Genomic DNA, 55547 nt, shown 5'->3' with positions numbered 1-55547 from the left:
GCTAACATGTTTTTCCTTAACCGCACGGTTTCAATCGGGGCACTGTCCCTGTTGTGCTTGCTGCCGATGTCGGCGGCGGCCATTAGTCCGGATGACGTCTCCGGTGATGATCCGGTTTCACAGCCGCCTGATCCAGAGCCCCCCACACCCGATCCCGAACCACCGACACCTGATCCCGAGCCACCGACGCCGGACCCCGATCCGGAACCGCCAAGACCAGAGCCGCCTGTCATCATTGATGATCGGGACAGAAGCACTGATGATGAAAGCGAAAAAACCGGTGACCGTACAAAAACACCTCGGACGCCAACCAAGACCACCGTGCCAGTCTATGTGCCGCCGTCTAAGTTGAACACCTATCCGGTGCCCACGCGGTCAAATTATTGCCCTGCTGGTCTTCAGCCTGTGACCATTTCCGGCACAATCAGCTGTGGCAAGCCGAACCGCTCGGTCACATATCAGCAGATGATGAAGCATCCGCAAAAGAAGCGGGTCAAGAAGGTGCAAAAAAAACGCCGTGTAATTCAGCGCCGTTCAGCAGTGCCGACGTGTTATCCGGGAACCAAGGGTTGTACCGACCGTTAACCAGTAAAGGTGCTGTGGAATGCGTTATTCTGCGGTGCCACCTTACCAATCCCGAGGGCGGGGCGATGCCGGTAACGACCGATGGCAGCGCCCCGCCCTTTTTCGTTTGGACGTATGAAACATTATATTTACCCCACAGTTTGGCAGATTTTTCGCTGATATCGCAGGGTGATGGCACCTAAATCTATGAAAACGCCCCTGCATCTAGGGCAACAGTAATGGCACCGATCACATCACCAGTGGTCGGATCAGTCACGGCAAATGAAACTCGTCCCTGATAGGTTTGTGTGCTTTCATCGAAGCTTATCTCGTCGATAAATACCGCGCCGCTTCCCATGTCATAGGTCTGTTTGAATTGGGTGTTGTCACCCTGCCAATAATTTTGGGTCACTGTGCTGGCGGCAACGTTCAGCCCACGGTGATCCATCACAAATACCTCGATGATCCGCCCGTCGGATCGGTGTTGATGCCTGCGCAGAAATGCGGATAGCGGCGCATTCATTACGGTATCGACCAAGGGTCCATTTTCGTGACCGACCTCATCGCGCCAGACGGCATCCTGCGCGATGATCTGCTCCCTGCTCAATCCGTCGGTCCGCCTGTTCTGGTCTGTGATGGCTTGCACAATCTGTGTGTGATTGATCCACCTCATCAGATCATCATAGATGTACCGCGACATTGCCGGGGGCACATCGGCGGCCTGGGCCATCGGGGCCAAAAGAACGCTAAGTGCGGCAAGGGGGGATCTGAACATATCTGCTCCTGTGGTCTGAGAAAAGAGCCGTGCGTCTGCGCCGGTATTTCTAGACTAGGTACAAACACATTAAGGCCAGATGAAATCTGCCGGTGGCATGTTGCCGGTAATGGCGCAAACTGCCACGCCGGATTGATCAGGGCGCCCGACGTTAAACATGGATCCCCTATACCCTACCACGCTGCGCGTTCTCGGGACATCGGGGATACAAAATACTTCAGGTTAAAGGCCGAACACTTTGCTCATCAAATGGCCAATCACAAAGAGCGGCTGAAGCAATCAGAGGATACACAGGAAAGCTACCGCTGCCGAAACACTGCCGGTTGCTTTAGTCGTTGCCTTTGAACCCCAAGGCGACAACGAATTTCTCGGAGCTGTCCGACCGGCTGGCTGGGGGTTTCACATTATGCACCTTGGTGAAACGCTGCTTGAGCAGTTTTTGCAATTCCGCCTCGGCCCCACCGGCCAGCACTTTGGCAACAAAGGTGCCGCCCTCTTCCAAGACATCAAAGGCAAAATAGGCCGCCGCCTCGCAAAGCGCCATGATCTTGAGGTGATCGGTCTTTTTGTGTCCCGAAGAAGAGGCCGCCATATCCGACATCACCACATCAGCCATGCCGCCAAGCCATTCCTTAACCTGATCGTCTGCGCCCTCATCCATAAAATCCAGCACGTGCAGGTCGCAGCCGGCAATCGGCTCCATCTCTTGCAGGTCGACACCAAGGATTGTGCCCACGGCCTTGCCGCCGCGTTCCCCAAGAACATTAGAGCGTTTCACCGCCACCTGACACCAGCCCCCCGGCGCCGCCCCCAGATCGACAATTCGCGCGCCCGGCACAAGGAAACGAAACTTGTCGTCAAGCTCCATAATCTTATAGGCCGCGCGCCCACGATAGCCTTCGGCCTGGGCGCGTTTCACATAGGGATCGTTCAACTGGCGCTGCAACCAGCGGGTCGAACTGGTGGTGCGTCCGCGGGCGGATTTGACTTTGACTTTCAGGTCACGCTGGCCCCGTCCCGAGGTGTTCTTGCCGGTCGGGGTTTTCTTGCCGGTTGGGGTTTTGCCCGCGCCGCCGCCGCTTGTTGGTGTCTTGGCCATCTCAATACGTTCCTTCTTCCAATACGCCATCCGCCGACATCTGGGCATAAAGCAGCCCCTCACGCAGGCCACGGTCCGCCACGCTGAGCCGGTCGGTCGGCCAACAGCGCATCAACGCTTGCAGGATCGCCGCCCCCGACATGATCAGGGCCGCGCGGTCCGATCCGATCCGCGGATCAGAGCGCCGTCCCGCCGGCCCCATCGCCAGATAGGAATGGATCACTTTGTCAATCTGTGTCGACGTCATCCGCAGCCCGTCGATTTTGGTACGGTCATAGCGGCGTAATCCCAAATGGCTAGCGGCAACTGTTGTCACTGTGCCTGAAGTGCCGACAATCTGGAACCGTTCCTGCGGCTGGGCCGACTGATAGGGGGTGAAATCCTGCAAATTCTCTTCAAAAAACCAGCTCATCAGTGCAAACCGTGCCGCATCATCATCTACATCGACAAACTGGTCACGCAGGGTGGCCACGCCCAGCGGTACGGAAATCCAGTCCACGACCTTGGCCGCAGGTATTTCCGTCTTGGCCTGATGAAAGCCGGAATGCAGCCGCATGATGCTTTGGGCACGGTCTTTTTTCGGCACTTTGGAAATGTCGATCCAGACCAGTTCCGTTGAGCCGCCGCCAATATCAACCACCAACAGGTTCTCTGTCTTGTGATTGACCAGTGGCGCGCAGGAAATTACCGCCAGCTGGGCTTCTTCCTCGGGCTTGATGATATCCAGAACCAGCCCGGTTTCCCGCTGGATACGCCGCATGAAATCGGCACCGTTCAAGGCGCGCCGGCAGGCTTCGGTTGCAACCAGCCGCATTCGTTTGACCTTGTTACGGCGCAGCTTTTGCTGACAAATCCGCAATGCTTGCAAGGTACGAGTCATGGATCCGCGCGATAAACGCCCGGATTTCTCAAGCCCCGCCCCCAATTGGACGGACTTCGAGAAGCTGTCCACCACATGAAAACCGCTTCCCTTGGGTTGGGCGATCAACATGCGGCAGCTATTTGTGCCCAGATCGAGAGCCGCATACAGCTCGGACGATCTTGGCGAAACTGGCACGGGGCTCAGAGCCGACTTTCTGTTCTTATCGAGCGCGCCCGCACCTTTGGGACGCTGTGGCGCCATGGTGAATGCGCCTTTCATTTCGAGTTGACCTCAAAGTAATCGCGCAATCCGCCCCGCGCAAGCGCCAAGGTATCCTGCCCGCCGATTTGAGTGAAAAATCTTCGTCTGGCCTGCGCGGTGCAACCTCACAATGAACATGAGAATTATGGGGGCGCGGCCCCCTCGTGCTTGGGCACTGCTGGGGCTAGAGTGAAGATGGTTTTCCGCAGGGGTCGCGGAAAGCGCATGTGAAGTCGAAAAACGGCGTTGGCGAAACTGTCGCACCGGTTAGACCGATGTGAGGGAACAAGGGGAATCAACAAATGGTGGACGTTACAATAGTGTACTGGCGCGACATTCCCGCCCAGATCATCGTCGGCAAAGGCCGCCGTGGTTCCAAACGCCCTTTGCCCGAAAGGTTCGAGCAGGCGATTGACCGCGTGGCCATGCGCATCGGTGCTGAAGACAGTGACGCCTATATGGCAGACTGGCGAAAGGCCGAGCCCTATGCCGTTGAGGGTGACGCCGACGCGGTGGCAGATGCCGAAGCGCTGCGCATCGAAACAGAATACGACAAGGAGCGTCTGAAGGCGCTGATTGATAACGAAGGCCGGGCGCAAGCCTGATTGCACCACACCTGAAAGATACGTGACCCCCGCATGTTGAAGGACAAGATCATGGCATTGCTGAATTTCCGCCGCAAGGAAACAACCACCACCGCACCGACCGCCGAAGTCGAAGCCCTTTTGCGGGATTATTCGATCGAGGTGATGCCGCGCACCGCCGAAAAGGTCGAGGATTTCACCGCCCTTCTGCCCGCTGGCACACGCGTTTATGTTGCCCATATCGAAGGCACGCCAATCGAGGACATGGTGGCAACCGCCAAACGTCTGAACGCGGAAGGCTATACCGTCATGCCGCATTTTCCGGCACGGATCATCAAAGACCGCGCAACACTGGCCAACTGGATCGCCATGTATCAGGGCGAAGCCGATGTGAAACAGGCGCTGTTGCTGGCCGGTGGCGTCACGACCCCACATGGTGATTTCAGCGACTCGATGCAGCTCATGGAAACCGGTCTGTTTGACGAAGCCGGATTTGAGCGTCTGCATGTGGCGGGCCACCCGGAAGGCAACCGCGATATTGACGCAACGGGCACGGCTGGTGTGGATGCCGCGTTGAAATGGAAGAACGACTTCCAGACGCGTACGGATGCGAAAATGGCCATCGCGACGCAGTTCGCTTTTGACGCCAAGCCGATTGTCGAGTGGGCGGACAGCCTGACCGAGGCGGGTATCACCCTGCCCGTTCATATCGGCATCGCCGGCCCGGCCAAGTTGCAAACCTTGATCAAATTCGCCATTGCCTGCGGCGTCGGCCCGTCCCTGAAAGTCCTGCAAAAGCGGGCGATGGATGTGACCAAGTTGTTGTTGCCCTATGAACCAACGGATGTGATCAACGAACTGGCGCTGCACAAGGCTGCCAACCCTGATTTCAATATCTCCCATGTGCATTTCTTCCCGCTGGGCGGGATCAAGACCAATGCCAACTGGGCCATCGAAAATGGCGGCACCTCTGCCGTTCCTGCCAAACCAGCCACCTAAAGCAACTTGCTGTCTAAGGACTTCTGAATGACCCGTACTATCGTCGAATCCAAAACAAAAACCGCCGTCATCGGCTTTGATGAACCGTTCTGCGTCATTGGCGAACGGATCAATCCAACGGGCCGCAAGATCCTTGCCGAGGAGCTGGAGCGCGATGATTTCAGCCGCGTCGAGTTTGACGCCATTGCGCAGGCCAACGCCGGTGCCACGGTTCTGGACGTCAACTCTGGCGCGGTCTTCTCCAACAAGATGGCCGAAGATCCACGCTATGCCGACAACAACTTTGTCGAGCCGATGCTGATGCCCGAAATGATCAAACGGGTGCAGGCCGTTACCGACACGCCCCTGTGTATCGACAGCTCTGTCCCCGGCGCGCTTGAGGCTGGATTGCAGGCCTGCGAGGGGCGTCCGCTGTTGAACTCGGTCACTGGTGAAGAAGAACGGCTTGAGATGGTTCTGCCGCTGGTCAAAAAGTACAATGTACCGGTTGTGGCGATTTCCAATGACGATACCGGCATTTCCGAAGACCCGGATGTGCGTTTTACGGTTGCCAAACTGATTGTCGAGCGTGCCGCAGATCATGGCATCCCGGCGCATGACATCGTTGTTGACCCGCTGGTTATGCCAATTGGCGCTATGGCAACGGCAGGGCATCAGGTGTTTACGCTGGTGCGCCGCCTTCGCGAAGAACTGGGTGTGAACACCACCTGTGGCGCCTCTAACATCAGCTTTGGGTTGCCAAACCGGCACGGCATCAACAACGCATTTTTGCCGATGGCGATGGGCGCAGGCATGACAAGCGCGATTATGAATCCGGTCGCTTTGCCGATCAACGCCAAGAAGATTGCCGAGAAGAAAGCAGAGCTGGAAGCGCTTGGCGTGGTCCTGCCCGAGGGCATGGACGATGAGGCCTTTGTCCAGCTGTTCGGCATGGGGTCGACCCTGCCGCGTCCGGGCAAAGAGATGGAAGCGATCCGCGCGGCGAATTTTCTCTTCGACCGCGACCCCCATGGCAGTGACTGGATCAAGTTTAACAAAGTTGCCCCCAAAGCCGGCCAGGAAGGCCGCGGCCGCGCAGGCCGCACCGGGGGGCGTCGCCGGGGCTGACCCGTGCCTGCTCTTGCAAATCGGAAACCAAGGCCTCGACATATGTCGGGGCCTTTTTCGTTGGGATGGGCCAAAGGGATCCATCAAATTTGCTGGTCTGGCCATCTGGTAACCTGGAATTAACGGACCGCCCCCTAAAACCGCTGCATTGACCAGATGTGGAGCGCAGCGATGATCCCTTCCCGACCCCTTTCAAAACGGCGACATGATGCCTGAGCCTCTTAAGCCAGAGGGCAAACTTGATGTGACCGCCGTCGTATCCTTTCACGCGGAGCTGAACGCGCGCAGCGGTCAGGATGTTGTGTTGGATTTCGAAAAGGTGACTCAATTCGGGGCCTTGTGTTTGCAGGCATGTCTGGCCGCCGCGCGCGATGCGCAGGCCAAACAAACCCGCTTTGAGGTGATCAATGTGACCGATCCGGTGTTGGTTCAGTTGACCAGCATGGGGTTCACGCCAGAAACCTTGTCGGAGGGTGGCACATGACCCTTCATATACTCGCCGTGGATGACAGCCGAACAATGCGCGACATGATCAAGCTGGCGCTTCTGCCGTCAGGTTTCACTGTCCATACAGCGGATGACGGGATTCACGGGATTGAAGTGCTGGATGGCATCGAACCTGACGCGATCATTACCGATATCAACATGCCCCGAATGGATGGTTTCGGGTTTATCGATGCTGTGCGTGAACAGGATAAGCACCGTGCGACACCCATCCTTGTCCTGACGACCGAGGCTGCGCCGGAGCTTAAATCACGCGCCCGCGCTGCGGGGGCCACCGGCTGGATCGTAAAACCGTTCGATCCTGTGAAACTGGTTAAAGCCCTCCAGATGGTTGCAGGATAGAGGAGCACGCGCATGAGTACCGACAATGATCCTATGGCAGAAATCCGTGCCTCGTTCTTTATTGAGTGCGAGGAATTGCTGGAGGCCTTGCAGGACGGGCTGCAATCTATGGATGATGATGGCAGTGATGATCCCGAAACGATCAATGTGGTTTTTCGGGCTGTGCATTCGATCAAAGGCGGTGCGGGTGCGTTCGGGCTGGAAGGGCTGGTCCGGTTTGCACACCGCTATGAAACCGTTTTGGATGAGGTCCGCGCCGGTCGACTGAATGTTGGGGCTGACGCGCTCAAGGTATTCTTTCAAGCCGCTGATCATTTGTCCGATCTGGTCAGGTTCAGCCGCGATGGGGAAGACCTGCCCGATGCCGAGACCGCTTCCCTTCTCACCGAGCTTGACGGGTTTCTTGGGGATGCCCCCGCGGAAGAAGAGGAGGAAGCGATCGAATTTCAACCGATGGGCCTCTCCTTGGATTTTGATCTGGGCGAAAGCGACGGTGGGAATGAAGACACCGACCTGCCCGATCTGGGCAGTCTGCCGCCGCCACCGGATTTCGCCAACCCGCCTCCGGTCTCTGATACATTCTATAAGATCGTATTTACCCCCCATGGCGACTTGTTTGACACAGGGAACGAACCTGCGTTGCTGCTGCGCAATCTTATGGACCTTGGCGATATATCAGTGGTGTGCGATGCATCCTCCCTGCCCGAACTTGGAAAAATAACGCCTGAGATTCCGCACCTTAGCTGGACCGTCACCCTACACAGCACGGCCGATGAAAGTGAAATCCGGTCAGTTTTCGAATTTGTCGAAGGGCTGTGCCAGCTCGACATTTCCCGAAACGATTCCGCGCCAGTGCCGCTTGTTGATCTGGGCAGTCCTGAAGTGCCGCCGAAGGCCGTACCGGCAAGTGAGATATCTATGCCAGAACCAGAATCGGCACCGGAAGCGGAACAGTTTCAGGCAGCGCCGGCGCCGGCTGCTTTGAAATCGGGCAACCCTGCAAAAAAAACCGAACCGCCAAAGCCTGTCGAAAAAGCCCTAAAAACGCAGAGCAGCCCACAGGCTAAATCCGTCGTAAGGGTCGATCTTGACCGCATTGAACGGCTTGTCAATCTGGTTGGCGAGTTGGTGATCAATCAGGCCATGTTAAGCCAAAGTCTTGAAATGTCCGGACTTTCGCCGCATTCGGATGCCATGAGCGGACTGGAAGAGTTTCAGCGTCTGACCCGCGACATTCAGGACAGCGTCATGATGATCCGCGCCCAACCGGTGAAATCCCTGTTTCAGCGGATGTCGCGGATTGTACGGGAATCCTCTGCGGCAGTTGGCAAAGATGTGCGTCTACATACCTTTGGTGAGGGTACAGAAGTCGACAAGACCGTTATCGAGCGGCTGGCTGACCCGCTGACGCATATGATCCGAAATGCCGTTGATCACGGTCTGGAAGGCCCCGAAGAACGACAGGCGGCGGGTAAACCGCTGCAAGGGCGGGTCAATCTGACGGCTGCACACCGCAGCGGTCGCGTGGTGATCGAGGTTTCCGATGATGGGGCCGGTATCAATCGTGCCCGCGTCTTGCAGATTGCCATCGACAAGGAGCTGGTGCCTGCTGATGTGTCGCTAAGTGATACAGAGATCGACAACTTATTGTTTCTACCGGGCTTTTCAACCGCTTCGGTGGTTTCGGACCTATCAGGGCGCGGTGTTGGTATGGATGTGGTACGGACCGCAATCCAAGCTCTGGGCGGTCGCATCACCATTACCTCCAACCCGGGCGAAGGCACAACGTTTTCCATCTCCTTGCCGCTTACACTTGCGGTTCTAGACGGCATGGTGATCAAGGTCGCTGGCGAAACTCTGGTCTTGCCACTCAATCTGGTTGTTGAAACCCTGACACTGGGGCCTGATGACGTTCAAACCGTCCGGCCCGGCCGGAATGTGATCGAGGTCCGCAGTGGGTTTGTGCCACTTTTTGACCTTGGTGCGGCCCTTGGGTATCGCCCTTTGTTGGATGATTTTGATGCTTATGTTGTCCTATTGATCGCCCAAGAAGACGGCAGCAACGCAGCACTTGTCATCGATAACATCATTGATCAGCGACAGGTCGTCATTAAGGGGCTGGATGAGAGTTTTTATCGCGCACCGGGCATTGCCGCGGCAACCATTCTGGGGGACGGGCAGATCGCTTTGATCCTTGATCCGACCGACATCATATCCACATCCAATGTGGCCCCGTCTCAAGCGCAACCAGCACAACAAGTGGGGTTTTCAGCATGACTGAAAAGGTAGGCAGCACATCCATCGAACTTTTGACCTTCCGGCTTGCGGAACAGGAATACGCACTCGATATCATGTCGGTGCGCGAAATTCGAGGCTGGACCCATGCAACCTCCCTGCCCCACGCGCCCCCCTACATGAAAGGGGTGATCAACCTGCGCGGGACGGTTTTGCCGGTCATGGATCTTGCCTCGCGATTGGGAATGGCAGACCGCAAACAAAACGAACGCAGTGTAATTATTGTCGTCAATTTCGAAGATACAATGACGGGTCTTTTGGTGGATGCGGTATCAGATATCGTTGCGGTTACCGATGATGATCTGCAACCGCCTCCCGAACTGGCCGCCAATACGATCGACGGGGTTGTCAGTGCATTGACACTGATAGACGAGCGGATGATCCGTGTTCTCAACCTGCCGATCACGGTCAATTCCTTTGAGAACGCAGCCGCATGACGTCGCGCCGGCAGGACATCGCCAGTCTTGATACGGCCAGCTTCCGCGCGATTGCCGCGCTGGCCTACCGCGAAAGCGGGCTTACCCTTCAGGAAGAGAAAAGTCCGATGATCCAGTCGCGACTAAGGCACCGGCTGCGCGATCTGGGGTTATTGGATTTTCGCTCGTACTGTGCGTTGATTGAATCAGACCAAGGTGTTGAGGAACGACAACACCTGATATCCGCGCTTACTACAAATGTGTCGCATTTTTTTCGTGAAGAACATCACTTCGAAACCCTCAAGTCAGAGTTTGACCGTTGTTTGCCGCGGTTGCGTGCGGGTGGGCAAATGCGTGTCTGGTCCGCGGGATGTTCGAACGGTCAGGAAGCACTTTCTGCCGCGATCACCCTGACAGAACACCATCCCGATGTCGCTGGATTGGATGTTCGGATATTGGCCACCGATATTGACCCGGTGGTGGTTCGCTTTGCGCGCCAGGGAGTATACCCAAAACGGCTTCTGGGTGGGGTCCCGGAAACGTTGATCAGGAAGTATTTTCAACAGGTGGATAGCCCGTCAGATGAGCCCCATTTTCGTGCCCGTGAAACTTTGAAATCAATGATTTGCTTCAACGAACTTAATCTTCTTGGATCCTGGCCCATGAAAAAGAAGTTCGAAGTAATTTTCTGCCGTAACGTTGTGATCTATTTCGATATCGCAACACAAGAAACCCTATGGCCGAACTTCCACGCGGCACTCACCCGGGAAGGGGTCTTATTCCTCGGGCATTCCGAACGTATTTCCGATCCGGTAAGGTTCGGGTTTGCCTGCACGGGCGCAACAACCTATCGGCCCAGCACGCGCTGACACCCTGATGTCGAGGCTGACAACAACTTTTTTGCGAAGGACTTAATAATGGCATTGCGCGATCAAATTCGAATTATGGTGGTGGATGATATGTCGACAAGCCGGGGCCTAATCACACAGGCGCTTGATGCCTTCGGCGTTCGTAACGTGACAACTGCCGAAAACGGTAAACAGGCACTGCAAGTGCTTGCGTCCAAACCAGCGCATCTCGTCATATCAGACTATAACATGCCTGAGATGGATGGTTTACAATTGCTTCACTATTTGCGTGCATCGCCCAAAACCAAGGGTGTTGGTTTTGTCCTGATTACAGGCCGTGCTGAACAGCAAATTATCGACCATGGCAAGAAGCTTGGCATGAACAACTATCTGAAAAAACCGTTTCAGCCAGACGACTTGCGCAGCTGCATCGAAACGGTTGTCGGGCGCCTGTGAACAAGGTGGATGGGGATAATCGTTCCTTGTCCGACCTTCTGGGCCGCATCTCTGTGCAGATGGATGGGTTGGCGAGTGAAGTGCATCGGATCGAACATGCTGTCGGGGATGAGCTTGCTCTCTCTGGCCCTCGTGAAGCGCAAACCATCACCCGGTTGCAACGTCTCGATTTTCTGCGCCAGTCGATGGAGGATCTAGCACTACTCTTTTATTTTCTGTCCCGGGATCACGACAGCGTACATGCGCCGGACTTGGCGAGCAAGCTCCACCTTGATGTAACCAAGGCGCTGGTTGATGACAATTGGCATGTAGACACGACATTTATGCCGAATGAAAAAACCATTGGGGATGTCGATCTGTTCTAATGTCGATACCCTCGCTTTAGCAGCAAAATTGAAATTCAGTTAGAATAACTCAAGATCGTTTCCGTGGGCCATTGGTCTTGATACAGGAACGTCCATCTGGGCCTCGTGATGGGCCTTAACCCGTGCCGCCCCAGTGGTTGGGGTGAAAACGACGTTACGCGATGCTGTGCCGCCAAGCGAGCTTGCGACGCATTCGATGTTTTCCATCGCTAGAAAATTGGTAGCAAATGCGCAATTTGAAGGCCCGATTTCGGACAGGCCCCGGATCATTTGAGCCCCACCGAATGCTTTCGCCAAAAGCCGTGTGCGGTTGGCACCCATTTTGAGCAGATCATTAATCAAAAGCTCCATCGCGTTAATTCCTGCAAGATCGCTTTTGGCTGCATTGCACGTGGTAGAGGCCAAGAGGATGTGGTTCATCCCGCCAACTTTGGCCACGGGATCCCAGAGGCAACAGGCGACACAAGATCCCAGCAGCGTCGAGATGGTTGCGGCAGGATCGGCGGATGTCTGGTATTCGCCTTGGGTAATCACCAAATTCACTATCACAGCCCCTTTTCTATCTGTTTTTGGGCGTGGCTTGTAACAGCGTGATTTATTGCACCGCCGATTTTCTCCAGCGGCAATTGCAGGGCGACCGCGCCCAGTTCATGGGCCACCCGCGGCATCCCGTAGATGACGCTGCTGTTCCTGTCCTGCCCAATCGTATGTGCGCCACCGGCATGTAATTGCAACAGCCCTTCGGCCCCGTCACGCCCCAGACCCGTCAGGATTACACCGATGATATCGCGGCTGAAGAACCGGGCCGATTGGAACAGGACATCAACCGAAGGACAGTGACGCGCCTTTGATTTATTGCTGGCGAACTTACAGCTCCATTGGCCGTTTTTGCGTAGAATCTCGGTATGTACCCCCTGAGCTGGTGCCAGGCGGACCTGCCCTGCGTTCAGGGCCTCGCCGGCACGGACAATAGCCACATCCTGTACCTGCGTACGGTTCAAAAGCTGGGAAAAACTGACCAGAAACGCCCCTGGCATATGCTGGACAATCACCACGGGCGGGCCATTCGCATGTAGACCGGCTAGTACCTGCTCAAGAGCCGCCACGCCACCTGTGGACGCACCGATCAGGATCAGAGGGGGCTGATATTCCGGGCCGTACCGGGGATGGGGCGCCGGTGCGACAGCACATGCGCGCGGAGCCGGCACCTTGGAGCAGGCCGCAGAGAAAACCCGCCGGCAGATGTCGCGCCGGGCTTTGGCATCGGGGGCGGTTGCGGGTTTCAGGATGCAATCAATCGCGCCTAAGGTCAGGGCAGTTATTGTCGCCTCGGAATTGCGTTTCGTTGTGCCCGAGATCATCACAACCGGCATCGGGCGCAGGCCCATCAATTTTTCCAGAAACTCCAACCCGCTCATTCCGGGCATTTCTATGTCCAGGGTGACGACATTGGGGTCGGTATCTTTGATAACCTGACGCGCGGTCAAGGCACAGCTGGCCTCGCCCACGACAACCAGCCGGGGGTCTTCTTCCAGAACCTGGCGCAGCCACCGTCGGATGCTGCGGGAATCGTCGACAATCACCACCCGCTTGCGATTTGAGCGGTGCAGCATGCCGCCGCCAAAATCCAATCTTTTGTCCTGCATCCTCGATCCTTACGCCTGTTGCGTCTGGTGGCCTGCGCCAAAGATGACACCAGCAACATGGTGTCCCCTTGGTCTGGCAAAAGAATGAAGGTTACGTGAAAAACGCGCCTTGGACGGCGCAAAAAATTCAACCAAATCCAAAGGGAACGGGTGCGCGCGCTGGTTTTGCAGGCCACATCGGCAAAATCGGGAAACTACAACGATGCTGTGACTTGAGGCTGAACCCCTACCTGTCCAAAAATTTGATTAAAAGAGTCGGATAACGGCTCTGAGCCCAGAGTGCTCAATGCTGCAGGGGCGACGAATGGCTGCTTCGAGGCATTTCTACCCATCGTCTTAGCCAGTTTCGGTATCCAAAAATTCCTCTTGTAGCCAGTTTTCAAACACCAAGACCACTGATCGTTTTGAACGTTTCGATCTCGGCCGCATGAGGTAATGCGCGCTTGGCGTTGGCACGTCTGCCCCAATAATCGAAACGCGCGCCGCCGTTGCATTTGCCATCTCAACCAGACGCTTGAGAACAACCGCATACCCGCCGCCATAAGCGACCAGTTCAATCGCGGCTGTTATTGTATCAACATAGAGTTCGTCTGCGCCCGTCGGCAAAGCCAGATCATGGGCCGCCAAATACCTTACCCAGTCCGCTTCCTGCCCCAAAATGCGTATGAACGGGCCGTTCAACAATTGTTTAGGATCAAGAGTCGTATTGCCTAGATGCACAGCCCCAATCGGGACCATCACATCATTAGACAAACGTTCAGACGCGGCATCCGTCCAATCGCCCCTGCCGACACGCAGTTCCACATCGACGTCGTCAAACCCTGTCGTGTCCGTCCAGATGTTAGACACGAGACGGATATCGATGTCAGGGTGGGCCAGCTTGAATTTGGGCAGCCGTGGAGCCAACCAAAGAGCGGAGGTAGAGATCGGCGCTTTGACGGTGATTGTCTCGTTACGGGTTGCCCCGAACAGGCTGGCGGTGGCAACGTCGATATCCGCCAAAGCCTGCCTGACTGTAGAAACATAAGCCTGCCCAATATCGCTCAAAGAGAGGTGCCGCGCCTTGCGATGAAACAGACGGCTTCCCAATTGCTCCTCCAATGTTCGAATATGAAGGCTCACGGCGGTTTGGGTTAGCCCTAACTCGGCTGCGGTCGCAGTGAAGTTCAAATGACGTGAGGCCGCTTCGAACGTGCGCAACCATGTGAGGTTGATCTGTTTTTCAAACACAATCTATCACCAAAATATTTTGCCTATAAATAACGTTTTTAGTCGCTTTTACTTTTCTTGCAAGTCGTAGAAAGCTCAACCCATAAAGTTACCCTTTGGCCAGGAAACCAGCCCATGCCTATGTCTCAGTTCGACACTTTCGCACTCGAACAAAACCCTGTTCCCAAGGCCGCAAATGACAATCCAATTGGCTTTGTTGCAGCGTTGGATGATCAGCCTATCGAAGGCGGATTTGATCCGGTCTTTGGCGATGTAACGTGGCAAACACTGATTTCTGGTGACAAGACGCAGTCGAACGGTTTGGTTTTGGGTGTCGCCACGTTCGCAGCAGGCGGCGTTTTGCACCTGCACCGCCACACACCACCTGAATTTTACTTTGGCCTAACAGGTTCTGGGACAGTCATGCTGGATGGGCAACCCGTCGAAATTGTACCCGGGTCGGCCATTTTTATACCAGCCAACGCGGAACACGGCGTGACTGCTGGCCCGACAGGATTGACCATGGCTTACGGGTTTGGCGAGGATGCTTTTTCGGAGATCGAGTACAGATTTTCAGCGGCTCAATAATCATTAGCGGGCATTCATAAGCTTTTGATCAAAGTCCGCTCCGTCCGCACAGCCGATCTTCACCCCTGCTAAATTTGCCCCTTGCTAAGGGCTAGATCTGTTTCAGTTCCTGCCGGAAACGAGCCGCATTCTGGGTATAGTGCTGCGCAGAGGCGGTCAGGCCTGCAATGGCTGCCGCGTCCAGCTGGCGAACAACCTTGCCCGGTGCGCCCATTACCAGCGATCCGTCGGGGATCACCTTGTTTTCAGTGATCAAAGCCCCGGCTCCGATCAGACAGTTTTTGCCGATCTTGGCACCGTTCAACACTGTGGCCCCCATCCCAATCAGGGAATTGTCGCCAATGGTACAACCATGCAGCATGACCTTGTGGCCGATGGTACAGTTTTCGCCAATGGTCAGCGGGCATCCGGGGTCAGTGTGAAACACACAGTTTTCCTGCACGTTGCTGCCTTTGCCAACATGGATCACCTCGTTGTCACCGCGCAGGGTCGATCCGAACCAGACCGACGATCCCGCCGCCAGCACGATATTGCCGATGACATTGGCATCGGGTGCAACCCATGCATCTGTGTCCACGGTTGGGGTGATGTCGGCCAAGGCGTAAAGGGTCATGCGTCTTCCTCGAATTCGGTTTGCAGTTTGCGCACGTGATCCAACAGGCGCGGTTGTTGTGATCTGCGAAACCGCTCGGCGGTGATGATGGTTTTTAACCGCGCCTCGGTTTCGATCAGGTCATCATTGATCAATACATAGTCGTAGCCGTCCCAATGGCTGATCTCGTCCCAGCTTGCGGACATGCGCAAGGCAATGGTCTCATCATTGTCCTGACCACGCGATATCAACCGCCGTTTCAGTTCCGGAATCGAAGGCGGCAGAATGAAGATCGATAACACATAATCCTCAAGACCGGAGTTGCTGATCTGTTGCGCCCCCTGCCAGTCGACATCGAACAGGACATCACAGCCGTTGTCGATCGCGCGTTGAACGGGGGCGCGCGGCGAACCGTAATAATTGCCAAACACACGGGCATGCTCCAGCATTTCACCCTGATTTACCGAAGTGCGAAAATCATCGTGGGTGGTGAAATAGTAATCCTTGCCATCGACTTCGCCCTCCCGCGGCGCGCGGGTGGTTGAGGAAACCGAGAACTGCAATGAGGCGTCCCAATCACGCAGTTTGCGCGCCAATGTGGATTTTCCCGCCCCTGACGGCGAGCTAAGGATGATCAGAAGGCCCCGCCGGTCAAGGTTGGGCCGTTCGGTTGTCGGGTTGCTCATCGCTTACTCCACATTCTGCACCTGTTCGCGCATCTGATCGACCACCGCTTTCAGCGCCAGCCCGATTGTTGTCAGTTCTTTCATCTGTGCTTTTGAACACAGGGTGTTGGCCTCGCGGTTAAATTCCTGTGTCAGGAAATCCAGCTTGCGCCCGACTGGCCCGCCTTCGGCCAGCAAGGCACGGGCCGCAACCACATGCGCCTTCAGACGGTCAATTTCCTCGGTGATATCGGTTTTGACCGCAACCAAGGCAAGCTCTTGTGCCACACGCGCGCTGTCGGCACCGTCACTATTGTCCAAAATACGGGCCAGCGTGCTGCGCAGATTGCTTGCCATTTCATCCTGACGGGTCGGAATAATGTCGGCAGCTTGGCCGGTCAGCCGCTCAATCTCGTCAAGCTGAGCCGCCAGAACCGTGGCAAGGGTAGCCCCTTCCTGTGCCCGCATTGCGGTGAAATCCGCCAGAACCGCATCGAAATCCGCCAGCAGTGTTTTGCAAAGGGCGACACCGTCATCCTGAAAACTTGCCTGTTCCAAAATGCCGCGCATGGTCACGATGTCGGTGGCTTTTGACGGGGCCAGCGAAATTCCGGCATCCATCGCGCGCTCTTCGATCTGGTTTAGGGCGTTCAGCACGGTGTCCAGCTGTGCCGCGTTAACGGCAAGCGTGCCACCAGCCTCCTCGCGGTTGAGCCGCAGGTTGCACGTGATGTTCCCGCGTGCGGTCGAAGCGGTCAGTTTCTTGCGCAACCCCGCCTCAAGGCCATCAACCCAGTCCGGCACGCGCAGGCGCAGGTCAAGGCCGCGTCCGTTCACCGCGCGGACCTCCCATGCCCAGCTGAAAGGCGCATCAGCACCGCTAGCAGAAGCAAAACCGGTCATCGAGTTGATCATGCGGGTCCTTTCCGGAGGCGTTTGCGCCCGTTCACATCTTGTTCAATCCCGCCCATGCAATAGGTCGAAACACCCCAAAGGAGCAAGCCTTTGGCGGACAAAGGATGTTAACCAAAAGTAAAGATACCGGACCAATTGGCTTAAATCATTGCTATTAAGGGTTCAGTAACAAAGCTGCATGGCAGCGTGGACAGAGACGCTTGCGGCCAAACGGTCGGAAATCGGGCCTGTATCCGCCGCTGCCCGCAAGAAGCGTGGATCAAGTTTCATGGACAACTCACCAGATAAGGCGCAGAATGTCATTGCAATGACAGGTTACCAGCCCGACACCGGATATGGCGCAATTGCGCAAATAGAAGCCTATTGGGAAGCCATCCGCGGCACCCGTCTGCTTCCCAAGCGGTCTGACATTGACCCGCGCGGAATTGATCAAGCCCTTGAAAACGCATTTATCCTTGAACGCATCGCCCCGGGAATTGCCCGATTACGCATCGCGGGCAGCCACCTTGGTGATTTGATGGGGATGGAAGTGAGAGGGATGCCGCTGACGGCGTTTTTCACGCCGGCCGCCCGTCCTGCGGTGACAGAACTGCTTGAAGTGGTGTTTCAAACACCGGCGATCAGCACCTTGCGGCTGGTCTCGCCCGGATCGGGGGCACGGCCGGCATTGAATGCGCGGATGGTCCTGTTGCCTTTGAAAAGCGATCTTGGTGATGTCAGCCGGGTTCTTGGTGGCTTTGTCAGCAAGGGCGACATGGGGACCGCGCCGCGCCGCTTTGATGTGGTGTCCAAAGAAGTAACGCATCTTTTGGCGGGACATGCGGCGCCATTGGCCCCAGCACCAACATTCCCCCACCCTGCCCCGACGGTGCCACAAACGCGCAAGCCGGTCGGTGTCGCAGAGGATCAGACCCCGTATATCGGAAAGTCCGGCAAAAAACGTCCGCCCTACCTGCGGCTGGTGAAATCCAGCGAAGATATCTCAGACGGGTCCTGAACCCAAGCGTCAGGCCAGCAGGCGGCTTATGTAAACGCCGCCCGTTGCTGATACCGCGGTCAGCGTGGCCCCCCAGGCCAGATCCGTTACCACCATTTCCCAAGTCCAGTCTCTCATCACGGCCAGATTGGTGAACTCGTAAGTGCCATAGCCCAAGGCCCCGATCAGTGCCCCGTTGCCCAGTACCCACAACAGGGTTTTTTCTTGTACCAGCGCCGGCCAGGAGACGAACCACAACAACACTGCAACGTAAAATGCGTAAAAGGCAAAGGCTGGCAGAATGCGAAAATCCTCTAGCAACAAGTCACTGATATGGCGATCAAAAACCGGCTTCACGAGGTTGGTCAGACCCAGATAGTCAAGGCCAAGGAATAATATGAAAGTGGTGATGTAGAGAATAACAAGGCTCATGACGCGGTCTCCAGTTTGGTTCGCCTACATCTGTGTCAGACTCAAGAAATTGCAAACTTTCCGCACCCCCCAGCATCACTTTACCGTCAAAGCCTCTGAAACTGTGCTTCCTGTTCGGCGGACCAGCGCACGGTAATGTCAAAGCCGTCATCGGTTTGCGTTTCCCGCAGCACAATATCTTGCGCAAACAGCCATGCGCGCTTTTTTCCCTCGGCAAAACTCAGCGTCACATCAGCCTCGCGCACGGCCCCTTGCAAGGTTTCGGCGACATGGGCTTGCAAAGGTTCCAACCCCTCGCCTGTGATGGCTGAAATCGCCAGCACCTGATCGTCACGCTCGGCCCGTGCCCGCATCGCGTCAGCGGCTTCAGCGGGCAGAAGGTCAATTTTGTTCCAGATTTCGAAAGATGGCGTGTCTTTTGATACCCCGAGCGCTGCCATAATCTCGCGCACGTCACGGGCCTGTTCCTCGGTTTCTGCGTGGCTGATGTCGCGCACATGCAAAATAATGTCAGCGGCCAGCACCTCTTCGAGGGTGGCACGAAACGCCGCAACCAATTCGGTCGGCAGGTCAGAGATGAAACCAACCGTGTCGGACAGAATAATCTCGGGCCCATCTGGCAGAACCAGACTGCGCATGGTTGGGTCAAGCGTGGCAAAGAGCATGTCCTTGGCCATCACATCCGCACCAGTCAAACGATTGAAAAGCGTTGATTTCCCTGCGTTTGTATAGCCAACAAGGGCAACGATCGGATAGGGTACCTTGGCCCGCGCCGCGCGGTGCAGCGCACGGGTTTTCACCACTTTCTCAAGTTGGCGGCGCAAGCGGACCAGCTGGTCGTCAATGGCACGCCGGTCAGCTTCGATCTGGGTTTCACCCGGCCCCCCAACAAAACCAAGCCCACCGCGCTGGCGTTCCAGGTGGGTCCAAGCGCGCACAAGACGGGTGCGTTGATAATTCAGCGCGGCCATTTCGACCTGCAAAACACCCTCGCGGGTGGCGGCGCGGTCGCTGAAGATTTCAAGGATCAGACCCGTGCGATCAAGTAGCTTTACACCCCAGGCTTTTTCCAAATTGCGTTGTTGAACCGGGCTGACATGGCCGTCGACCAAGACAAGCTGCACGTCATTTTCTGACAGAAGGTCATGAACTTCTTCAATCTTACCTTTGCCAAACAGTTTGCCCGCATCAACCTTGCGCAGAGGCACGATATCGGCACCGGCAACGTCAAGCGCGGGAAGCGCGCGCGCCAAAGATACCGCTTCGGCCAAAGCCGGTACAGGATCACGACGGTCGGGATTGCTACGGATGTCAGGATGCAGAACCCATGCGCGGGTTACGCTGGGACCATCGGTGTCATCAATTTGAAAGGCCGCTTTACTCAAGAAGCGTCTTCGCCCTCATACAAGCTGATCGGCTGGCTTGGCATGATTGTCGAGATGGCGTGTTTATACACCAGCTGTGACTGGCCATCGCGGCGCAGCAATACGCAAAAGTTGTCAAACCATGTGATGACACCTTGCAGCTTAACGCCGTTGATCAGGAAAATGGTGACCGGTACTTTGGTCTTGCGCACGTGGTTCAGGAACGCATCCTGAAGGTTCTGTCTATCAGACGCCATTATTTTTCTCGATTCATTTATTCTTGCCGGACCCCGCATCGGGCCCTCCCCATCTTTGACCAACTATGACCGTGGGGGACAGGAGTTTCCAGCCCAAATTTCCATGCAGTTTGCACTTTCGACGCGAACCAGTGTCAGCACTGCAACATAGGCGGGCCGGAACCGGTTTCAGGAGCGCCAGAGGTCTGGTGTCAGCAAGGCAATAATCGCCAGAGTTTCAAGGCGTCCCAGTATCATAGCACCACACAGGACCGCCTTGGCTGGTGCGGTCAGTTCGATGACCTTGATCGGCACGTCTGCGGCATATTGTGTCAGGGGGCCAGTGGTTGAAAGGCTGGCCACGGATAGAACCAAGGCCTGTTCGAAACTGCTGCCTGTCAAGGTCAGCAACAGCATGATGGCCGCCAGCGATATCGCGAAGAGCATAAAGAAAATCCAGGCGATGAAGGCACCGTTTGATTGCAACCGCCGTCCTGCGGCCCCTGCCCCGCTGACCGAATTGGGATGCACCAGACGTTCCATTTCACGCGTGCCGTTCACATAAAGCGCAAACACCCGCAGCAATTTGACCCCCCCGGCTGTGGTGGCGACGCCGCCGCCGGTCAGGGCAAGCCCCATCAGGACCAACCCCGGTGTGGTCAGGCCAGACCAGCTTTGCGCAGCCACCCAATGCTCTGACACAAACCCCGTGGTGGTCAAAAAGGACAATACCGTAAACACCGCCCCCCAAAGGGCATAGATCGCATCCGACAGGCTTTCCATCGCGGCCACATCAATCGCCCCTAGAAAGTGACGCAGGAAGATCAGTAAGGGCACGGCACCGACAATGAACAGTCCGATGCGAAACTCGGGATCGGTGCGCAGCCCGCCTTGCGTGGCGGTGATGGTGTCTTTGGAAAACGTCAGCCGCGACAAGGCAAACAGCATAAACAAAAAGATCACGGCCTCGCCGGTCACACCGATGTCGGCATTTTCGACTCCGCCCACCGGTGAAATCCCCGAGGTCGCCATGACCGACATTGCGTGACAAAGGGCGGTTAAGGGGCGATCCCCGCCACCCAGCAACAACAGCCACAACAGTAGTGTCAGCCCCGCATAAATCGGCAACAGCGCTTTCATCGCGCGGCCGACCTTTTGGCGTGGGTCAACCGGCATCATCCGGTTCAGCTCACCGGTGTCGCGCCGCCCCGGTTCGGCCTGCGCGGTGACCTCAAACCCGCCAAGGTGCAGCGGTGCAAGGATGGCTGAGGCCGCGACCCACATCAGCAAGCCCCCCAACCATCCCACCTGTGCCCGCCACAGGTGCAACGTATCGCTAAGCCGCGCGGGATCCTGAAACATTTTGGTGCCGGTGGTTGTCAGGGCGCTGACCATTTCAAAATAGGCATTCAGAAACCTTGTGGTCGGCAGGGTTTCAACAAAGGGAATTGCGAAATAGACCGGCAGAAAGACAAATGCGGAAAACAACGCCAGCAGTGGGCCAAGGGCGGATTGTTGACTGCGCCGCCCGTTCAGCACAACAGCCAGCATGGCAAACAGGATCAACCCCAACAGGCCGGCATAGAAAAACGCCCGCGCCGCGTCGTGGTCACGGATCACCAGCCCAAAGACCGCTGGCACCATCATGGACGCGGCACAAACGCCAAACAGCTGTAAGAACAGCGGCAGATGGGACAATTCGCGGCGCATATGGCTTTGACGGCTCACGGTGCGTTCCCTGTCTAGAAAAAGTCGATGGAGACTTGCAGCAACAGTTCGACCTGCGGCACATCCTCGGCCAGTGCAAAGACTGCAATCACGTCGCCCTCGTCGATCCGGGTCTTGCCCAGCGGGCGCACAACCTTGTCACCCTTGCGCAGCATCCCGATCAGCACGCCTTCGGGGAAATCAATTTCAGACAGGCGTTTGCCGGCGATGGGTGAGGTTGAGAGAACTTCGGCCTCAATCACCTCGGCCTCGGCGTCGCCAATGGAATAGACCGCGCGCACACGGCCATGGCGGATGTGGCGCAGGATTGAGGAAACAGTGGTCGCGCGCGGGTTGATATAGGCGTCAATCCCCAGCGGCGTCATCAAAGGCACCAGCGTGGGATCGTTGATCAAGGCAATCACATAGGGACACCCTTCCGCTTTGGCCCGCACACAGGTCAGCATGTTGGTTTTGTCGTCATCGGTAATCGCCAGCATCGCATCCGCGCGGGCAATTCCCGCCTCGGCCAGCAGGGCCGCGTCCAGCCCGTCGCCGTTAAGAACAATTGTCCGCTCCAGCCCCTCGGCGGCGCGTTCAGCACATTTGCGGTTCTTCTCGATCACCTTGGTGCGGATGCGGCGCGGATCATTCTCCAGTGCCTGGGCCACGGTAAGGCCAACGTTACCGCCACCGACCAGCACCACACGTTCCTGTTTGGTGGTCTTTTTGCCAAAAATCTCCATGGTGCGGGCGATGTCGTCGCGGTGGGTAAAGATATAGCAATCGTCGCCGACAAACAGTTGGTCTTTGGCCTCCGGGGCGAACAGTGTCCCGTCCCGCCGCACCCCAACAACCACCGCACGCAGGGTCGAAAACAGATCCGTCAACTGGCGCAACGGCGTATGGATGATGGGACAGTCTTCTTCGATTGTGATGCCCAACAGATGGGCCATCCCGTCCATGAACACCTCTGTGTCAAAGGATGCCGGTGCCGAAAGCCGTTGCAGTGCCGCGGCGGCAACTTCCTTCTCGGGGCTGATCACGACGTCAATTGGCATGTGGTCTCGCCGGTAGAGATCGGAATAAATCGCATCCAGATAAGACTGACTGCGCAGTCGCGCGATTTTACGGTTGATGCCAAAAACAGAATGCGCAACTTGACAGGTTACCATATTCACTTCGTCGGAATGGGTGGCCGCGATGATCATCTCGGCGTCCCGCGCTCCAGCCCGGTCCAGCACATCCGGATAGCTGGCAAACCCTGCAATCCCTTGAACATCAAGCGTATCCGTGGCCCGACGTACCAGATCGGCATTGCTGTCGACCACGGTGACGTCATTACGTTCGCCGCTAAGGTGACGGGCAATTTGCCAGCCGACCTGTCCTGCGCCACAAATAATTACCTTCATGCGCGGTCCCTTACGTTTTGTTTGGCACGCTGTTCACGGCGCTGTGGGGGTGGCCGGAGTGGGCCGTTTGCCCGTGAATTTCATTCTTTAGAGGGTATGGCGTCTGTCATGGCAAGGGTCAATTGCGTTGCCTCAAGGGTGAATCAGGGGCAATGTCACAGTATGAAACACTTAAGACCCAGACTGATCCGCGCCAGCTTGATTTACAGCATCACGCTGTTGGTGGCCTGCGCGCCGCTTGAAACCTATTACAAGCCCGGTGCCAGTGTCACGACGCTGAACCGTGATACCACCACCTGCGAGGTCAACGCCCTAAAGGATGTGCCTGTTTCGTTCCAGATCAGGCGTAACCCGCCAGTCTTTGTCCCCGGTAACCGCAGCTGTGATGCCGATGGGAACTGCACAGGTCATCATGGCTATTATATAGACGGCGGTGTCGAAAGTTATGATCCCAATGTCGCCCTGCGCAACCGTGTCGAAACCCAATGTATGGCTGACAAAGGCTATGCGCCGGTGTCGATCCCGCCCTGTCCCGATAGTATCGCCAGAGCAACCCCTGCCGCCGCGACCACCCGCTTGCCTGCTTTGACAAAGAAATCCTGTGTAATCCGTAACAAAAGCGGCAGCTTTCAGATCGTCAACAGAGCCCCCTAATGCCATCAAGCGGCTTGGTTTTGTGCGTTTTGCACTGGTGCACACGTGTGCAAGCGCCTAACATGATTCCTGTGATCCTGTAGAAAAGCACCAAAATGACTGACCTCATACAGACCGCCAAGACGATAACCCAAACCTATTTAAATGCCCTTGAAGGTGCCACTGCCGATACTGTTGGCGCTGTGTTGGAACAGCATATGGCCACTGATGCGGTTTGGCGGGGGGTGCATCCCTTCAACGAACAATCTGGACCACAAGGTGCTGCACGGGTGTTCTGGCAACCCTTTTTGTCCGCGTTTTCCGCCGTTCAGCGCCGCGAAGACATTTTTTTTGCTGCCGAAAACGGCATTAACGACCGCAGCAGCATCTGGACCTGTTCGATGGGGCATTTGATGGGCCTGTTTGATGCGCCGTTTATTAACATACCGCCAACACGAAAAATCGCCATGCTGCGCTATGCCGAATTCAACCGGATCAAAGATGGCCAGATTGTTGAAACGGCCCTGTTCTGTGACCTCTTGCACCTGATGACCCAAGCGGGCCTGCGCCGTTTTCCGCAACAGACAGCGGCACATCTGGTGCAACCGGGACCGCGCACCAACGACGGGCGGCTTCTTGGCCCGCAAGACCCTGAGGGAGGTGAGAAAACTCTTGCCCTGATCAACCGCATGATTGGCGCCATTGACGCAGCCAATGCCGATCCGCGTGCCCTGACCCCGCACGAGGAGTTACAGCGCGACTGGCATGAAGATATGATTTGGTGGGGGCCCGAAGGCATCGGTGCAGCCTATACGATCGAGCGCTATATCGAACAACATCAGGGGCCGTTTCGACGGGGTTTAAAGGATCGGGTTTTCAACGGACATCTTTGCCGCATGGCAGAGGGTAATTACGGAGCTTTCTTTGGGTGGCCCAATTTGACGCTGACAAATCACAACGGTTTCATGGGCTTACCGCCCTGTGATACGCCGGTTGATATGCGCGTTGTCGATGTTTACCGGCGGGCCGGCGACAAACTGGCCGAGAATTGGGTCTTCATTGACATGCTGTATTTCTTGAAGATGCAAGGCGTGGATGTGCTGGCGGAACTTGCGGCCAAATAAGCCGCAAGCAATCTGCCCAGATTTTCTGACGCGGATGGATGGCTGAACCGGCCGATAACGCGGACCGATATTGCCACCGTCCCGCAACGCTGGCCGGGCGCGCCCTGCCCTAGCCGGCATCAGCCTCTTCATCCACATGCGCCACCCGCACACCGGCTTTGGCGCTTGTCACAACCCCTAGGGATTTCAATTTCCGGTGCAGGGCCGATCTTTCCATCCCGACAAAATTGGCCGTCCGCGAGATATTACCGCCAAAACGGTTGATCTGCGTCAGCAGGTATTCGCGTTCAAATGCCTCGCGGGCTTCGCGCAGTGGCAGGGTAGCCAGAGCCGAGGACAGGACAACACGCCCCTCCTCTTCGCTGCTCTGCTCTTCGCCGGGCAATTCACGGGCTTCGATCGGGCCGGTGCCATCCCCCAAAATCAACACGCGTTCGACCAGATTTTTCAACTGGCGGACATTGCCGGGCCAGACCATCGTTTGCATCAAGGCAATGGCATCTTCGCTAAGCGATCGTTGCGGCAAACCCTGTGACTGATTGAATTCGCTGATGAAATGTTCGGCCAGCAAGGGAATATCTTCGCGGCGTTCTTCAAGTGAGGGCACTGCAATGGGTACCACGTTCAGTCGGTGATACAATTCCTGCCGGAAGGTATCAGCGGCAATCGCCTCCTCTAGATTACGGTTGGTTGAGGAGATCACCCGCAAATCGACGCGCACTTTGTCACTGCCGCCAACCCGAGTGAACTGTTGGTCGACCAGCACCCGCAGAATCTTGGACTGCGTGCCCAGCGGCATGTCCGCCACCTCGTCAAAGAACACAATGCCGCCATGGGCCTTTTCCAACAAACCCGGTTCGATGCCGCGTTCCGCCGTTTCCCGACCGAACAGCATTTCTTCCATGTTTTCGGGTTCGACACCTGCGCAGTTCACAGTGACAAACGGCGCATCCGCACGGCCGGAATTGGCATGAATATAGCGCGCAGCAACTTCCTTGCCCGCGCCTGCCGGACCGGTCAGCATCACCCGTCCATTCGATTTCGTGACCTTGTCCAGCTGGCCGACCAGCGCCCGGAAGGCAGCCGACTGCCCCATCATTTCCGAGCTTGTGGTCTCGCGCTGTTTGAGGCTCTGGTTTTCGCGGCGCAGACGAGAGGTTTCCATCGCACGGCGGATCACCACCATCAACTGGTCAATGTTGAACGGTTTCTCAATAAAATCATAGGCTCCCTGCCGGATTGCAGCGACGGCGATTTCGATATTGCCATGCCCCGAGATGATCACAACCGGCACATCCGGATTGTCCCGTTTGACGGTTTTCAGAATGTCGATCCCATCCATCCGGCTGTCCTTGAGCCAAATATCAAGGATCATTAACGCGGGTGGTTCGGTGTTAATTGCAGCCATCGCATCATCTGCATTTCCGGCCAGACGGGTGGCAAAGCCTTCATCTTCCAGAATATCGGAAATCAACTCGCGAATATCGCGCTCATCATCGACGATCAGAATATCACTCATCTACTATCTCCACTCGCTGTGCCTTTTCGGAGGCGTTATTTTCTTCTTTGGGCAACGGTGCCACGGGCAATGTAATCACCGCCATCGCACCAAAATGGGTCTGGCCGTCAAAGACCGGCGCATTGTCGAGGGTCAGCGTACCGCCGTGTTCCTCAATGATTTTTTTGACGATCGGCAGGCCAAGGCCGGTGCCCTCGCTGCGGGTTGTTACATAGGGTTCGAACAGCCGCGCACGATCCTCGGGAAGGCCGATGCCATTGTCGGCAATGGTCAGTTTTGCGCTGGTATCGTTCCGGCGCAGAGTGACAAATATTTGCGGTATCAGCTCATCAGGTGGATTATTTTTCTGCAATGTTTCAATGGCTTCGCCGGCGTTCTTAATTAAGTTTGTTAAGGCTTGAGATATCATCGTGGCATCGATGTCAGCCAGGATCACGCCGCCGCCAAGATCGGCTTTGATCGCAACGTCGGGCTGGCCTGATTGTTGCAGGAACACCGCATCACGCACCAGTCTGGTCAAGTCATGCGAAGAGGTTTCCGGCTCTGGCATCCGCGCAAATTTCGAGAACTCGTCAACGATCCGGCGCAGATCCCCGGTCTGGCGGATGATCACACCTGTCATCTGTTCAAGGCTGTCACTGTCGATGCCCAGTTTTGGCGCAAACTTGCGTTTGATCCGTTCCGCAGACAGTTGGATCGGGGTCAAAGGGTTTTTGATTTCATGGGCGATGCGGCGCGCCACATCGCCCCAAGCGGCCATCCGTTGGGCGCTGACCAGATCGGTAACATCGTCAAAAGCAACCACATACCCTTCGAGTCGCCCGTCATCGGTGCGCCGCGTTGACATCCGCACCAACAGGTTCTCCATGGCCCCTTGCCGTGACACCTTGATCTCGTCTTGGGCTGCGTCACCGGATTTGTTCGAAATGGTCTCAAACAAGGGGCCGAATTCGGGGACGGCAACACTTAGCGCGACGGATTGCTGATCTTCGGACCAGTCCAGCAGGCGCATGGCCGACCGGTTCACGAAGGTCACACGCCCTTCCGGGTCAAGCCCGACAACACCGGAGGTCACCGAGCTGAGAACCGAATCAAACAGCCGACGGCGGCGTTCGATCTGGCGGGTATTATCCAACAGGGTTTCGCGCTGGCCTTGCAATTGCTTGGTCATCTGGTTGAAATAACGGCTCAGCATCGCAATCTCGTCGTCGCCGTCTTCTTCACGAACCTGCACATTCAGATTGCCTGCCCCAACCTGTTGCGCAGCACCGGTCAGCCGCCCCACTGGACCTGACAGGCGTTCTGCAAACCACAGACCCAGCCAAACGGCAGCAAGGATCAGGATCACCGCAAAACCGAGGTAAAGCAGGCCGAATTCAAACAACAGTCGGCCCCGGTCTGCCTCCAGCTGCTGATAGAGCCGTACGGTTTCCGTGGTTTCGTCCAGCAGGGACAGGATTTTCCCGTCCACATCCCGACTGACGTATAAGTAGCGGTCCACAAAGGATTTCATTGGGACCAGCGCACGGAATTCGTTGTTGGGCCAGTCTTCAATGACCAACAGCCCTTCATTGCTGGCATTCGCCAGTTGGTCGGCATCGGGTTTTTCGAAATCAAACAAATAGGAACGGTCGCCGCGCGCGCGAATTTCCGCGGTGCCATCAATCAGATAGGCCTCACGCAGGCCGCGTTGGATCTGACGCTGGCTTTCGCCCAGAATCTGGCTGTCGCTTAGACCAACCCCTTGGTTGCGCGCGTTATCAATCGTGCGGGCAAGAGCGCGGGCATCAGCGATCAAATCCTGGCGCTGTTCGGCCTCATAGGCCTGCGCCGCCGCCAGCGATGAACCAACCACACCGCGTACACGGTCCGAAAACCACCCTTCAAGACCTACATTCACCGTCAGCCCGGCAAATACCGCAACTGTCACTGTCGGAATCAAGGCCATCAGGGCAAACACGCCGGTCAGACGCAAGTGCAGGCGCGAGCCGGCAGATTTCGCCCGCCGTGCCGCAATCAAACGGGCGACTTGCGACAACACAAGTGCGGCGATTAACAGGACATAAACCAGATCGGTCAACAGCACCAAACGCAGTGACAGGGTATTGGCACCCTGCCCCAAAGGACCCATCACGAGATAGGTTGCCAAGGCCAGAACCGGCCCCAAGACCACAAGACCAAGCGTGGACAAGTTGCGCACACGTTTGATACGCCGCAAACGGCCCAGACGGTCGAGATTAAACTTATGTGACCGGGTTGCCACCCGCTCTCCTCGTCGATGAAGTGGTACCCGCACGCACCAACCGCCATATTTTGTGGTCCTGACCCATCTCAGCGCTTGGCTGATACCGGATGGCCACGGTTATGTGGCGGTTTTACATCATCTTTCGCCCCTTTGTCACCTCTATATCCAGATCGGTGATCTTTTTGCGCAGGGTATTTCGGTTAATTCCCAGCAAATCGGCACATTTAGCCTGATTTCCTGAGGTCGCAGAAAGGGCAACTTCGATCAGGGGAGCCTCGATTTCGCGTAGAATCCGCGCATAAAGTCCAGGTGGTGGCAACATTGCCCCGTGTTGGTCGAAGTAGCGGCGCAGATGACGTTCCACACTGGCACCCAACCGTTCGGTATTGACCTGCGCATAGACCGGCTCGGTTGTCGGTTGCGCGCCCAAAATCTGGCGCGCCTCTTCAAGAGAAATTTCAGGTGCATGGCTGGTCAGTGCCAGTTGCCGCATCGCATGTTCCAGTTGGCGCACATTGCCGGGCCACGAGTAATTCGCAAAGACCTTGCTGGCCCCTTCCGACAAAACCCGGCCTGAGGTGTCGGCTGTCTCGGCGCGGCTTAGGAAATGCGCCGCCAGAAGATCAATATCTTCGACGCGATCCCGCAGGGCTGGCACATGAACGGTTGCCCCCGACAAACGATAATACAGGTCGCGGCGCAGTTTGCCTTGCTTCATGGCTTCGGCCAGATCGGATTGGCTGGTGGCCAGAAACCGCGGATTGAACTCTCCGGGTTCATCCATCATCCGCGCGATGCGGGCCTGGGCTTCCAATGGAATATCGGCAATTTCATCAATCAGCAATGTGCCGCCCCGCACCCGCGCCAAGACCCGCGCCGGCCCTTCGATGTCTTGCAAATCCGCCGCGGTGACCGTCACAAACGGCAAGGTCCGCCGGTCAGAGAAATCATGGATCACCTTGCCGATCAGTGACTTCCCAGAGCCGCTTTCGCCCCAGATCAGCACCGGCAAATCGGTGTTCATCACCCGTGCCACCAACCGGTAAAGCGCCTGCATGACCATGGTGCGCCCGACCAATGGCAGGTCGTCCCGGTCCCCCTCGGCGGGGGGCTCGACGGTGCGGCGGGTGCTGCCCTTGCGATCAAGTGCGCGCGCCGTGCGTTTCATCAAATCCGGCAGGTCGAAAGGTTTGGGCAGGTAATCAAAGGCCTCGGCCTCTGCGGCCTTAATTGCGGTCATAATGGTGTTCTGGGCGGAAATCACGATTACTGGCAGGTCGGGGCGGTCCTCTGATATTTTCGGCAACATCTCAAGCCCATTGCCGTCGGGCATTGCCACGTCGGTGATCACCGCATCGCCGCGCCCTTCGCCGACCCAGCGCATTAAGGTGGTCAGACTTGAGGTCGCATGCACCTTGCAGCCAGCCCGTGTCAGTGCCTGGGTCAGAACCGTGCGGATTGTGCGGTCGTCATCCGCGACCAGAACCGTGCCATCCATGTATCAGCTCTCCTCTGTAGGTGTGAAATCCGCGGCATGTGCGCGGGGAAGTGACATGCGAAAAACCGTGCGGCCCGGCACGCTGTCCACCGAAATCCAGCCGCCGTGTTCCGAGACAATTTTTGACACCAGTGCAAGGCCCAGTCCGGTGCCGTTTTCGCGCCCCGATACAAATGGATCAAAGATGTCGCCCTTAATATGTTCCGGCAATCCGGGGCCGTCGTCGATCACTTCGACCTGCAAAGGCAGCAAATGCCCGGCCCCATCCGCCCGGCGCATCCGGAAAGAGTGTTCATAATAGCTGTGAAGCCGGATCGTCCCGCCCTCCGGCCCTGCTGCTTCGGCCGCGTTTTTCAACAGGTTCAACACCACCTGCACCAGCTGGTCCTTGTCACCTAATGCGGCCGGCAACGACGGGTCGTAATCTTCGACGATCTTCATCTGTGACCCGAACCCCAGCAGCGCGGAACGCCGCGCACGGTCCAACACGTCATGTAGGTTCACCGGTTTTCGCACCGGCGCGGTCAGATTGCCGAATTGTTCGACCTGCCCCAGCAATTTCACGATCCGACGCGATTCCGCGACAATAAGATCGGTTAGCTCAAGCTCGTCTGCATCAAGGTTCATCGACAACAACTGTGCCGCACCGGTGATGCCCGCCAGCGGGTTCTTGATCTCATGCGCCAGCATTTCGGCCATGCCGATGGCGGATTTCGCAGCTGATTTTACGGAATGGTTCTGTGTCATCCGACCAGGAAGTTCGCGCGGGGAAATCATCATCAACATATGGCGGGGTTGGCCCTGTACCGGTGCCACCTGAAGCGCGGATTTTTGCGGTGCGCGCTGACCGCTGCCTACATCCACGTCATTGACAAACAAGGCCGTGCTGCCATCGCGGGCGCGCTCAAAGGCGTCTTCCAGCGGATAATCCACCGCGACCAGATCCCAGACCGGCACACCGATCACCGCTTTGGCGGAGGCGTTGAAAAACCCCTCGGCGGCAGGGTTGATGTCTGCGATCAGGTCATCAGGGGTGATCAACACTGCAGGGACCGGCAAGGAGGCCCAGATTTGGACATCCATGGTCATGTGGCCACCTGTTCAGGCGTGTAAAACATCGCCTGTTTGATCAACTTGTCCACATCGCCCGGTTCTGTGCAGGTCAACAGGGCGCGACGCAGATCAGCCGGTGTTGCGCAGGTGTCCATATACCAGCCCAGGTGTTTGCGCGCGACACGCGGGCCAAGTTTGCCACCGTAAAACCGTTGAATCGCGTCGTAATGCTGTTGCACCATATCGCCAAAATCGGCTCCCTGCGGGATCACCGGTGCTGGGGTGCCATAGAGTTGATGGGCCACTTCGGCCAACAGCCAGGGTTTGCCCTGAAAACCGCGCCCGATCATCACACCATCCGCACCTGAGTGAGCAAGCGCTGTCCGCGCCGCAGAGGTCGAGGTAATATCACCATTGGCGATGACAGGGATCTGGACCGCTTCCTTGACCCGCGCAATTGCCCGCCAGTTTGCGTGCCCTTTGTAGAACTGACAGCGGGTGCGGCCATGGATCGTGATCATGCAGATTCCTGCCGCCTCGGCGCGTTTGGCAATGATGGGCGCGTTCAGCATTTCATCATCCCAGCCCAGGCGGGTTTTCAGGGTGACCGGCACGTCCACCGCATTCACCACTGCCTCGATCAGGCGCAGAGCATGGTCAGGCGTTTTCATCAGGGCCGATCCCGACAGGCCCTGCGTAACCTTTTTAGCAGGACAGCCCATGTTGATATCAATGATACGTGCGCCCTGATCCGCAATCATCCGCGCGGCTTGCGCCATCGGCGCGGCCTCACGCCCTGCGATCTGCACAGAGGTGCCCTCGATCCCGATGCCAAGTTCGGCTTTCTCGCGGGTGCCGGGACTTTTGCCCAGCAACTCATGGCTTGCAATCATTTCAGAAACCACCAGACCCGCACCAAAACCTGCCACCAGCGCGCGTGTCGGCAGATCGGTGATTCCGGCCATCGGGGCCAGCATTACAGGAGGTGTCAGGCCAAGAGGCAGAGCCAATGCGCTCACATGCTTAATCCTTGTGCAGTTGGGTCGGGTTTAGCCATATCGAGGAGAACCCACAATAATTACGGGGGGTATTAACCACAGCAAAGATTACATTGCACAAAAAATAGACAATACGCCGCGGCGATTGCGCGTGCCAGCGGGTTTGCATAGACAGAGGCAGATAACAGCGCAGTCAGATCAGGGAACGCTCATGGATATCCGCACCGGCAACGGGTTCGACGTGCATGCATTTGATGCGGGGGATCATGTGACCCTCTGCGGTGTCAAGATCGCGCATGACCAAGGGCTTAAAGGCCATTCGGACGCAGATGTCGGAATGCATGCTCTCACCGACGCAATTTATGGCGGATTGGCGCGCGGCGACATCGGTCAACATTTTCCGCCCTCCGATCCACAATGGAAAGGTGCCGAAAGCCACATGTTTCTCCGTCACGCTGTCGGGATGGCCCACGAAATGGGATTCACCATTACCCATCTGGATTGCACATTGATTTGTGAACATCCGAAGATCGGACCACATGCCGTAGCGATGCGGGAAGCATTGGCCGCGATTACCGGCTTGGACATGGACCGGGTGTCGGTCAAGGCAACAACCTCGGAGCGGCTGGGGTTCACAGGGCGCGGCGAAGGCATTGCCGCTTTGGCGACCGCAACATTGGTGAAGACATGAAGCTTGCACAGTTCATTGGCACCGTCATGGGTGTGGGGCATATCCGGCCAGCACCGGGCACTTGGGGGTCACTTGTCGCGCTGCCATGGGCATGGTTGCTGCATGTGATCGGCGGGCTGCCCCTGCTGGCGTTGGCGATTGTCGTGGGGTTCTTCAAAGGCTGGTGGGCGACGGCGCGGATGACCGCAGGTCAAGATGATCACGACCCTTCAGAGATCGTCGTAGACGAGGTGGTCGGCCAGTGGATCGCGCTTTTGCCACTGAGCTATGCGGCGTGGTCTATGGAAATTTCCATTCTTGCCATGTGGCCCGGTTGGATTGCCGCCTTTGCTTTGTTCCGGCTGTTTGACATCACCAAATTGGGGCCGGTCGGCTGGGCTGACCGGATGAACACGCCGCTGGGCGTCATGCTGGATGATGTCATTGCGGGCATCTTTGCAGCGCTTGGTGTACTGGTATTGGCCGCCCTCTATCACGGGATGCTGTAACGATGTCCCTTGCCGCCCGCATCGTCGAGGCCTGTTGCAGCAAAGGTGTGATGGTGACTTGCGCCGAAAGCTGTACCGGCGGGATGGTGGCCGTGGCTCTGACCGATGTGGCGGGGTCATCTTCGGCGCTGGAACGCGGGTTTGTGACCTATTCGAATGCGGCCAAAGTCGAGATGTTGGGCGTATCCCCACAGACATTGACCGCGGTCGGCGCCGTGTCGCAAGAGGTTGCAATCGAAATGGCCCAAGGGGCGCTTGCACATTCACAGGCCGATCTGGCGGTGTCGATCACTGGCATCGCAGGTCCGGGCGGATCAGATCACAAGCCCGAAGGCCGGGTCTGTTTCGCTGTTGCCACACAGGCGGGCGTTCAAGTGGAAACGCAGGAGTTCGGTGCCCTTGGTCGCGGGGTGGTCCGGACGGCTGCCCGGGATCACGCCCTTGCGCTACTGGCCGATGCGCTTGATAAACTGCCCTGAAATTGGTCTTTGCAGTTAAAATACGCCTAAATTCTAGACTCTTTCAAAAACGCCTAATTCTTATCTGCTTGCAGGCCTTTTGCCTGCCCGAACATTAGGCAATCAAACCGGCACCAATCTTTTGATCTGAATGGAGCCCCCAATGAACCCTGCCGATACAGCATGGATAATGACCGCTACAGCGCTGGTTTTGCTGATGACCTTGCCGGGACTGGCCCTGTTTTATGGCGGGCTGGTGCGGTCGCGCAACGTTCTCAGCGTGTTTATGCACTGCTATGCCATCGCTTGCTTGATGTCGGTATTGTGGTTTCTCGCCGGGTATTCGATTGCCTTCGGTCCGGGCACCAGCGGTATTTGGGGCGGCCTGGCCAAGATCGGGCTGACCGGCGTGACCGCCGATAGCCTGACTGGCACCCTGCCTGAAATCCTGTTCTTTGCCTTTCAGATGACCTTTGCCATCATCACACCGGCCTTGATCGTTGGGGCCTATGTCGAGCGGATCAGCTTCGGGTTTATCGTTCTGTTTTCAGGGCTTTGGATGCTCATGTGTTATGCGCCAGTGGTGCATTGGATCTGGGGCGGCGGCATGTTGGCGGATGGCGGGATATTTGGCGACACAGGCGTCAAGGATTTCGCCGGCGGCATCGTGGTGCATGAAACCGCGGGGCTGGCGGCGATTGTGCTGGCCGTGATGCTGGGCGCACGCAAACATCAGACCACCCCACCCCATAACCCCGGTTTGGTCATGATCGGTGCTGCGCTTTTGTGGGTTGGTTGGTTTGGCTTTAACGGCGGGTCGCAGCTGGCCGCGGACGGTGGTGCCGCGATGGCAATCACGGTGACCCATATTTCTGCCGCAACCGCATCGCTGACATGGGCCCTGTGGGAACGGATCAAATTCGGGAAATCCTCGCTTGTCGGGATTGTCACCGGGACAATTGCCGGGCTTGCCTCGATCACCCCTGCCTCTGGTTTCGTCGGCCCATGGGCGGCGCTTTTAATCGGTGCGGTTGCCGGCATTCTGTGTCAGGAAGCAGTGGTTTTGATGCGCAACAGGCTCAAGGTTGACGACACGCTTGATGTCTTTGCGGTGCATGGTGTGGGCGGCATTTTCGGCACCATCATGATTGCGGCCCTCGGTGCGGGGTCGTGGACCGCGCAATTGGGATCATTGGCGATTGTGGGTGTCTATACCGTCGTGGTGACCGTTGTTCTGGTGCTGGTCTGCCGTGCGATTTTGCCAATGCGGGTTGACCTTGAAACCGAAGTGAACGGGCTGGACCTTTCGGTGCATGGCGAACGCGCCTACGACATCACCAGCTGATCAAGAAAGACACGCAGGGAATGCCCCTGTGTGGCGCTCCAGAGGGGGGCTGCCCGCCCCTCGCCAAGCAAAGCTGCCGCCTTGCCCCGCAGCTTTTGCGCCCGGGTTTCCAGTGACATCGGCGACATCAGATCATGGCGCAGACTCTCGGTGCTGCCATCGGACAGGGTGATCAACAGCTCACTCTGCGTTTCGCTAAGCCGCGCATCCTCACTGACGTTAATGCGGTTTCGCAAGGCAAGGACATCCGCGTCCTGCGCCATGGCATCCGTGAAATTCCCGATGGCACCCGTGTCATGGCCCAACAGGGCCATTGCTGCCGTCTGGCCATAGCTAAACTTGGCCGCCAGTCCGGTGTTGGGCGTCTGGATGTTACAGACCGACATCCATCGCGGATGGGTGCGGATGTGAACCGCCTTGATCTGATCCGGTTGCGCCGCCGTGTCGCGCAGCGCTTCCAGCATGGCATGAAGACCGTGACAACAGGCGTGAAACTTGTGGCTAATGCTGTTGATGCGCCAGTCGTCGATGGGCAGATCGACGTTCCCCCCCTGCCCGTGATGGGTTGCGCCAAATCCCAAGGGGCCGGCCAGCCCGTCCTGCGCCGCCGTCATGCCGGCCTGTGCCCAGACTGTGGCCTCGACACCTGTGCGCGCCGCCAGACCTGCGTTCAGCGGTTTCGCCATAGTCCCGAATTGCGCCTTGATGCCGGATGCCATGCTGGCACAAAGGCCAAGGGCGTGACGGGTTTGCATTACGTCAAGTCCAAGCAATCGACTCGCCGCCACAGTTGCGCCAAACGCACCCGCCGTTGCAGTTTGGTGGTAGCCGACCTGATAGTGATCCCGCCCCAGCCACAGACCGACGGCAATAGAGGCTTCCACGCCAATCGTTGCGGCATGTGTCAGGGCGTCGAGATCACAGGAGACCTGTTCGCCAAGGGCCAGAACCGCAGGAAGAACCGCGACTGACGGGTGGCCGATATGGGCAAAATGAGTGTCATCGTAATCCAGCGCATGGCTTATCGTGCCATTCACCAGCGCCGCTGTCGGGGCCGATGTACTGCCACCGCCAAAGACCTTATGCCCCCCTTGATGCAGGGCCAGCTGTGCCCCGACAAAAGCGTCAAACTCTGTCTCATCGGCCCCGGCAATCCCGCAGGCCGCCCAGTCAAACAACGACAGGCGCATCATCGCGGCTGCATCTTCTGGCACCGAAGTACCCATAAATTCAATCAGTTGATCGGTAAGGCCTGTCACGCCGCCGGCCCGTAAAGCGCTTTGGCGCGGGCTTCAAAGGCGCGCACGACTCGCTGCATCGCCTCATTGAAAACAATACCGATGATGCCCTGAAGAATGGCGTTCTTGAATTCGAAATCCACGTGGAAATGCACATTGCACCCTGCTGCGGTCTCTTCAAACGCCCAGTTGGATTTCATGTATTTGAACGGTCCGTCCAGATATTCGGTGTCGATCTTGCGCGCTGCGGGCCATAGCACCACACGGCTGGTAAAGCGTTCGCGAAACACTTTGAAACTGATCACCAGATCGGCATCCATGACACGGTGGTCGCCCTTGTCCTCATCACGGCGAATCCGCGCGGCGGCGGTCCACGGCAGGAACTCGGGGTAGGATTTCACATCCGCCACAAGGTCGTACATTTGCTGCGCCGAATAGGGCAGCTCTCTGGTCTCGGTATGGGTTGGCATTGCGTTCCGTGCTGGCTCGGGTTAGCTCTGTTTCACCGTTTATGCGGGCAATTTCAAGGGCCAAGGTAAGGGCTGTACTATGACTGATCGTCGCTATGTGATTGACGAAATGATCTCGGCGAAATCGATTGCCGCACGGATAGAAGAACTGTGCCGCCAGATCCGCGACGAGTTTGATGGCACGGATAAACTGGTTGTTGTGGGGCTGTTGCGCGGCAGTTTTGTCTTTATCGCCGATCTGGTGCGCGAACTGGACCTGCCGATCGAAGTCGATTTCCTTGAAGCGTCAAGCTACGGTGACGGGATGGAAAGCAGCCGCGAAGTGCGTATTCTCAAAGACCTGCGCGGTGCGATCGAGGGCCGTGACGTGCTGTTGGTCGAGGACATCGTCGACACTGGCCATACCCTGCATCATGTCACCAACCTGTTGAAATCACGCGAACCTGCACGGCTGAAAACCATTGCCCTGTTGGACAAACCGACGCGGCGCGAAGTCGATATGAAGGCGGATTGGACCGGGTTCGAAATTCCCGACGAATTTGTTGTCGGCTATGGCATCGACTTTGCGCAGCGCAATCGCAACCTGCCCTTTATCGGTAAGGTTCGCTTTACATGAACCCGGTCTGGCTGATGCGGATGTCGCAATGGGCGCGCAGGCCGCCGTCAGCCAAACGGGTGAAACTGGTCTTTGGAATTATTGTTGTCGCCGCTATGATCTGGGGCATCGAAGCGCTGGGGTACTGGCCGGAATGGGCCAAAGCCGAGCGCATTGAGCGAAAGTTTTAGCGCCGTTCAGCGCATGAAGCTGCGGGGCACCAAACCTGAGGTTGACAATTGTGCCCCGCTTGGCCTTCCCTATCAGGCGATCCCCAGCTTTTTGTTCCGTGCTGCGCGCAGCTGCGCAAAGTCATCGCCTGCGTGATAGGACGACCGGGTCAACGGCGTGGCAGATACCATCAGGAACCCCTTGCCATAAGCGGATTTCTCATAAGAGGCGAATTCATCGGGATGCACAAACCGGTCCACACGGTGGTGCTTCGGTGTTGGTTGCAGATATTGGCCGATGGTCAGAAAATCGATATCGGCGGCGCGCATGTCTTCCATCACCTGAATGACAGATTGACGATCTTCGCCCAAACCCACCATGATTCCCGACTTGGTGAACATCGACGGATCAAGCTCTTTGACCCGCTGCAACAGACGCAGAGAATGGAAGTACCGCGCACCGGGCCGGACTTCGGGATAAAGGCCGGGCACGGTTTCAAGGTTGTGATTAAAGACATCCGGGCGCGCCTCGACCACTTTTTCAAGGGCTTCCGGGCCACATCTGATAAAGTCGGGTGTCAGGATTTCGATCGTGGTGCCCGGGCTGCGGTGCCGCACGGCGCGAATGGTCTGAGCAAAATGCTCGGCACCACCGTCCTCGATGTCGTCACGGTCCACGCTGGTGATCACCACGTGGTTCAATCCAAGCTTTGACACCGCATCCGCCACCCGGCCCGGCTCGAAAACATCAAGGTCTTCGGGCGGTTTACCGGTGGCAATATTGCAAAACGAACAGGCACGGGTACAGACTTCGCCCATGATCATCATGGTCGCATGGCCCTGTGACCAGCATTCACCGACGTTCGGGCATCCTGCTTCTTCGCAGACCGTCACCAGATTATTGTCCCGCATGATCTTGGCCGTGTCAGCATAGCCTTTGCCACCAGGGGCTTTCACCCTGATCCAATTGGGTTTTTTCGGTTGAGCATTATCTGGCTTGCGGGCTTTTTCTGGGTGGCGTTGTTCGGGAATTTTCAGATCACGCATGGCGGGGCTCCGTTTGATTGCCCCATGTCTAACATATTCAACCGTCAGCGAAAGCCCAGCCGCGCGCATTCCAGCTCTGCATCCGGTAACGCCAGCAGCCTTTGTTCAGCCGATCATTGGTCCCCCCGGCCCGACAGTCCTATCATAGTGCCGTTTTAATCGCATCAAGGCGATCCGCAGCACCACCTTGCCCGAGCGCGCCGACCACCCCAGCCGTTTTTCAGCGGCTTCCAGACCTTCAAGATAGCAACAGCAACGCAGCGCAACATCCGCCAGCCCCGCCCCCAAATCATCCAACGCTGCGGTGACACGGGCGCGGGCCTGCGATGCGCCACTCCCCGCACCAGAACCCAGCGGGGTACCGGGGCACACACCAGCCGTCAAAAACTGATCCCAGTTTTGTACGGTGGTGCTGTCCATCTGGGCCAGTTCAAAATCTTCCCGCAGCCTTTCGCCCGCATGCACCAGTGGTTCGGACAAAAAGGGCTTGCCGTCCTTGTTGCGTCGCCGCGCCAGCGCGCTTAACGGGCTTTCCCCGACCGGTATCCTTGGCCGCCGGGGGCCATTCTCGGTGCCGGTTTCGCGGGTGGTCTCATCGTCGAAATGAAACGGTGTCGCGGCCTCGGCCATGCCTGAAGCGGACGCGTTTGTCATGCCAAACTGTTGCAGAAACGCACCCAAAGCGTTCCGCCCGCCCGTGGTAATGTGATATCGGATGATGCGCCCGGAATTGGCCGGCGCGATCCAGTCTTTCAATGCCATCGCTTGCGCCACGGAATTGGCAACGACTGCCGTGCGCGTGCTGATCCCCTGCGGTCCGTCCCGTACGACCACCGCTTTGTCCAGATCTGCGGCCACAGCCAGAACAGCACCGGTCTCGCAAAGTCTGCGCAGCACCCGCATGGATTCACGCGCCAGCGTTGCATCATCTGGCATGGGCTGATCAGAAACAGTTTTCATATCGGCGGTTCCCTTCTTGTTTTGCAGTGCTGGTGGTCGGTTCAGTGGCGGGACAGCCGCCCCCAGTTTGCGCAGGGCAGCATCGACAAGCGGGTCATCGCGGCGCATTTCGACCTTCCGAATTTGCCGTAAAACAGTTGAAGCATGGCATCCCGCAGCCCGCGCCAGTACACGTATTGGTTCCCCGTTCTCGGTATGGGCGATGTAGCGCAACGCCCTCATGGGCACCCATGCGGGCAGGTTTTCGGGCCGTCCCGCTGCCTTGTCCGGTTGTCCAAACTGGTCCATCGTTACGCCACTCCCCACCTGTTTTCTCCAAGTTATCCATAGGTTATCCCACGGTACAACTGCGTACCCCCAGGTTGCATTGATTACCGATTGGTAAAAATCCTGCGGTTTGAAGAGCATTGTCGCTAAATCATAAACAGTTGTGAAAGCCCCGAACGCAGACGATACCCGCCACGCAACACGCCTTTAGGTTGTGTAATGATGGCCCGAACGAAAAGCGGCACCACCGCTTTGCTTCACTGCTCAAGGAGTTCTGCCATGCAAGATGTACTTACCATGCTCAACACGCTGCACCGTCCTCGCCTGATGATGCGGGCTGCACGGATTGGCGCAGAGGAGTATCGGCGTTCCGCCCATCTGCCGCGGCTACTGGGCTATGGTACCCTGCCCCGACATGGCGCGGTGTTGCTGAAACTGATGGATATTGAGGCCACGCTAGAAGAGCAGCGCATCGGATCCGATGGCAGCTACAGCCTGATCCGGCATCTGGATGTTTTGATCGCAATGGTCGCCGAGGCGCGCGTCTTGCAGCGCTTGCAAGCCCCCACACCACCGCAGGGGCCTGCGTCTTTAACCGAAGTTACATAAAGCTGTCAGGTTCAGCGCTTTTCTTTTGGGCCACAAAAGCATCAAGCGCTTCGCGGATTGCCGGATCAAGCGCAGGGGCTTGATAATCCGCCAACATCTTTTCAACCCGAAGTGTGGCAAGCGCCTGTGTGTCGCGCCCGCCTTCGTCTTCCCAGGTTTCAAACGGCTTGTAATCCAGCAGGTCCGATTTCCAGAAGGCCGTCTTAAAGTTCTTCTGCGTATGGTCACAGCCCAGATAATGACCGCCCGGTCCAACTTCGCGGATCGCATCCATTGCCTGTGCGTTCTCGTCGATTTCGACGCCACGTGCCAGATGATGCAAAGTGCCCAGCTGGTCAGCATCCATGACGAACTTTTCAAACGAGCTGACCAGCCCGCCTTCCAGCCAGCCACAGGAATGCAGCATAAAGTTCACACCGGCCAACAGCCCCATGTTCAGACTGTTCGCAGTTTCATAGGCTGCCTGCGCATCAGGCAGCTTTGATCCGCAGAACGACCCGGCCGAACGGTAAGGCAAGCCCAGACGGCGCGCCAGTTGACCAGCACCGTAGGTGATATGTGCCGCTTCCGGGGTGCCGAATGTCGGCGCACCAGAGTTCATGTCGATCGAGGTGACAAAGGCCCCCATGATCACCGGTGCGCCCGGTTTGATCAGTTGGGAATAGGCGATCCCGGCCAGCGTCTCCGCCAGGACCTGCGTCAGCGTCCCCGCAACGGACACAGGTGCCATCGCACCGCCAACGATAAACGGCGAGATGATACAGGCCTGATTGTTCTGCGCATATACCTCAAGTGCCCCCATCATCACATCATCGAATGTCATCGGCGAGTTGATGTTGATCAGCGAGGTCATCACCGTGTTTTGCTGCACAAATTCCTCACCAAAGAGGATGTTGCACATATCTACTGAATCTTGTGCGCGGCTGGGTTCTGTTACGGACCCCATAAACGGCTTGTCGCTCAGCGTCATATGCGCGTGCAACATGTCCAGATGTCGCTTGTTCACCGGCACGTCGGTCGGTTCACAAACGGTCCCGCCGGAGTGGTGCAGCCATTTGGACATATAGCCCAGCTTCACGAATTTGTTGAAATCGGCCATCGTTGCGTAACGCCGCCCACCCGCCGCGTCGCGCACAAAGGGGGGACCGTAAACCGGGGCCAACACAAGGTTGTTGCCGCCCACCACAACCGATCGTTCGGGGTTGCGTGCATGTTGGGTGTATTGCGAGGGTGCCGTGGCACAGAGCTTGCGTGCCAATCCGCGCGGAATGCGCACCCGCTCGCCGTCGATATCCGCACCGGCATCGCGCCAACGTTGGATCGCCGCCGGATTATCAAGGAAATTCACTCCGACTTCTTCCAGCACAGTCTCGGCATTGGTTTCGATAACCTGCAAGGCTTCTTCGGTCAGGACCTCGAAATTCGGAATATTCCGCTCGATAAATTTGGCCGTTTCAAAGGAAACCGCGCTGCGTTCTGCCCGCCGCGCGGCACCGCCGCCCCCACGTCCACGTCCACGTCGTGCTGATTCCGCCATTTGCTCACCTTCTCGTCCAGATTTTTCTATCTGCTACCCTATTCACACATACCGCCTTCCGCAGATACCGTCTTATGGGGGTGAAAAGCGACATTGCCCCCTTCGCTTCTCTTTTTGGCCCTAAATCCTGCGGGGGTTTGGGGGCTGGCCCCCATTCGGGGACTTGCCACCCGCGCCAAGCCCCAATACTCAAGCGCTATGAGCAAAATTATCGCCCCCACCGACCACGACCGCCTGCTGATCATTGATTTTGGCAGCCAGGTGACTCAACTCATCGCCCGCCGCTTGCGCGAGCTTAATGTGTTTTGCGAAATCCACCCCTTCAATTCGGTGGATGACGCCTTTCTGAGCGCCTTCAATCCGAAAGCGGTTATTCTGTCAGGTGGCCCTGCGTCGGTTTTTGCTGAAGGTTCTCCGCGCCCGCCTGCCTCTGTGTTCAATCTCAACGTACCGGTTCTCGGGATTTGCTACGGCCAACAGGTGATGATGGAAATGCTGGGCGGCAAGGTCGAGCGCGGCCATAACACCGCCGAATTTGGCCGGGCCTTTGTCACCCCCGAGGCCGAAAAGCTGGCTCTTTTGAAGGGCTGGTTTGCTACAGACAAAGAACAGGTCTGGATGAGCCACGGCGATCACGTCAGCAAAATTGCCCCCGGTTTCAAGGTCTTCGGCACCTCGCCCAATGCGCCTTTTGCCATCACCGCAGATACTGATCGCAACTTCTATGCGGTACAATTCCACCCCGAGGTACATCACACCCCCAATGGCGCGAAACTCTACGAAAACTTCGTGCGTCTTGCCGGTTTCAAGGGCGACTGGACGATGAGCGCCTACCGCGAAGAAGCGATTGCCGCGATTCGCGCGCAGGTGGGGGATGAAAAGGTGATCTGCGGCTTGTCCGGCGGTGTCGATTCCTCTGTCGCCGCTGTGCTGATCCACGAGGCCATCGGTGACCAGTTAACTTGCGTGTTTGTCGATCACGGCCTGCTGCGCAAAGGCGAGGCCGAAGAGGTCGTCACCATGTTCCGCGATCATTACAACATGCCGCTGATCCACGCTGACGAGCAGGAATTGTTCCTGGGGGCCCTTGACGGGCAGGATGATCCTGAAACCAAACGCAAAATCATCGGCAAACTGTTCATCGACGTGTTCCAGAAACACGCCAAGGAAGTCGGCGATGCCAAATTCCTTGCGCAGGGGACACTTTACCCTGATGTCATCGAATCAGTCAGCTTTTCCGGTGGCCCTTCAGTCACCATCAAATCGCACCACAACGTGGGCGGTTTGCCTGAAAAAATGGGGCTGAAACTGGTTGAACCGCTGCGTGAGCTGTTCAAGGATGAGGTGCGCGCGCTGGGGGTCGAACTTGGCCTGCCGAAATCCTTTATCGGTCGTCACCCCTTCCCGGGTCCGGGTCTTGCGATCCGCTGTCCCGGCGAAATCACCCGCCCCAAGCTCGACATTCTGCGCGAGGCTGATGCCGTCTATATTGATCAGATCCGCAAACACGGGCTTTATGATGACATCTGGCAGGCCTTTGTTGCCATTCTGCCGGTGCGCACAGTTGGCGTGATGGGCGACGGGCGCACCTATGATTTCGCCTGTGCGCTGCGCGCGGTCACGTCAGTTGACGGGATGACGGCCGATTACTACCCGTTCAGCCATGAATTCCTTGGCGAAACCGCAACCCGCATCATCAACGAGGTGCCCGGCATCAACCGCGTTACTTATGACATCACCTCGAAACCTCCGGGCACCATCGAATGGGAGTAACCCTTAAGGGATATCTGCGCTGTGCTGATGAAGCTGAGGCCGGACGCGTCCGCGCCGCGTTGGACGAACATATCCGTCTGACACGGGCCGAGGCGGGCTGTGTCTCGTTTCATGTCACGGCCACAGATGACCCCTTGGTCTGGCAGGTTGCCGAAGAGTTTACCACACCTGTAGCCTTTGAAGCGCATCAGACGCGCGCCGCCGCTTCTGACTGGGCGCGCGAGACCAGAGGCATCGCGCGGGAATACGAGATCAAGGGCATGTCATGAACAGCACCGTGCAGGCCGCCCTTTGGATGATCGGTGCTGTGGTCAGTTTTACGGCCATGGCAGTTGCTGGGCGCGCGCTGAGCGGCGAATTCGATACCTTCGAGATCATGATGTACCGGTCCGCGCTCGGTTTGTTGGTGGTTGTGCTGATTGCTGTCTCCACCGGATGCCACCGCGAGATTGGTACCGCTTCGATCCGCACCCATCTGATCCGCAATGTCTTTCACTTTACCGGCCAGAACCTATGGTTCTTTGCGGTCACGATTGTACCGCTTGCGCAGGTGTTTGCCCTTGAATTCACCACACCGCTCTGGGTGATTGTGTTGTCTTTTCTGTTGCTTGGCGAAAAACTGACCAAGGTGCGTGCCATCGCAGCCGTGATGGGGTTTGTCGGCATCCTTATTGTGGCCCGCCCCAGTGTCGAGGGCATGAATGCAGGTATACTTGCCGCCGCCGGATGTGCGGTTTTCTTTGCCCTGACCTATGTTTTCACCAAGCGGTTGACACGGACCGAGACCATCACGTCGATCATGTTCTATCTGACCTCGATCCAGCTTGTTCTTGGCGTGATTGCCGCAGGTTACGATGGCGATATTGCCATTCCATCCGCTGCCGCCCTGCCTTGGCTGGTGCTTGTCGCCTGTTGTGGATTGCTGGCGCATTTTTGCATCACCAAGGCGCTGACCATCGCGCCTGCCACAGTTGTTGCCCCGATTGATTTCGCCCGCCTGCCCCTTGTCGCAGTGGCTGCGATGCTGCTCTATAACGAGGCCATTGATGTTTGGGTTTTTGTCGGCGCTGTGATCATCTTTGCCGGAAATTATTTGAACATTTGGTTCGAGACCCGCAAAACCGCATGAAACGGATCGTCACCACCAGCCCCACCTCATAAGCCGGTGACATGAACACACAAAAATCTATATCTTCACGCGCATGGGTCGAAATGTTGCTTCTGGCAGCAATCTGGGGCGCGTCATTTCTATCAATCCGTATCGCATTGGATGAGGTCGGGCCGCTGACGGCTGTGGCACACCGTGTCGGCTGGGCGGCATTGGCGCTTTGGTTGGTGGTCTTGCTGATGCGGCTGCCGGTGCCACGAGATCCGAGAATCTGGTTGGGATTTCTCGGCATGGGCCTGTTGAACAATGTCATCCCGTTCGGGCTGATGGCTTGGGGGCAGTTGTATATCGAAACCGGTCTGACCTCAATTTTGAATGCCGCCACCGCAATCTTTGGGGTGATCATGGCAGCAATTTTCTTTGCAGATGAACGCATTACCCTGCGCAAAGCAGTTGGAGTCACCTTGGGGTTTGGCGGGGTTGCAACAGCAATTGGTCTTGGAAATTTGATCAGTTTCGATCTGCGCTCGCTCGCGCAGCTGGCGGTGATCGGGGGTACCCTATCCTATGCGCTGGCCTCGGTCTGGGCACGCAAACAACTCGCTGGCCAGCCTCCGCAGGTGGCCGCGGCGGGTATGGTAACCGGGGCCACAGTAATTATGCTGCCTATCGCCTGGTTGGTCGAAGGGCCGCTGACCCTGGATTTACAAGGCGATACGGTGCTGGCCATCGGCTATTATGCCCTGATCGGCACAGCGCTGGCCTATCTATTGTACTACCGCGTGCTGGCCATGGCGGGCAGTGGCAACTTGATGTTGGTCACCCTATTGATTCCGCCGTTTGCCATTGTTCTGGGTGCCGTCGTCCTGAACGAAGCCTTACTGCCGTCTGCCTATGGCGGGTTTGCACTGCTCGCGCTTGGACTTTTGGTCTTGGACGGGCGCATCTGGCGTCTGATCCCTGCGCGGGCTAGGTAGGGGCAACACTCTTAACTAACGGACCCTGCCAGATGCTCTACACCACCGCTCAACAATGGCGCGATGCCCCACGCCGAAAAGTATTGGTCTTTGGCATGTCGGGGTTGGGAAAAACACATTTGTCGGGGTTGCTGCGCGGATCATGTGACTGGTTTCATTACTCTATCGATTACCGTATTGGCACGCGGTATCTGGGCGAAACCATCCTCGACAATGCCAAAGCCGAGGCGATGAAGGTTCCTTTTCTGCGCGACCTGTTGTTGTCTGACAGCATTTACATCGCTTCGAATATCACCTTTGAAAACCTATCGCCGGTGGCAACTTGGCTGGGCAAACCGGGCAATCCTGACAAGGGCGGCCTGCCAATGGAGGAATATGCCCGCCGGCAAGAAGCCTTTAAGCAGGGCGAAATTGCCGCTTTGCTGGATACGGCCCATTTCGCCGCCCGCGCCAAGACGCTCTACGGGTATGATCACTTTATCTGCGATACAGGCGGGTCGATCTGTGAATGGGTGAATGCGGATGATCCTAATGATCCCCTGCTGCGGGCGCTGTCCGATGAGTGTTTGCTGATCTGGATCAAAGGGGATGAGGCCCATACTCAAGAATTGATCCGCCGCTTTGACCGCGCCCCCAAACCGATGGCCTATCAACCCGAATTTCTGGTGCGTGTCTGGCAGGACTACCTGACCCAGAACAATTGCACCGAAGCGGATGTCGATCCTGATGTCTTTGTACGCTGGACCTATGCGCAGGCCCTATCGCACCGCCAGCCCCGGTACGAAGCCATGTCGAAATGGGGGGTGACCATCACACCTGACCAGATTTCCGGTCTCAGCCGCGAAAGTGATTTTGTCGAACTGATTGCCCAGACGCTGGAACCTTAAACCTTAAACCTTGCCCCAACCACTCGCCACAACGTGAGTGCTGTGCCCTTGGCAGTGCCCCGCTGGCGGATTATCTAAGCCTTTTACAGAACCGGACCGTCCCTATGCCTATCAAACTTCCCTCCGACCTGCCTGCCTTTGACGTGTTGACGCGTGAAGGTGTTATGGTGCTGGACGAAGATTTGGCCGCACATCAGGACATCCGCCCATTGCGCATCGCCTTGCTGAACCTGATGCCCAAGAAAATCCAGACCGAAAACCAGTTTGCGCGTCTGATTGGTGCGACCCCTTTGCAGATCGAGTTGAGCCTGCTGCGGATGTCCGATCACCAAACCCGCAATACTGCCGCCGCACACATGGAGAGCTTTTATCGGCCTGTGTCCGAGGTGATGGAGGAGAAATTTGACGGGCTGATCATCACCGGCGCGCCGATTGAACATCTGGATTTCCTTGATGTCGGGTATTGGGAGGAACTGACCCGCGTGATGGAGTGGACCCAGACCAATGTGCATTCGACCTTTGGTGTCTGCTGGGGTGGGATGGCGATGATCAACTATTTCCATGGTGTTCAAAAACATATTCTGGAACACAAGGCCTTTGGCTGCTTCAAACACCGCAACCTGATGCCGGCCTCTCCGTTCTTGCGAGGGTTCTCTGACGAATGTGTGATGCCCGTGTCGCGCTGGACCGAAATGCGCCAGTCCGAAGTGGATGCGCATGACGGGCTGATCACCCTTTTGGGCAGTGATGAAGTGGGCCCCTGCCTTATTCAGGATCCAGCCCACCGCGCCCTTTATGTATTTAACCATTTTGAATACGACAGCGATACGTTGAAACAGGAGTTTGACCGCGACGTTGCCGACGGCACGCCGATCAACGTGCCCTGTAACTATTACCCGAACGACGATCCGACACAGGCACCGACCAACCGTTGGCGCAGTCATGCACATTTGCTTTATGGCAATTGGATCAACGAGATATACCAAACCACGCCTTTTGATATGGCGGCCATCGGAACCCGATAACGTGAGGCGCGGCATGATAGTTCTAGCGATACTGTTTGCCGCGTTTATCGCCTTGGTACAGGGGCGCGCCTATATGCGCGAAACACAGGCCGAGGCAGCAACCCCACCCTTGGGCCAGCGCCTGAACGTAAACGGGGTGGATGTGCATGCCTATGTGACCGGGCAAGGCCCCGATCTGGTTATGTTGCACGGTGCCAGTGGCAACCTTCGCGATTTCACACTGGGCTTCGCTAACCGGTTGAGCGACCGCTACCGTGTGATCCTGTTTGACCGCCCCGGGCTGGGCTGGACCGGACGCCCAAAGGGGCACGGCGGCGCATGGAACAACAACGCGGAATCACCACTTGAACAAGCCGCGCTTTTGCAAGCGGCCGCTGATCAGCTTGGCGTAACGAACCCGATTGTGCTGGGCCATTCCTTCGGTGGCATTGTTGCCCTTGCCTGGGGGCTACGGCGTCCTGATGATACCGCGGCACTTGTCCTTGTCTCGGCTGTTTCCGAGCCTTGGCCGGGCGATCTGGGATGGACTTATGGTGTGTTCGGATCAAAAATTGGTGGCGCGTTGATTGTGCCGCTGATCACCGCCTTTGTACCGCAACGCATGATCACTGACAGCATCACCTCGATATTCACACCCCAGTCCGCACCCGAGGGATATGCCGATCACATCAATGCGGGCCTGACCCTGCGGCGTGAAAGCACCCGGGCCAACGCCCAACAGGTCAACGCCCTGCGCCCGCATGTTGTTGATATGAAAAAGAACTATGGCAACCTGCACATGCCCATTGAGGCAGTGCATGGGGATGCCGACACCATTGTGCCGCTCACTGTCCACGCTCAGATTCTGATGGGAGACGTCCCAGATGGCATTCTGACTGTACTGTCAGGTCAGGGTCATATGCCGCAACACACCGCCCCGGATGCGGTTGAGGCCGCAATCGAGCGCGCGGCCACACGTGCGGGTTTGCGTTAAACCGATTAACATCCCATATAGAGGATAACACCCTATTCAGGAGGCCCCATGGACCTGCCCTTTGACGGCGCAATCAGCGCCTATTTTGACACCGACGCACCGGACGATATTCGCGCCGCCATCAAACGCGCCGACAAAGGCGATATTCTGGCAGCCAGCTATCCGCATTCCGACCGTATGGCGCGCAAGGTGTATGAGCGCGAAATGGCGAAACTCCAGATCGAACTGGTGAAACTTCAGGCATGGGCGCAGGACAGCGGTACGCGTATCGCCTGTGTCTTCGAAGGTCGGGATGCAGCTGGCAAAGGTGGCACGATCAGCCGTTTTCGTGGCAACCTGAACCCGCGCTCCGCTCATGTGGTTGCCCTATCCAAACCGACAGAAACCGAACAATCAGAATGGTATTTTCAGCGTTACTCCAATCACTTGCCCTCTGCCGGAGAACTCGTTTTCTTTGACCGGTCATGGTACAACCGTGGCGTTGTCGAACATGTTTTCGGCTTTTGCACTCCGGCGCAACGCGAACATTTCTTTTCTCAAGTCAGCCCGTTTGAAAAGATGCTGGTCGAGGATGGCATTCACGTTTTCAAGTTCTGGCTGAACGTCGGCCGGGCCGAACAATTGCGCCGTATGCTGGCACGGGAAAGCGATCCGTTAAAACAATGGAAGCTCAGCACCATTGACGTCAAAGGGCTCGCCAAATGGGATGCCTATTCCGATGCCATTCAGGAAACCCTGAACCGCAGTCACAGCGACCATGCGCCGTGGACCATTGTGCGGTCTGATGACAAACGCCGTGCGCGGCTGAATGCGATCCGCACAGTGCTGCATGCCTTTGATTATACAAGAAAAGACGAAAAAGCCATTGGTCAGATAGACACCGGCGTTTGTGGCAGACCGGACATTTGGGATGCCTAAAAAGGGCTATCATCACGGCAATCTGCGTCAGGCCTTGGTCGATGCCGCGCTTCAATTGATCGAGGTGCGTGGCCCGATGGGGTTTACACTGTCCGAAGCGGCAAAGCAGGCCGGCGTCACCCCTGCCGCTGTCTATCGTCATTTCGACGGACGCGAGGCCTTGATTGCCGAGGCCGCGGAACAAGGCTATGCAATTTTTGCGGATTTGATGGATTACGCCTATCAGTCCGGCCAACCCTCAGCGCTCAAGGCGTTCGAAGCCACGGGACGTGCCTATCTCGCTTTTGCGCGTAAATACCCGGGCCATTACATTGCGATGTTCGAAAGCGGCATATCAATCAACCGCTCGCCAGAATTGTCACAGGTCGCAAACCGCGCCAATGCGGTGTTGGAAAAAGCCGCCACCGACCTAAGCCAGCATATCCCAGAGGACAAACGCCCGCCGGCCTCGATGTTTTCTGCGCATATCTGGGCGATGAGCCACGGGGTGGTCGAACTTTTTGCACGCAATTCGCCGGGGCGCGCTTCGCCCTTCCCGCCCGAAGACCTGCTGGAAACCGGCATCGGCATTTATTTGCGCGGTCTGGGGCTGGTCCAACCGGACGACTAGCACGCTCTAAAGCGTCCCGCCTTTTACCTGAGCCATCGTCTATCGCTTTTCGCGTTCGACCAAAGGAAGAGGCTGCACACACGCGTTTCATGTTTAAGGTCGGGCTCTCTAGGCAGGCACAGATTCCAGAGACTGCATCACCTCTGCTGCAATCTTCAAAGAAGCCTTGCGCGCATCATGGTCATGAATCTGGCTGGTCAAAATCACTTCATCCGGTTGATACAAATTGATTACTTCTTGCAGTTCCGCGCGCACTTTCACGGCACTGCCGGTGGCAGAGACACGCATCATCTGATCAACCGACCGGCGCACACCCTTACCGATCACCGCATCCAGATCATCAACCGGTGCCGGCAGCTTGCCTCTGGTTCCGGTGCGCATCCGCGCAAAAGCCTGCTGCATGGAGGTCCGCAGATAGGCCCCTTCAGCGTCGCTTTGCGCTGCAAAAACATTCGCGGCCAACATGAAATGCGGTTTCTCCAGGTGCGCCGAGGGGCGGAAGGTCTGGCGATAAACCTGTGTTGCCTGCTCCAACGCGTCCGGCGCAAAATGCGAAGCAAAGGCGTATGGCAGGCCGAAATGCGCCGCCAGCTGCGCGCCATATAGCGAAGAACCAAGGATCCAGACGGGTACATGACTGCCCTCGCCCGGCAACGCACGCACCTGTACGCCCTCACGCGGTGCGCCCAGATAGGCGATCAATTCTGCCACATCACCAGGAAAATCATCACTGCCAGCACGGCGTAGAGCCTGATACACCGCCTGATCGCCCCCCGGTGCCCGCCCAAGACCCAGATCAATGCGGTCGCCGTGCAGGGCGGCCAAAGTTCCAAACTGTTCGGCGATTGCCAAAGGCGCATGATTGGGCAGCATCACCCCGCCGGCCCCCACACGGATGGATTTTGTATGGGCCGCGACATGGGCTATCAACACGGCGGTCGCCGCACTGGCGATACCCGGCATGTTGTGATGTTCGGCCAGCCAAAACCGATGATACCCCAAGGCCTCGCAATGTTGGGCCAAATCGGTCGTGTTTTTCAAGGCCTGTGCAACCTCAACACCCTCTGGCACCGGTGCCAGATCAAGAACAGAATACCGCATAATTTCACCCTTTCAGGCGTCCGGCCTGTAACCTGAGGTTTCTCGCATCCCCAATGTCGCGCGAACGCGAAGCATGGCAATGGATTGGTGGTCCATGGTTAAGATCGGGCGCAACAGCTTTCTGCAAATCTATGCACGGAGCAAACAAACCAAAACCCCTTGGATGAACTATTATTCATCTTGCCGATAAACTCCGGGGGTCCGGGGGCTGGCCCCCGGCAGCCGCGCATGACCGCCTAGACAAACAAAAAGGGCCGCACCCACTGGCACGGCCCTTTCCAAAAATGTTGTAAATCTTAACGCTTTGAGAACTGGAAGCTCTTACGCGCTTTCGCTTTACCGTATTTCTTACGTTCCACAACACGGCTGTCGCGTGTCAGGAAGCCGGCCGCTTTCAAGGCACCGCGCAGAGCGGGATCATAAAGCTGCAACGCTTTGGAAACACCGTGCTTAACCGCGCCGGCCTGACCGGACAAACCGCCGCCCTTTACCGTTGCATAAACGTCAAACTGACCTTCTGTGCCGGTGATGCTGAAAGGTTGAGCAAGGATCATTTGCAAAACAGGACGTGCAAAATACTCGTTCTGTGGCTTACCGTTTACGACAACTTTGCCGGAACCGGGTTTGATCCAGACGCGGGCAACCGCATCTTTACGTTTGCCGGTTGCATAAGACCGGCCCAATTCATCGCGAACAGGTTCGCGTGCAATCACTTCGACTTCAGGTGTCGCTTCTACGCCGGCAACCTGTGCGAGGTCTTCGAGTGTGTTGATTTCGTCGGCCATGTTCATGCACTCCGCGTGTTTTTGGGGTTCATGGCTTTAACGTCCAGAACTTCGGGGTTTTGCGCCTCATGACCATGTTCGGTCCCTGCATAAACGCGCAGGTTGGTCATGATCTGACGGCTCAGGCGGTTGCCGGGCAACATACGTTTGACCGCAAGGGTCACAACGCGCTCAGGGTGTGCGCCTTCGAGGATCTGCGCTTTGGTGCGCTCTTTGATCCCGCCCGGGTGGCCGGTGTGCCAGTAGAATTTTTCATCCCGCTTTTTGCCGGTCATCTGGACTTTTTCAGCATTGATGATGATGACATTGTCACCACAATCCATGTGAGGCGTGAAAGAAGGCTTGTGTTTGCCGCGCAGGCGCATGGCAACAATTGACGCAAGACGGCCAAGCACGACGCCTTCGGCGTCAATGATGATCCATTTCTTGTCAATGTCAGCCGGTGTTGCTGAGAAGGTTTTCATCGGAGATTCCTAAAAGATTAGTGGCAAACGGCAAGAGCCCCCTGCGCAGTAGTGATGGACGGGTTATATAGCCGGAATTGACGTGGTCAAGTCGCGCATGAAGGATTTAAATGTTTTAAATCAACAGCTTGTAAAATAGGTATAATGATACCCCAGTGTATGGGGTGATTTTACTGCCCGCTTCACACCTAGACTCCGATTTCTTCCGGCGGATTGTCCAGCAACCGGCGCAAACGCTCCATCGCGGCCTCAAAACTGCGCAGCGATACGCCCCCGTTTACGGCCATGCGCACCGCATGGGGGCTTTGCGCGTCGCGGCCTGCAAATTCTTCAGCGGCCCTGATCTGCACACCTTCCTTTTCCGCCGCCAGACAAAAGGCCGAGGCCCGCCACCCCTGCGGCAGTTGCAACCACAGGAACGGCACATCATTTCGCCAGCGCAGATCGAAACCACCCAATGTGTTCACCGCAATCTTGACGTATTTCTCTACGCCCAACCGCGAGGCCTCCATGATCTGGGGCAGGTCTGGATGGCCTAACAAGGCGGCGGTCAGATCAAGCATCGGTGTCGCCAATCCGAAAAACCCGTGTTCGGCGGATCTGTGCAATGCGGCAGACATGCCTCTGGGCCCAATTGCACAGCCGATCCGCAAGGCCGGCGTGACAGATTTGGACAGGGAACTGACATACCACCCCCGCTCTGGCGCAAGCTGGCGATACCCCTCACCTTCGGCCCGCCCCATCCGATAACAGTCATCTTCCAGAATTTGCAGGTCTGCCTTGCGCGCCACATCGACCAAGGCCAGCCTGCGCGCCATTGGTGTAAACCCGCAGGTCGGGCTGTGGACCTCCGGCGAGGTACAAAGCACCTGCGCCTCAGGATGACGTTCGGCGGCTTCTGCAAGGGCCGCAGGGATAATCCCATCCTTATCGCAATTGATTGGTACAACATCTGCACGCATCAATTCAGCGGCACGGCGAAACCCGGGGTAAGCCAGCTCCTCCACAAAAACGACCGGCCGCCGGCCCCGTAAAACCGTTTGAAACACCAGCAGGATTGCATTTTGCCCGCCGTGGGACAGTACGATATCGTCAGGATCAATCTGGCCGATCGGGGCACCATGTAGCCAGCAAGCCATTGCCTCGCGGGCGGGTCGCGCACTGCGCCGCGACGGATAATGCATCATCCCCGATGGCGGGTCTTGTGCAACTTCTGTCAATAACTGGCGGATCAGCCGGGCCTGCCCCCCGTTGGGCAGATGGGGCGAAAACAGATTTACTGAATTGAAATCACCAGTGGAATTGTGGTGAACCGTGTCGATCTCGATCAGGTTCAACGGCAGCTCACCGGCTTCCTTATCGATGGTGGTTGCGGGATCACTGACAAAGGTCCCCCGCCCGACTTCCGCATGTAGCACACCGCTGTCGGTCAACACGGTATAGGCCCGCGCGACCGTGCCCGGCGTGATCTGCAATTGCCAGGCCAGCTCGCGGACCGGCGGCAGTTTTTCACCAACACTCAGTCCGCCGGCTGCGATCTGGTCACGGATCATCGCAACAACAGCTTTGTACTTGGGTTTGGACTCGCGTAGCATCTCTTTGGCCCAAATTGTACCCATTACAATATTTCCCTAGCAGCTTTGTATCAATATTCGTATCGTTGAATTGTAGCAATCAACCATATTGTGTCAATACAATTCGACTAAGGAGTTTTCCCATGACACTCACCAAACCGATACCGACCGATGCCACAGGCATTTTCTCACAGCAGGCCACGCCCGTCGCGGCAGAGCTTGCGGTCCGTTTCGCTGTTCTGGTGACGAAATGGGCCACGCGCCGCCGCACCCGCCTCGCACTTTCGCAGCTTGAGCCGTGGCAGTTGAGCGATGTGGGACTAACGCCGGCTGAGGCTCGCAAAGAGCATCACCGCGTGTTCTGGCGGGTGTAGCATCCCCGTGGCATTCGCCAGACCTCTTCCAACTGGGCCGGAGCTTTCCGGCCCATTTTTCGTATTTAAATAATATGCTTACCGTGCAAATCACTCCTAACCCATTGATTTGGGTGGAATCGCGTAGGTAAGACTGGCCCGCGCAACCGGCGCATCCAAACCTTCGGAAAACAGCAAAACATCTGTCACTGACAACTGTTTGCCCAGCTTCAACAGCCGCGCCTTGGCAATTAGCGGCACGCCGGCTTCGGGCTTGCGCATGAAATCAATCGAGCAGTTTGTGGTCACGGCCAGCGCCTTGGGGCCAATATGGGCCAGGGTCACCACATAAGCCGCAACATCCGCCAGACCGAACATGGACGGCCCTGAAATTGTACCGCCGGGGCGCAAATGCTTGTCTGACGTCAGCAAGCGCATTGTCACCGTGTCGCCCTCAACCTCGTCAACACAGAAATCATCCGCGACCTGCTCAAAGACCTGTCCCAGAAAATCGTTCAATTGCTGTACTGTCATCACTGCGGCCATGCTTGTTCTCCTCCCATGTTTCCCCCTAGAGTTGGCGCAGAAAAAACAGGGGTGACAAGATGGCAATTCTGCAAATGACGCAACGTGGACCCGTTGCCGAACTGACAATGAACGCGCCTGAACGGCTGAATGCCCTGTCAGACGAAATGCTGGATGCGCTCCAGACAAGGCTGGATCAGCTAGCAACTGATCCCAAGGTGCGGGTGATTACACTGGCCGGCAGCGGCAAGGCCTTTTGTGCAGGCCATGATCTGCGCCAGATGACCGCGATGCGTCAGGCACCAGATGA

General features: G+C 56.9%; 61 protein-coding genes and 1 pseudogene (1 of these 62 only partly in view). 33 read left to right on the top strand and 29 right to left on the bottom strand.

What is annotated here, in order from left to right; all coding sequences use genetic code 11:
- The first annotated feature begins 6 nt into the window (after positions 1-6).
- Entirely contained in the window at positions 7-585 is a 579-nt protein-coding gene (locus tag HKX44_RS04605; RefSeq protein WP_276150118.1) for a hypothetical protein, read from the top strand.
- Between the two features lie 184 nt (positions 586-769).
- Here HKX44_RS04605 and HKX44_RS04600 read toward each other — a convergent pair whose 3' ends face one another.
- From HKX44_RS04600 to HKX44_RS04590, 3 genes are all read right to left on the bottom strand, one after another.
- Complete coding sequence (locus tag HKX44_RS04600) at positions 770-1339, bottom strand: hypothetical protein (protein ID WP_276150117.1); 570 nt, start codon at positions 1337-1339, stop codon at positions 770-772.
- A 328-nt stretch (positions 1340-1667) separates the two neighbouring features.
- The gene (locus HKX44_RS04595; protein ID WP_276150116.1) at positions 1668-2438 is read right to left on the bottom strand and encodes an RlmE family RNA methyltransferase; all 771 of its coding nucleotides are present in this window, start codon (positions 2436-2438) and stop codon (positions 1668-1670) included.
- A gap of 1 nt (position 2439) precedes the next feature.
- Complete coding sequence (locus tag HKX44_RS04590) at positions 2440-3561, bottom strand: Ppx/GppA phosphatase family protein (RefSeq protein WP_276150115.1); 1122 nt, start codon at positions 3559-3561, stop codon at positions 2440-2442.
- Between the two features lie 302 nt (positions 3562-3863).
- On the opposite strand from HKX44_RS04590, the gene HKX44_RS04585 reads away from it, so the two are divergent.
- The 10 genes from HKX44_RS04585 to HKX44_RS04540 all read left to right on the top strand — a co-directional run bounded on the left by HKX44_RS04585 (position 3864) and on the right by HKX44_RS04540 (position 11477).
- Positions 3864-4166, top strand: a complete 303-nt coding sequence (locus HKX44_RS04585) for a virulence factor (protein ID WP_276150114.1) — start codon at positions 3864-3866, stop codon at positions 4164-4166.
- A 51-nt stretch (positions 4167-4217) separates the two neighbouring features.
- Positions 4218-5144: a methylenetetrahydrofolate reductase gene (locus HKX44_RS04580; protein WP_276150113.1), complete on the top strand. Its 927-nt coding sequence runs from the start codon at positions 4218-4220 to the stop codon at positions 5142-5144.
- A 27-nt stretch (positions 5145-5171) separates the two neighbouring features.
- On the top strand, positions 5172-6251 hold the full coding sequence (locus tag HKX44_RS04575) for a methyltetrahydrofolate cobalamin methyltransferase (RefSeq protein WP_276150112.1): 1080 nt from the start codon (positions 5172-5174) through the stop codon (positions 6249-6251).
- A 208-nt stretch (positions 6252-6459) separates the two neighbouring features.
- Positions 6460-6735 carry an STAS domain-containing protein gene (locus tag HKX44_RS04570; RefSeq protein ID WP_276150111.1) on the top strand — a complete coding sequence of 92 codons (276 nt, stop codon included), beginning with the start codon at positions 6460-6462 and terminating at the stop codon, positions 6733-6735.
- Positions 6732-7097: a response regulator gene (locus tag HKX44_RS04565; RefSeq protein ID WP_276150110.1), complete on the top strand. Its 366-nt coding sequence runs from the start codon at positions 6732-6734 to the stop codon at positions 7095-7097. Before HKX44_RS04570 ends, HKX44_RS04565 begins: the two co-directional genes overlap by 4 nt.
- 12 nt (positions 7098-7109) lie before the next feature.
- Positions 7110-9374, top strand: a complete 2265-nt coding sequence (locus HKX44_RS04560; protein ID WP_276150109.1) for a chemotaxis protein CheA — start codon at positions 7110-7112, stop codon at positions 9372-9374.
- Positions 9371-9829 (top strand): chemotaxis protein CheW, encoded by a 459-nt coding sequence (locus HKX44_RS04555; protein ID WP_276150108.1) that lies wholly within the window; start codon positions 9371-9373, stop codon positions 9827-9829. The genes HKX44_RS04560 and HKX44_RS04555 overlap by 4 nt, the downstream gene beginning before the upstream one ends.
- Positions 9826-10677: a protein-glutamate O-methyltransferase CheR gene (locus tag HKX44_RS04550; protein WP_276150107.1), complete on the top strand. Its 852-nt coding sequence runs from the start codon at positions 9826-9828 to the stop codon at positions 10675-10677. Before HKX44_RS04555 ends, HKX44_RS04550 begins: the two co-directional genes overlap by 4 nt.
- 48 nt (positions 10678-10725) lie before the next feature.
- The gene (locus HKX44_RS04545) at positions 10726-11112 is read left to right on the top strand and encodes a response regulator (protein ID WP_276150106.1); all 387 of its coding nucleotides are present in this window, start codon (positions 10726-10728) and stop codon (positions 11110-11112) included.
- Positions 11113-11138: 26 nt separating this feature from the next.
- Positions 11139-11477: a hypothetical protein gene (locus HKX44_RS04540; RefSeq protein ID WP_276153193.1), complete on the top strand. Its 339-nt coding sequence runs from the start codon at positions 11139-11141 to the stop codon at positions 11475-11477.
- 39 nt (positions 11478-11516) lie between these two features.
- Here HKX44_RS04540 and HKX44_RS04535 read toward each other — a convergent pair whose 3' ends face one another.
- From HKX44_RS04535 to HKX44_RS04525, 3 genes are all read right to left on the bottom strand, one after another.
- The gene (locus HKX44_RS04535) at positions 11517-12020 is read right to left on the bottom strand and encodes a chemotaxis protein CheD (protein WP_276150104.1); all 504 of its coding nucleotides are present in this window, start codon (positions 12018-12020) and stop codon (positions 11517-11519) included.
- A 2-nt stretch (positions 12021-12022) separates the two neighbouring features.
- Positions 12023-13123, bottom strand: a complete 1101-nt coding sequence (gene cheB, locus HKX44_RS04530) for a chemotaxis-specific protein-glutamate methyltransferase CheB (RefSeq protein ID WP_276150103.1) — start codon at positions 13121-13123, stop codon at positions 12023-12025.
- Between the two features lie 336 nt (positions 13124-13459).
- Positions 13460-14353, bottom strand: a complete 894-nt coding sequence (locus HKX44_RS04525) for a LysR family transcriptional regulator (RefSeq protein ID WP_276150102.1) — start codon at positions 14351-14353, stop codon at positions 13460-13462.
- A 114-nt stretch (positions 14354-14467) separates the two neighbouring features.
- Here HKX44_RS04525 and HKX44_RS04520 point away from each other — a divergent pair, with 114 nt between their 5' ends.
- Positions 14468-14920: a cupin domain-containing protein gene (locus HKX44_RS04520; protein WP_276150101.1), complete on the top strand. Its 453-nt coding sequence runs from the start codon at positions 14468-14470 to the stop codon at positions 14918-14920.
- A 91-nt stretch (positions 14921-15011) separates the two neighbouring features.
- Here HKX44_RS04520 and HKX44_RS04515 read toward each other — a convergent pair whose 3' ends face one another.
- The 3 genes from HKX44_RS04515 to HKX44_RS04505 are packed head-to-tail and all read right to left on the bottom strand — an operon-like array spanning position 15012 to position 17092.
- A complete protein-coding gene (locus HKX44_RS04515; RefSeq protein ID WP_276150100.1) occupies positions 15012-15533 on the bottom strand; it encodes a gamma carbonic anhydrase family protein in 522 nt (173 codons plus the stop codon).
- Positions 15530-16198, bottom strand: coding sequence for a guanylate kinase (gene gmk / locus HKX44_RS04510; RefSeq protein ID WP_276150099.1), 669 nt, complete (start codon positions 16196-16198; stop codon positions 15530-15532). Before gmk ends, HKX44_RS04515 begins: the two co-directional genes overlap by 4 nt.
- Positions 16199-16201: 3 nt before the next feature.
- A complete protein-coding gene (locus HKX44_RS04505; RefSeq protein WP_276150098.1) occupies positions 16202-17092 on the bottom strand; it encodes a YicC/YloC family endoribonuclease in 891 nt (296 codons plus the stop codon).
- Between the two features lie 268 nt (positions 17093-17360).
- On the opposite strand from HKX44_RS04505, the gene HKX44_RS04500 reads away from it, so the two are divergent.
- Positions 17361-18089, top strand: coding sequence for a PAS domain-containing protein (locus HKX44_RS04500; protein WP_276153697.1), 729 nt, complete (start codon positions 17361-17363; stop codon positions 18087-18089).
- A 9-nt stretch (positions 18090-18098) separates the two neighbouring features.
- Here HKX44_RS04500 and HKX44_RS04495 read toward each other — a convergent pair whose 3' ends face one another.
- The 5 genes from HKX44_RS04495 to trkA form a co-directional block, all read right to left on the bottom strand.
- Positions 18099-18500: a DUF2177 family protein gene (locus tag HKX44_RS04495; protein WP_276150096.1), complete on the bottom strand. Its 402-nt coding sequence runs from the start codon at positions 18498-18500 to the stop codon at positions 18099-18101.
- A gap of 86 nt (positions 18501-18586) precedes the next feature.
- A complete protein-coding gene (gene hflX, locus HKX44_RS04490) occupies positions 18587-19885 on the bottom strand; it encodes a GTPase HflX (RefSeq protein WP_276150095.1) in 1299 nt (432 codons plus the stop codon).
- On the bottom strand, positions 19882-20121 hold the full coding sequence (gene hfq / locus HKX44_RS04485) for an RNA chaperone Hfq (RefSeq protein WP_007119530.1): 240 nt from the start codon (positions 20119-20121) through the stop codon (positions 19882-19884). Before hfq ends, hflX begins: the two co-directional genes overlap by 4 nt.
- A gap of 168 nt (positions 20122-20289) precedes the next feature.
- Positions 20290-21810, bottom strand: coding sequence for a potassium transporter TrkG (locus HKX44_RS04480; protein WP_276150798.1), 1521 nt, complete (start codon positions 21808-21810; stop codon positions 20290-20292).
- Between the two features lie 32 nt (positions 21811-21842).
- Entirely contained in the window at positions 21843-23219 is a 1377-nt protein-coding gene (gene trkA, locus HKX44_RS04475; protein ID WP_276150094.1) for a Trk system potassium transporter TrkA, read from the bottom strand.
- Positions 23220-23381: 162 nt separating this feature from the next.
- Between trkA and HKX44_RS04470 the strand changes: the two genes are divergently transcribed.
- Together HKX44_RS04470 and HKX44_RS04465 are read left to right on the top strand one after the other, a co-directional pair.
- Entirely contained in the window at positions 23382-23873 is a 492-nt protein-coding gene (locus tag HKX44_RS04470; protein WP_276150093.1) for a hypothetical protein, read from the top strand.
- 95 nt (positions 23874-23968) lie between these two features.
- The gene (locus tag HKX44_RS04465; RefSeq protein WP_276150092.1) at positions 23969-24976 is read left to right on the top strand and encodes a nuclear transport factor 2 family protein; all 1008 of its coding nucleotides are present in this window, start codon (positions 23969-23971) and stop codon (positions 24974-24976) included.
- A gap of 109 nt (positions 24977-25085) precedes the next feature.
- On the opposite strand, the gene HKX44_RS04460 is transcribed toward HKX44_RS04465, so the two are convergent.
- The 5 genes from HKX44_RS04460 to dusB form a co-directional block, all read right to left on the bottom strand.
- Positions 25086-26495 carry a sigma-54 dependent transcriptional regulator gene (locus HKX44_RS04460; protein ID WP_276150091.1) on the bottom strand — a complete coding sequence of 470 codons (1410 nt, stop codon included), beginning with the start codon at positions 26493-26495 and terminating at the stop codon, positions 25086-25088.
- Positions 26488-28758 carry a PAS domain-containing sensor histidine kinase gene (locus tag HKX44_RS04455; RefSeq protein WP_276150090.1) on the bottom strand — a complete coding sequence of 757 codons (2271 nt, stop codon included), beginning with the start codon at positions 28756-28758 and terminating at the stop codon, positions 26488-26490. The genes HKX44_RS04460 and HKX44_RS04455 overlap by 8 nt, the downstream gene beginning before the upstream one ends.
- Positions 28759-28870: 112 nt before the next feature.
- Positions 28871-30238, bottom strand: a complete 1368-nt coding sequence (locus HKX44_RS04450) for a response regulator (protein WP_276150089.1) — start codon at positions 30236-30238, stop codon at positions 28871-28873.
- A gap of 3 nt (positions 30239-30241) precedes the next feature.
- Positions 30242-31327 (bottom strand): ATP-binding protein, encoded by a 1086-nt coding sequence (locus HKX44_RS04445; protein WP_276150088.1) that lies wholly within the window; start codon positions 31325-31327, stop codon positions 30242-30244.
- Complete coding sequence (dusB, locus tag HKX44_RS04440; RefSeq protein ID WP_276150087.1) at positions 31324-32310, bottom strand: tRNA dihydrouridine synthase DusB; 987 nt, start codon at positions 32308-32310, stop codon at positions 31324-31326. Before dusB ends, HKX44_RS04445 begins: the two co-directional genes overlap by 4 nt.
- 190 nt (positions 32311-32500) lie before the next feature.
- On the opposite strand from dusB, the pseudogene ispF reads away from it, so the two are divergent.
- The 4 genes and pseudogenes from ispF to HKX44_RS04420 form a co-directional block, all read left to right on the top strand.
- A pseudogene (gene ispF, locus HKX44_RS04435) lies at positions 32501-32980 on the top strand (2-C-methyl-D-erythritol 2,4-cyclodiphosphate synthase); the annotation flags it as partial.
- Positions 32977-33468 (top strand): phosphatidylglycerophosphatase A, encoded by a 492-nt coding sequence (locus tag HKX44_RS04430; RefSeq protein ID WP_276150086.1) that lies wholly within the window; start codon positions 32977-32979, stop codon positions 33466-33468. The pseudogene ispF and the gene HKX44_RS04430, both read left to right, overlap by 4 nt.
- 2 nt (positions 33469-33470) lie before the next feature.
- On the top strand, positions 33471-33947 hold the full coding sequence (locus HKX44_RS04425; RefSeq protein WP_276150085.1) for a CinA family protein: 477 nt from the start codon (positions 33471-33473) through the stop codon (positions 33945-33947).
- A 142-nt stretch (positions 33948-34089) separates the two neighbouring features.
- Positions 34090-35271, top strand: coding sequence for an ammonium transporter (locus HKX44_RS04420; protein ID WP_276150084.1), 1182 nt, complete (start codon positions 34090-34092; stop codon positions 35269-35271).
- On the opposite strand, the gene HKX44_RS04415 is transcribed toward HKX44_RS04420, so the two are convergent.
- Together HKX44_RS04415 and HKX44_RS04410 are read right to left on the bottom strand one after the other, a co-directional pair.
- Positions 35253-36530 (bottom strand): MmgE/PrpD family protein, encoded by a 1278-nt coding sequence (locus tag HKX44_RS04415; RefSeq protein WP_276150083.1) that lies wholly within the window; start codon positions 36528-36530, stop codon positions 35253-35255. The genes HKX44_RS04420 and HKX44_RS04415 overlap by 19 nt on opposite strands.
- On the bottom strand, positions 36527-36979 hold the full coding sequence (locus HKX44_RS04410; protein ID WP_276150082.1) for a type II toxin-antitoxin system RatA family toxin: 453 nt from the start codon (positions 36977-36979) through the stop codon (positions 36527-36529). The genes HKX44_RS04415 and HKX44_RS04410 overlap by 4 nt, the downstream gene beginning before the upstream one ends.
- A gap of 79 nt (positions 36980-37058) precedes the next feature.
- On the opposite strand from HKX44_RS04410, the gene hpt reads away from it, so the two are divergent.
- Together hpt and HKX44_RS04400 are read left to right on the top strand one after the other, a co-directional pair.
- On the top strand, positions 37059-37595 hold the full coding sequence (hpt, locus tag HKX44_RS04405; protein WP_276150081.1) for a hypoxanthine phosphoribosyltransferase: 537 nt from the start codon (positions 37059-37061) through the stop codon (positions 37593-37595).
- Positions 37592-37765, top strand: coding sequence for a hypothetical protein (locus tag HKX44_RS04400; protein ID WP_276150080.1), 174 nt, complete (start codon positions 37592-37594; stop codon positions 37763-37765). Before hpt ends, HKX44_RS04400 begins: the two co-directional genes overlap by 4 nt.
- Before the next feature lie 72 nt (positions 37766-37837).
- Here the strand turns inward: HKX44_RS04400 and lipA are convergent, their stop codons facing one another.
- A complete protein-coding gene (lipA, locus tag HKX44_RS04395) occupies positions 37838-38791 on the bottom strand; it encodes a lipoyl synthase (RefSeq protein WP_276150079.1) in 954 nt (317 codons plus the stop codon).
- 105 nt (positions 38792-38896) lie between these two features.
- Entirely contained in the window at positions 38897-40039 is a 1143-nt protein-coding gene (locus tag HKX44_RS04390) for a DUF6456 domain-containing protein (RefSeq protein ID WP_276150078.1), read from the bottom strand.
- A 258-nt stretch (positions 40040-40297) separates the two neighbouring features.
- Here HKX44_RS04390 and HKX44_RS04385 point away from each other — a divergent pair, with 258 nt between their 5' ends.
- Positions 40298-40627 carry a DUF6477 family protein gene (locus tag HKX44_RS04385; protein ID WP_276150077.1) on the top strand — a complete coding sequence of 110 codons (330 nt, stop codon included), beginning with the start codon at positions 40298-40300 and terminating at the stop codon, positions 40625-40627.
- On the opposite strand, the gene HKX44_RS04380 is transcribed toward HKX44_RS04385, so the two are convergent.
- Positions 40620-42164 (bottom strand): trimethylamine methyltransferase family protein, encoded by a 1545-nt coding sequence (locus tag HKX44_RS04380; protein ID WP_276150076.1) that lies wholly within the window; start codon positions 42162-42164, stop codon positions 40620-40622. The genes HKX44_RS04385 and HKX44_RS04380 overlap by 8 nt on opposite strands.
- Positions 42165-42362: 198 nt before the next feature.
- Here HKX44_RS04380 and guaA point away from each other — a divergent pair, with 198 nt between their 5' ends.
- From guaA to HKX44_RS04335, 9 genes are all read left to right on the top strand, one after another.
- Complete coding sequence (gene guaA / locus HKX44_RS04375; protein ID WP_276150075.1) at positions 42363-43937, top strand: glutamine-hydrolyzing GMP synthase; 1575 nt, start codon at positions 42363-42365, stop codon at positions 43935-43937.
- Positions 43928-44206, top strand: coding sequence for an antibiotic biosynthesis monooxygenase (locus HKX44_RS04370; RefSeq protein ID WP_276150074.1), 279 nt, complete (start codon positions 43928-43930; stop codon positions 44204-44206). Before guaA ends, HKX44_RS04370 begins: the two co-directional genes overlap by 10 nt.
- Positions 44203-45066 (top strand): DMT family transporter, encoded by an 864-nt coding sequence (locus tag HKX44_RS04365; protein ID WP_276150073.1) that lies wholly within the window; start codon positions 44203-44205, stop codon positions 45064-45066. Before HKX44_RS04370 ends, HKX44_RS04365 begins: the two co-directional genes overlap by 4 nt.
- A 41-nt stretch (positions 45067-45107) precedes the next feature.
- Entirely contained in the window at positions 45108-46022 is a 915-nt protein-coding gene (locus HKX44_RS04360) for a DMT family transporter (RefSeq protein ID WP_276150072.1), read from the top strand.
- A 32-nt stretch (positions 46023-46054) separates the two neighbouring features.
- A complete protein-coding gene (locus HKX44_RS04355) occupies positions 46055-46909 on the top strand; it encodes an ATPase (protein ID WP_276150071.1) in 855 nt (284 codons plus the stop codon).
- Positions 46910-47013: 104 nt separating this feature from the next.
- Positions 47014-47934: a homoserine O-succinyltransferase gene (gene metA, locus HKX44_RS04350; protein WP_276150070.1), complete on the top strand. Its 921-nt coding sequence runs from the start codon at positions 47014-47016 to the stop codon at positions 47932-47934.
- Between the two features lie 13 nt (positions 47935-47947).
- Positions 47948-48907, top strand: a complete 960-nt coding sequence (locus HKX44_RS04345) for an alpha/beta hydrolase (protein WP_276150069.1) — start codon at positions 47948-47950, stop codon at positions 48905-48907.
- A gap of 48 nt (positions 48908-48955) precedes the next feature.
- Positions 48956-49825: a polyphosphate kinase 2 gene (gene ppk2 / locus HKX44_RS04340; protein WP_276150068.1), complete on the top strand. Its 870-nt coding sequence runs from the start codon at positions 48956-48958 to the stop codon at positions 49823-49825.
- Positions 49818-50435: a TetR/AcrR family transcriptional regulator gene (locus HKX44_RS04335; RefSeq protein WP_276150067.1), complete on the top strand. Its 618-nt coding sequence runs from the start codon at positions 49818-49820 to the stop codon at positions 50433-50435. The genes ppk2 and HKX44_RS04335 overlap by 8 nt, the downstream gene beginning before the upstream one ends.
- 108 nt (positions 50436-50543) lie before the next feature.
- Here the strand turns inward: HKX44_RS04335 and HKX44_RS04330 are convergent, their stop codons facing one another.
- The 4 genes from HKX44_RS04330 to HKX44_RS04315 form a co-directional block, all read right to left on the bottom strand.
- Positions 50544-51536, bottom strand: a complete 993-nt coding sequence (locus tag HKX44_RS04330) for an LLM class flavin-dependent oxidoreductase (protein WP_276150066.1) — start codon at positions 51534-51536, stop codon at positions 50544-50546.
- Between the two features lie 296 nt (positions 51537-51832).
- Complete coding sequence (rpsI, locus tag HKX44_RS04325; protein ID WP_276150065.1) at positions 51833-52321, bottom strand: 30S ribosomal protein S9; 489 nt, start codon at positions 52319-52321, stop codon at positions 51833-51835.
- Between the two features lie 2 nt (positions 52322-52323).
- A complete protein-coding gene (rplM, locus tag HKX44_RS04320) occupies positions 52324-52785 on the bottom strand; it encodes a 50S ribosomal protein L13 (protein ID WP_025044640.1) in 462 nt (153 codons plus the stop codon).
- Positions 52786-52973: 188 nt separating this feature from the next.
- Positions 52974-54404, bottom strand: a complete 1431-nt coding sequence (locus tag HKX44_RS04315; RefSeq protein ID WP_276150064.1) for a PLP-dependent aminotransferase family protein — start codon at positions 54402-54404, stop codon at positions 52974-52976.
- Positions 54405-54502: 98 nt separating this feature from the next.
- On the opposite strand from HKX44_RS04315, the gene HKX44_RS04310 reads away from it, so the two are divergent.
- The gene (locus tag HKX44_RS04310; protein WP_276150063.1) at positions 54503-54733 is read left to right on the top strand and encodes a DUF1127 domain-containing protein; all 231 of its coding nucleotides are present in this window, start codon (positions 54503-54505) and stop codon (positions 54731-54733) included.
- 96 nt (positions 54734-54829) lie between these two features.
- Here the strand turns inward: HKX44_RS04310 and HKX44_RS04305 are convergent, their stop codons facing one another.
- Positions 54830-55258: a PaaI family thioesterase gene (locus HKX44_RS04305; RefSeq protein WP_276150062.1), complete on the bottom strand. Its 429-nt coding sequence runs from the start codon at positions 55256-55258 to the stop codon at positions 54830-54832.
- 59 nt (positions 55259-55317) lie between these two features.
- Here HKX44_RS04305 and HKX44_RS04300 point away from each other — a divergent pair, with 59 nt between their 5' ends.
- Positions 55318-55547, top strand: partial view of an enoyl-CoA hydratase gene (locus HKX44_RS04300; protein WP_276150061.1) — the beginning only. 556 nt of this gene lie beyond the right edge of the window; the window shows 230 of its 786 coding nt (coding positions 1-230); it begins with the start codon at positions 55318-55320; its stop codon lies beyond the right edge, outside the window.

This window comes from Sulfitobacter sp. M05 (assembly GCF_029285175.1).
In the GTDB taxonomy this organism is placed as follows: domain Bacteria; phylum Pseudomonadota; class Alphaproteobacteria; order Rhodobacterales; family Rhodobacteraceae; genus Sulfitobacter.
Note: the sequence above shows the minus strand (reverse complement) of the source record. Positions and strands in the feature narration are given on the sequence as shown.

Excerpts from the sequence above, each read along its gene's own strand:
- HKX44_RS04605 (WP_276150118.1), top strand. The coding sequence starts at position 7 with ATGTTTTTCCTTAACCGCACGGTTTCAATCGGGGCACTGTCCCTGTTG.
- HKX44_RS04600 (WP_276150117.1), bottom strand. The coding sequence starts at position 1,339 with ATGTTCAGATCCCCCCTTGCCGCACTTAGCGTTCTTTTGGCCCCGATG.
- HKX44_RS04595 (WP_276150116.1), bottom strand. The coding sequence starts at position 2,438 with ATGGCCAAGACACCAACAAGCGGCGGCGGCGCGGGCAAAACCCCAACC.
- HKX44_RS04590 (WP_276150115.1), bottom strand. The coding sequence starts at position 3,561 with ATGGCGCCACAGCGTCCCAAAGGTGCGGGCGCGCTCGATAAGAACAGA.
- HKX44_RS04585 (WP_276150114.1), top strand. The coding sequence starts at position 3,864 with ATGGTGGACGTTACAATAGTGTACTGGCGCGACATTCCCGCCCAGATC.
- HKX44_RS04580 (WP_276150113.1), top strand. The coding sequence starts at position 4,218 with ATGGCATTGCTGAATTTCCGCCGCAAGGAAACAACCACCACCGCACCG.
- HKX44_RS04575 (WP_276150112.1), top strand. The coding sequence starts at position 5,172 with ATGACCCGTACTATCGTCGAATCCAAAACAAAAACCGCCGTCATCGGC.
- HKX44_RS04570 (WP_276150111.1), top strand. The coding sequence starts at position 6,460 with ATGCCTGAGCCTCTTAAGCCAGAGGGCAAACTTGATGTGACCGCCGTC.
- HKX44_RS04565 (WP_276150110.1), top strand. The coding sequence starts at position 6,732 with ATGACCCTTCATATACTCGCCGTGGATGACAGCCGAACAATGCGCGAC.
- HKX44_RS04560 (WP_276150109.1), top strand. The coding sequence starts at position 7,110 with ATGAGTACCGACAATGATCCTATGGCAGAAATCCGTGCCTCGTTCTTT.
- HKX44_RS04555 (WP_276150108.1), top strand. The coding sequence starts at position 9,371 with ATGACTGAAAAGGTAGGCAGCACATCCATCGAACTTTTGACCTTCCGG.
- HKX44_RS04550 (WP_276150107.1), top strand. The coding sequence starts at position 9,826 with ATGACGTCGCGCCGGCAGGACATCGCCAGTCTTGATACGGCCAGCTTC.
- HKX44_RS04545 (WP_276150106.1), top strand. The coding sequence starts at position 10,726 with ATGGCATTGCGCGATCAAATTCGAATTATGGTGGTGGATGATATGTCG.
- cheB (WP_276150103.1), bottom strand. The coding sequence starts at position 13,123 with ATGCAGGACAAAAGATTGGATTTTGGCGGCGGCATGCTGCACCGCTCA.
- HKX44_RS04520 (WP_276150101.1), top strand. The coding sequence starts at position 14,468 with ATGCCTATGTCTCAGTTCGACACTTTCGCACTCGAACAAAACCCTGTT.
- HKX44_RS04515 (WP_276150100.1), bottom strand. The coding sequence starts at position 15,533 with ATGACCCTTTACGCCTTGGCCGACATCACCCCAACCGTGGACACAGAT.
- gmk (WP_276150099.1), bottom strand. The coding sequence starts at position 16,198 with ATGAGCAACCCGACAACCGAACGGCCCAACCTTGACCGGCGGGGCCTT.
- HKX44_RS04505 (WP_276150098.1), bottom strand. The coding sequence starts at position 17,092 with ATGATCAACTCGATGACCGGTTTTGCTTCTGCTAGCGGTGCTGATGCG.
- HKX44_RS04500 (WP_276153697.1), top strand. The coding sequence starts at position 17,361 with ATGGACAACTCACCAGATAAGGCGCAGAATGTCATTGCAATGACAGGT.
- HKX44_RS04495 (WP_276150096.1), bottom strand. The coding sequence starts at position 18,500 with ATGAGCCTTGTTATTCTCTACATCACCACTTTCATATTATTCCTTGGC.
- hfq (WP_007119530.1), bottom strand. The coding sequence starts at position 20,121 with ATGGCGTCTGATAGACAGAACCTTCAGGATGCGTTCCTGAACCACGTG.
- HKX44_RS04480 (WP_276150798.1), bottom strand. The coding sequence starts at position 21,810 with ATGCGCCGCGAATTGTCCCATCTGCCGCTGTTCTTACAGCTGTTTGGC.
- trkA (WP_276150094.1), bottom strand. The coding sequence starts at position 23,219 with ATGAAGGTAATTATTTGTGGCGCAGGACAGGTCGGCTGGCAAATTGCC.
- HKX44_RS04470 (WP_276150093.1), top strand. The coding sequence starts at position 23,382 with ATGAAACACTTAAGACCCAGACTGATCCGCGCCAGCTTGATTTACAGC.
- HKX44_RS04465 (WP_276150092.1), top strand. The coding sequence starts at position 23,969 with ATGACTGACCTCATACAGACCGCCAAGACGATAACCCAAACCTATTTA.
- HKX44_RS04460 (WP_276150091.1), bottom strand. The coding sequence starts at position 26,495 with ATGAGTGATATTCTGATCGTCGATGATGAGCGCGATATTCGCGAGTTG.
- HKX44_RS04450 (WP_276150089.1), bottom strand. The coding sequence starts at position 30,238 with ATGGATGGCACGGTTCTGGTCGCGGATGACGACCGCACAATCCGCACG.
- HKX44_RS04445 (WP_276150088.1), bottom strand. The coding sequence starts at position 31,327 with ATGACCATGGATGTCCAAATCTGGGCCTCCTTGCCGGTCCCTGCAGTG.
- HKX44_RS04430 (WP_276150086.1), top strand. The coding sequence starts at position 32,977 with ATGAAGCTTGCACAGTTCATTGGCACCGTCATGGGTGTGGGGCATATC.
- HKX44_RS04425 (WP_276150085.1), top strand. The coding sequence starts at position 33,471 with ATGTCCCTTGCCGCCCGCATCGTCGAGGCCTGTTGCAGCAAAGGTGTG.
- HKX44_RS04420 (WP_276150084.1), top strand. The coding sequence starts at position 34,090 with ATGAACCCTGCCGATACAGCATGGATAATGACCGCTACAGCGCTGGTT.
- HKX44_RS04410 (WP_276150082.1), bottom strand. The coding sequence starts at position 36,979 with ATGCCAACCCATACCGAGACCAGAGAGCTGCCCTATTCGGCGCAGCAA.
- hpt (WP_276150081.1), top strand. The coding sequence starts at position 37,059 with ATGACTGATCGTCGCTATGTGATTGACGAAATGATCTCGGCGAAATCG.
- HKX44_RS04400 (WP_276150080.1), top strand. The coding sequence starts at position 37,592 with ATGAACCCGGTCTGGCTGATGCGGATGTCGCAATGGGCGCGCAGGCCG.
- lipA (WP_276150079.1), bottom strand. The coding sequence starts at position 38,791 with ATGCGTGATCTGAAAATTCCCGAACAACGCCACCCAGAAAAAGCCCGC.
- HKX44_RS04390 (WP_276150078.1), bottom strand. The coding sequence starts at position 40,039 with ATGGACCAGTTTGGACAACCGGACAAGGCAGCGGGACGGCCCGAAAAC.
- HKX44_RS04385 (WP_276150077.1), top strand. The coding sequence starts at position 40,298 with ATGCAAGATGTACTTACCATGCTCAACACGCTGCACCGTCCTCGCCTG.
- HKX44_RS04380 (WP_276150076.1), bottom strand. The coding sequence starts at position 42,164 with ATGGCGGAATCAGCACGACGTGGACGTGGACGTGGGGGCGGCGGTGCC.
- guaA (WP_276150075.1), top strand. The coding sequence starts at position 42,363 with ATGAGCAAAATTATCGCCCCCACCGACCACGACCGCCTGCTGATCATT.
- HKX44_RS04370 (WP_276150074.1), top strand. The coding sequence starts at position 43,928 with ATGGGAGTAACCCTTAAGGGATATCTGCGCTGTGCTGATGAAGCTGAG.
- HKX44_RS04365 (WP_276150073.1), top strand. The coding sequence starts at position 44,203 with ATGAACAGCACCGTGCAGGCCGCCCTTTGGATGATCGGTGCTGTGGTC.
- HKX44_RS04360 (WP_276150072.1), top strand. The coding sequence starts at position 45,108 with ATGAACACACAAAAATCTATATCTTCACGCGCATGGGTCGAAATGTTG.
- HKX44_RS04355 (WP_276150071.1), top strand. The coding sequence starts at position 46,055 with ATGCTCTACACCACCGCTCAACAATGGCGCGATGCCCCACGCCGAAAA.
- metA (WP_276150070.1), top strand. The coding sequence starts at position 47,014 with ATGCCTATCAAACTTCCCTCCGACCTGCCTGCCTTTGACGTGTTGACG.
- HKX44_RS04345 (WP_276150069.1), top strand. The coding sequence starts at position 47,948 with ATGATAGTTCTAGCGATACTGTTTGCCGCGTTTATCGCCTTGGTACAG.
- ppk2 (WP_276150068.1), top strand. The coding sequence starts at position 48,956 with ATGGACCTGCCCTTTGACGGCGCAATCAGCGCCTATTTTGACACCGAC.
- HKX44_RS04335 (WP_276150067.1), top strand. The coding sequence starts at position 49,818 with ATGCCTAAAAAGGGCTATCATCACGGCAATCTGCGTCAGGCCTTGGTC.
- HKX44_RS04330 (WP_276150066.1), bottom strand. The coding sequence starts at position 51,536 with ATGCGGTATTCTGTTCTTGATCTGGCACCGGTGCCAGAGGGTGTTGAG.
- rpsI (WP_276150065.1), bottom strand. The coding sequence starts at position 52,321 with ATGGCCGACGAAATCAACACACTCGAAGACCTCGCACAGGTTGCCGGC.
- rplM (WP_025044640.1), bottom strand. The coding sequence starts at position 52,785 with ATGAAAACCTTCTCAGCAACACCGGCTGACATTGACAAGAAATGGATC.
- HKX44_RS04315 (WP_276150064.1), bottom strand. The coding sequence starts at position 54,404 with ATGGGTACAATTTGGGCCAAAGAGATGCTACGCGAGTCCAAACCCAAG.
- HKX44_RS04310 (WP_276150063.1), top strand. The coding sequence starts at position 54,503 with ATGACACTCACCAAACCGATACCGACCGATGCCACAGGCATTTTCTCA.
- HKX44_RS04305 (WP_276150062.1), bottom strand. The coding sequence starts at position 55,258 with ATGGCCGCAGTGATGACAGTACAGCAATTGAACGATTTTCTGGGACAG.